Genomic DNA, 55037 nt, shown 5'->3' on the forward strand with positions numbered 1-55037 from the left:
TTGCTGGCCAGAATCATCTCGCAGGCGCGTACGAAATCTGCGTCGATATGCGCCAGCAAGCCTTCTACGGCTTCAAGCTCGAGGCGGATGGTGCGTTGTGCGGATTGAATAAGGTCGCTGGATTGGCTCATGTCTGAAATCGTATAGCCTGACGAAAAGTCGGCGATTATAGCGGTAATGATCAATTCCCTCACGCAAGTTCGTCAGGGTTTGTTCGCGGTGCGCTTGGGATTCCCTCCTTAGTAACATAGCTGGCAACGTTTTTTCCCTGTCCTGGATCTGAACAAGCACTGTTCCGGCCTTGGGCGCCCTGTACCAGCAGTGATATAGTTCGCCGCCAGTTCGGTCCGCTCTGCCCATGTGGCCATCGATTGCGCAACTATTGTGCGGCTGATGCAAACGTTTGTCGCAAGCGTGGTGTCTGAGTGAGAGGCTGCATCCCAAGGAGTTTAGATGAGTGCCGATAACGCCTACGCGGTCGAGCTGAAGGGACTGACCTTCAAGCGCGGGACGCGCAGCATCTTCAATAACGTCGATATCCGCATTCCGCGCGGCAAGGTCACGGGCATCATGGGGCCTTCCGGTAGTGGCAAGACCACCCTGTTGCGCCTGATGGGCATGCAATTGCGGCCCAGTGCCGGCGAAGTGTGGGTAAACGGCCAGAACCTGCCGACGCTGTCGCGCAGCGATCTGTTCGACGCGCGTAAGCACATGGGTGTGCTGTTCCAGAGCGGTGCGCTGTTTACCGACCTTGATGTGTTCGAGAACGTGGCGTTTCCGCTGCGTGTGCATACCCAACTGTCTGACGAAATGATTCGTGACATTGTGTTGCTGAAACTGCAGGCCGTAGGCCTGCGCGGTGCCATCGACCTGATGCCCGACGAACTGTCCGGCGGTATGAAGCGTCGCGTGGCCCTGGCCCGCGCCATTGCCCTCGACCCGCAGATCCTCATGTATGACGAGCCCTTCGTCGGTCAGGACCCGATCGCCATGGGCGTGTTGGTGCGCCTGATCCGCTTGCTCAACGATGCACTGGGCATCACCAGCATCGTGGTCTCCCATGATCTTGCAGAAACCGCGAGCATTGCCGATTACCTCTATGTCGTCGGCGATGGCCAGGTGCTGGGGCAGGGCACGCCCGAAGAACTGATGAACGCTGATAACCCGCGCATTCGCCAATTCATGACCGGCGATCCTGATGGCCCCGTGCCTTTTCACTTTCCGGCAGCGGATTACCGCTCAGATCTTCTGGGGAAGCGCTGATGCGCAAGACATCTCTTATCGAAAAGGTTCGCCTTTTCGGTCGCTCGGGCATCGACATCGTCGAAGTGCTGGGCCGTTCGACGATTTTCCTGTTTCACGCCTTGCTCGGCCGCGGCGGCATAGGTGGCGGCTTCGGCCTACTGGTCAAGCAGTTGCATGCTGTGGGTGTGATGTCCCTGGTGATCATCGTGGTCTCCGGGGTGTTCATCGGCATGGTGCTGGCGCTGCAGGGCTTCAATATTCTGTCCAGCTATGGTTCGGAGCAGGCGGTGGGGCAGATGGTCGCCCTGACGTTGTTGCGAGAGCTGGGGCCGGTGGTGACCGCTTTGCTGTTCGCCGGGCGTGCGGGTTCTGCGCTGACCGCCGAAATCGGCAACATGAAGTCCACCGAGCAGCTGTCCAGCCTGGAAATGATCGGCGTGGACCCGCTCAAGTACATTGTTGCCCCGCGTCTGTGGGCCGGCTTCATTTCCCTGCCACTGCTGACGATCATCTTCAGCGTGGTGGGTATCTGGGGTGGTTCGTGGGTGGCGGTGGACTGGCTGGGCGTCTACGACGGCTCTTACTGGGCCAACATGCAAAACAGCGTGACGTTCACGGGCGACGTGCTCAACGGCATCATAAAGAGCATCGTCTTCGCCTTTGTAGTGACCTGGATCGCCGTATTCCAAGGCTACGACTGTGAGCCCACTTCAGAAGGGATCAGTCGTGCCACCACCAAGACCGTTGTGTACGCCTCGCTGGCGGTACTGGGCCTTGACTTCATTTTGACCGCCTTGATGTTTGGAGATTTCTGATGCAAAACCGCACTGTGGAAATCGGTGTCGGCCTTTTCTTGCTGGCTGGCATCCTGGCTTTACTGTTGTTGGCCCTGCGAGTCAGCGGTCTTTCGGCCAGCCCCACCGCCGATACTTATAAACTTTACGCGTACTTCGACAATATCGCCGGTTTGACTGTCAGAGCTAAAGTGACCATGGCCGGTGTGACGATCGGCAAGGTCACTGCAATCGATCTGGACCGCGACAGCTTCACCGGTCGAGTGACAATGCAGCTGGATAAGAAGGTTGATAATCTGCCGACCGACTCCACTGCATCTATCCTCACTGCGGGGCTGCTGGGCGAGAAGTACATCGGTGTCAGCGTGGGCGGGGAATCAGCCCTGCTCAAGGATGGCTCGACAATCCACGACACACAGTCGTCGCTGGTGCTTGAAGACCTGATCGGTAAATTCCTGCTTAATACGGTCAATAAAGACGCCAAATGAGGAATCTGTACATGATCTCTACCTTGCGACGTGGCCTTCTGGTACTGCTTGCAGCGCTGCCGTTGATGGCCAACGCAGCGGGTTCTGCCCACGATCTGGTGCAGGACACGACCAACAAGATGTTGGCTGACCTGTCGGCCAACAAAGAAAAGTACAAACAAGACCCGAGTCAGTTCTACAACGCGCTCAATACCATTGTGGGGCCGGTGGTGGATGCTGAAGGCATCTCCAAAAGCATTATGACGGTCAAGTATTCGCGCAAGGCTACGCCGGCGCAGATGCAGACCTTCCAGGAAAACTTCAAGAAAGGCCTGTTCCAGTTCTACGGCAACGCTCTTCTTGAATACAACAACCAGGGCATTACCGTCGCTCCTGCCGGGGATGAGTCGGGTGATCGCACCAGCGTCAACATGAGCGTCAAGGGCAACAATGGCGCGGTCTACCCGGTGCAGTACACGCTGGAGAAGGTCAACGGCGAGTGGAAGCTGCGTAACGTGATCATCAACGGCATCAACATTGGCAAGCTGTTCCGTGACCAGTTCGCGGATGCGATGCAGCGCAATGGCAACGACCTGGACAAAACCATCAATGGTTGGGCCGGTGAAGTCGCCAAGGCCAAGGAAGAGACCGATAAAGCTGCTGGGAAGCCCGCGCAATGATCGAGTCAGCTGTTCGTCTCGGCGACGCCGGCGAGCTGTTCATCAGTGGCGTGCTGGATTACCGCACCGGGCCTGACCTGCGCAAGCAGGGTCAGGCACTGATCAAGACCAGCACTGCGCCTGCGTTGGTGCTGGACTGTTCGGCCGTGACCAAGTCCAGCAGCGTCGGCTTATCGCTGTTGCTGTGCTTCATGCGCGATGCCGAAGCGGCCAAAAAAGCGGTCAGCGTTCGGGCGTTGCCCGAAGACATGCGCGAAATTGCCGAAGTTTCCGGTCTGACCGAGCTGCTGGCGCACCCCTAATACACATTATTAAAGAGGCCCCCCGTCAGAGTCCTGCTATGCGGGGTTCGCAGGCGCGGGGCTTTTTTGTATGATGTGCGACCCGCGCGCACTGGGCGCCGATAGAGGTTGAGCATGCAGGCCCTAGAAGTTAAGAGCTTTCTTGAAGGAAAGCTGCCGGAAACGACCGTAGAAGTTGAAGGCGAAGGCTGCAACTTCCAGCTGAACGTGATTAGCGATGAACTGGCGGCACTCAGCCCGGTCAAGCGTCAGCAGCAGATCTATGCCCATTTGAACCCGTGGATCACCGATGGCAGCATCCATGCGGTCACTATGAAATTTTTCAGCCGCGCGGCCTGGGCCGAGCGCACCTGAGCCCCCAAGGCGTCGAGATTCTTATGGATAAATTGATTATTACCGGCGGTGCCCGCCTTGATGGCGAGATTCGCATCTCCGGTGCAAAAAACTCTGCCTTGCCGATCCTGGCAGCGACCCTGCTGTGCGATGGCCCGGTCACCGTGGCCAACTTGCCGCACCTGCACGACATCACCACCATGATCGAGTTGTTCGGTCGCATGGGTATCGAGCCGGTTATCGACGAGAAATTGTCGGTTGAAATCGACCCGCGCACCATCAAGACCCTGATCGCTCCGTACGAACTGGTGAAAACCATGCGTGCGTCGATCTTGGTGCTGGGCCCGATGGTTGCCCGTTTCGGTGAAGCCGAAGTGGCCCTGCCTGGTGGTTGCGCCATCGGCTCGCGTCCGGTGGACCTGCACATCCGTGGCCTCGAAGCCATGGGCGCGACCATCGACGTCGAAGGCGGCTACATCAAGGCCAAGGCGCCGGAAGGCGGCCTGCGTGGCGCCAACTTCTTCTTTGATACCGTCAGCGTGACCGGTACCGAGAACATCATGATGGCCGCTGCCCTGGCCAACGGCCGCAGCGTCCTGCAAAACGCCGCGCGCGAGCCGGAAGTGGTCGACCTGGCCAACTTCCTGATCGCCATGGGGGCCAACATCACCGGCGCCGGCACCGACACTATCACCATCGACGGCGTAAAACGCCTGCACCCGGCCACCTACAAGGTGATGCCGGACCGCATCGAGACCGGTACCTACCTGGTTGCCGCCGCCGTTACCGGTGGCCGCGTCAAGGTCAAGGACACCGATCCGACGATCCTGGAAGCGGTCCTGGAAAAGCTGCGCGAAGCGGGTGCCGAAATCACCACCGGCGAAGACTGGATCGAGCTGAACATGCACGGCAAGCGTCCTAAAGCCGTCAACGTGCGTACCGCTCCGTACCCGGCGTTCCCGACCGACATGCAAGCGCAGTTCATTTCCTTGAACGCCATTGCCGAAGGCACCGGTGCCGTGATCGAGACCATCTTCGAAAACCGTTTCATGCACGTGTACGAACTGCACCGCATGGGCGCGAAGATCCAGGTTGAAGGCAACACCGCCATCGTCACCGGCACCGAGAAGCTCAAGGGCGCGCCAGTCATGGCCACCGACCTGCGGGCTTCGGCCAGCCTGGTGATCTCTGCGCTGATCGCCGAAGGCGACACCCTGATCGACCGCATCTACCACATAGACCGTGGCTACGAGTGCATCGAAGAAAAACTGCAGATGCTCGGCGCGAAAATCCGCCGCGTACCGGGCTAGTCCCCGGCGCTGCAAACACCTTAAGCGTGGCGAGGGAGGTTGCTCCCGCTGGACTGCGCAGCAGTCCCGCTTTTGAGGGCCGCTTCGCGACTCAGCGAGAGCAAGCTCCCTCGCCACAGGAAGGTGTTTGTTGTTAAATGGTTTGTTTCAAATCGGGGCTGTAATGGCCTCGATCTGTGTCTGGCGCCGTTCGCGACCGGACAGCAATAGCCTGATGAAGGACTGACGTTTCCCATGTTGACCATCGCACTGTCCAAGGGCCGCATCCTTGACGACACGTTGCCGCTTCTGGCTGAAGCGGGCATCGTGCCGACCGAGAATCCGGACAAGAGCCGCAAGCTGATCATCCCCACGACCCAGGACGACGTTCGCCTGTTGATCGTGCGGGCTACCGACGTGCCGACCTACGTTGAACATGGCGCGGCCGACCTCGGTGTCGCGGGTAAAGACGTGCTGATGGAATACGGCGGCCAGGGCTTGTACGAGCCATTGGACCTGCGTATCGCCCTGTGCAAGCTGATGACCGCCGGCCGTGTCGGTGATGTCGAGCCCAAGGGCCGCCTGCGCGTGGCGACCAAGTTCGTCAACGTCGCCAAGCGCTACTACGCCGAGCAAGGTCGTCAGGTCGACATTATCAAGCTGTACGGCTCGATGGAGCTGGCGCCGCTGATCGGCCTGGCCGACAAGATCATCGACGTGGTCGACACCGGCAACACCCTGCGTGCCAACGGTTTGGAGCCGCAGGATTTCATTGCCGATATCAGCTCACGCCTGATCGTCAACAAAGCATCGATGAAGATGCAGCACGCCCGTATCCAGGCGTTGATCGACACCCTGCGCAAGGCAGTGGAGTCGCGACACCGCGGTTGACCTACCTGCGTAGCTGAAAAGCTACGCCCGTCTATCCGCCTCATAGCCAGAATTCTCAGGTGCCCAAGCGGAAACGACTGCTGGAAAGGTGCGCTGACGTTCAATAACGAAGCGCGCCTTACCCCAAAAGGCAACTTATGTTAGTAGAAGATTCTTTTTCAATAATTAGCGACGCGTAGCAGCCTGCCTTTTGAGGGGCCCTGCGGGTTGGCACTGTGGTCGCGCCATGCTGCGTTGCGGGACTTGGTAAGGAAACTACCCTTACCAGCCCCGCGCCTTGCCTGGCACAACCACAGTACCAACGCGCTTCGTTATTGAACGTCAGCGCACCTTCGGGCGCCTGAGTTTTTGCCAATTCTATTGAGGCCCTCGCTATGACCACGTCCACTGCAATTGCCCGACTCAACGCTGCCGACCCGGATTTCGCCCATCATCTGGATCATCTGCTGAGCTGGGAAAGCGTGTCCGACGACTCGGTCAACCAGCGGGTGCTCGACATCATCAAGGCCGTGCGCGAGCGCGGTGATGCGGCGCTGGTGGACTTCACCCGCCAGTTCGACGGCCTGGACGTCAAGTCCATGTCTGACCTGATCCTGCCACGCGAACGCCTTGAGCTGGCCCTGACACGCATCACCGCACCGCAGCGCGAGGCCCTGGAAGTGGCGGCGTCTCGCGTGCGCAGCTACCACGAAAAGCAGAAACAGGACTCCTGGAGCTACACCGAAGCTGACGGCACGGTGCTGGGCCAGAAGGTCACGCCGCTGGACCGTGCCGGTTTGTACGTGCCTGGCGGTAAAGCGTCGTATCCGTCATCGGTGTTGATGAACGCAATCCCGGCCAAAGTGGCGGGCGTGACCGAAGTGGTCATGGTGGTACCGACCCCGCGCGGTGAAATCAACGAGCTGGTGCTGGCTGCCGCTTGCATCGCCGGTGTCGACCGCGTGTTCACCATCGGTGGCGCCCAAGCCGTCGCCGCCCTGGCCTATGGCACCGAAAGCGTACCGAAAGTCGATAAAGTGGTCGGTCCCGGCAACATCTACGTCGCCACTGCCAAGCGCCACGTGTTTGGCCAGGTCGGTATCGACATGATCGCCGGCCCTTCGGAAATCCTCGTGGTATGCGACGGCCAGACCGATCCGGACTGGATCGCCATGGACCTGTTCTCCCAGGCCGAGCACGATGAAGACGCCCAGGCGATCCTGGTCAGCCCGGACGCCGAGTTCCTCGACCAAGTGGCGGCCAGCATCAATAAGCTGCTGCCGACCATGGAGCGCGCCGAGATCATCGAGAAGTCGATCAATGGCCGTGGCGCATTGATCCTGGTGCGCGACATGGACCAGGCCATCGAAGTGGCCAACCGCATCGCGCCGGAGCACTTGGAGTTGTCCGTAGCCGACCCACAAGCCTGGCTGCCGTCGATTCGCCACGCCGGTGCGATCTTCATGGGCCGCCACACCAGCGAAGCCCTGGGTGACTACTGTGCGGGCCCGAACCACGTGCTGCCGACCTCCGGCACCGCGCGTTTCTCGTCGCCGCTGGGCGTGTATGACTTCCAGAAGCGTTCGTCGATCATCTTCTGCTCGCCGCAAGGCGCCTCCGAGCTGGGCAAGACCGCTTCCGTGCTGGCCCGAGGTGAATCCCTGAGTGCCCACGCCCGCAGCGCCGAATACCGCATCCTTGAAGAGAAGGGGAACTGAAACATGAGTAAATTCTGGAGCCCTTTCGTCAAGGACTTGGTGCCTTACGTACCCGGCGAACAACCCAAGCTGACCAAGCTGGTCAAGCTCAACACCAACGAAAACCCCTACGGCCCATCGCCCAAGGCGTTGGCGGCGATGCAGGCCGAGTTGAACGACAACCTGCGCCTGTACCCGGACCCCAACAGTGACCTGCTCAAGCAGGCGGTGGCCAAGTATTACGGGATCGACGCCGGTAAAGTTTTCCTCGGCAACGGTTCCGATGAAGTCCTTGCACACATCTTCCACGGTCTGTTCCAGCACGATTTGCCGCTGCTGTTCCCGGACATCAGCTACAGCTTCTACCCGGTTTACTGCGGTCTTTATGGCATCAAGTCCGACCCGGTGCCGCTGGACGAGCAGTTCCAGATCCGCGTGGCGGACTACGCCAAGCCCAACGGTGGGATCATCTTCCCCAACCCGAACGCGCCCACTGGCTGTGTGCTGGCGCTGGACGCGGTGGAGCAGATCCTCAAGGGCAGTCCGGATTCGGTGGTGGTGGTCGATGAAGCCTATATCGACTTCGGCGGCGAAACCGCGATCAGCCTGGTAGACCGCTATCCGAACCTGCTGGTGACCCAGACCCTGTCCAAATCGCGCTCACTCGCCGGTCTGCGCGTGGGCCTGGCCGTGGGCCACCCGGACCTGATCGAAGCGCTGGAGCGGGTCAAGAACAGCTTCAACTCTTACCCACTGGATCGCCTGGCGATTGTCGGTGCAGCGGCGGCGTTCGAAGACCGTGAGTATTTTGAGAAGACGTGCCGGTTGGTCATCGATAGCCGTGACAAGCTGGTCGCTCAATTGGAGGAGAAGGGTTTTGAGGTGTTGCCATCAGCAGCCAACTTCATCTTTGCCCGCCACCCTGAGCACGACGCTGCCAGCCTGGCGGCCAAGTTGCGGGAGCAAGGGGTGATCGTACGGCACTTCAAGCAGGCGCGGATTGCCCAGTTCCTGCGGATCAGCATCGGCACGCCTGAGCAGAACCAGGCGCTGATCGATGGTCTCGGTGAGCTCTAAGCCACACTGAAGAGCAAAATGTGGGAGGGGGCAAGCCCCCTCCCACATTCAGTTTTGCAGTACTGGTTAGATCAGTGGCTCGTCAGGCTTTTTGTTCTTCCAGCCATCATTGCCTGGCAGCAGCAGGTTCAAACCAATCGCTACCACCGCGCACAGGGCGATGCCTTTGAGGCCAAAGTCATCCGGGCCGGTGCCGGTACCCACCAGCACACCGCCAATCCCGAACACCAACGTCACCGACACGATCACCAGGTTGCGTGCCTCGCCCAGGTCGATCTTGTGGCGGATCAGTGTGTTCATCCCCACCGCAGCAATCGAGCCGAACAGCAGGCACAGAATCCCGCCCATCACCGGCACCGGGATGCTCTGCAGCAGCGCGCCGAACTTACCGATAAACGCCAGGCTGATGGCAAACACCGCCGCCCAGGTCATGATCTTCGGGTTGTAGTTCTTGGTCAGCATCACCGCGCCGGTCACTTCGGCGTAGGTGGTGTTCGGCGGGCCGCCAAACAGGCCGGCGGCCGTGGTGGCAATGCCGTCACCCAGCAAGGTACGGTGCAGGCCGGGCTTCTTCAGGTAGTCGCGACCGGTCACGCTGCCCACTGCAATCACACCGCCGATATGTTCGATCGCCGGGGCCAGGGCCACCGGTACGATAAACAGGATCGCCTGCCAGTTGAATTCCGGCGCGGTGAAGTGGGGCAGGGCGAACCAGGGGGCGGCGGCGATCTTCGCGGTGTCGACCACGCCAAAGTAGAACGACATGGCAAAACCCACCAGCACGCCGGAGATGATCGGCACCAGGCGGAAAATACCCTTGCCGAACACCGCCACGATCAGGGTGGTCAGCAGCGCCGGCATCGAGATCAGCATCGCCGTCTGGTAGTGGATCAGCTCGGCACCGTCGCCGGATTTACCCATCGCCATGTTGGCGGCAATCGGCGCCATGGCCAGGCCGATCGAAATGATCACCGGGCCGATGACCACTGGCGGCAGCAACCGGTCGATAAACCCGGTGCCCTTGATCTTCACCGCCAGGCCCAGGAAGGTATAAACGAAACCGGCCGCCATCACCCCGCCCATCGTCGCCGCGAGGCCGAACTGGCCCTTGGCGAGAATGATCGGGGTGATGAAGGCAAAGCTCGACGCCAGGAAGACCGGCACCTGTCGCCCTGTCACCACCTGGAACAGCAAGGTGCCCAAGCCCGCGGTGAACAGTGCGACGTTTGGATCAAGGCCTGTGATCAGCGGCATCAACACCAGCGCGCCAAATGCTACGAAGAGCATCTGTGCGCCAGACAGGATCTGGCGCCAAAGCGGGTCGTTGAATTCATCCTGCATGCTCACGCGTCCTTCTGCTTGGTGCCGAAGATCTTGTCACCGGCATCGCCCAGGCCTGGAATGATGTAGCCGTGTTCGTTGAGGCGCTCATCGATGGACGCGGTGTAGATCTGCACGTCCGGGTGGGCCTTCTCGACGGCAGCGATGCCTTCGGGCGCGGCAACCAGCACCATGGCGCGTATGTCCTTGCAACCGGCTTTCTTCAGCAGGTCGATGGTGGCAACCATGGAACTGCCGGTGGCGAGCATCGGGTCGATGATCATCGCCAGGCGCTCGTTGATTTCCGGGACCAGTTTTTCCAGGTAGGTATGGGCCTGCAACGTTTCTTCATTGCGGGCCACGCCGACGGCGCTGACCTTGGCGCCCGGGATCAGGCTGAGTACGCCTTCGAGCATGCCGATACCGGCGCGCAGGATCGGCACCACGGTGATTTTCTTACCGGCGATTTTCTCGACTTGGACGGTACCGGCCCAGCCTTCGATATCGTAGGTTTCCAGGGGTAAATCTTTGGTGGCTTCGTAAGTGAGCAACGCTCCGACTTCCTGAGCAAGCTCACGGAAGTTCTTCGTGCTAATGTCGGCGCGGCGCATAAGGCCGAGCTTGTGTCGGATCAGCGGGTGGCGGATCTCGCGAGTGGGCATGGGAAAGGCTCCGGCGGCGGGCAAAAAAACCGGCCTAGATTAATCTATCCGAGGGTGTTGTCCTATAGACATCTAGTACGTTAGTCCATTAAGGCTTGCTCGGAGCGCATGAGAAGCGTACCTTCGCCCGCTTTTCTTGCCACAGCACCCCCTTGGAGAGCGCCATGTCCGCTGATCTCGAGCATATCCGTCAAATCATGCGCGAGGCTGACTGCCTGTACACCGAAGCGCAAGTCGAAGAGGCGATCGCCAAGGTTGGCGCGCACATCACCCGCGAGATGGCCGACACTAATCCGGTGGTCTTCTGCGTGATGAACGGTGGCCTGATCTTCGCCGGCAAATTGCTCACCCACCTGCAATTTCCGCTTGAAGCGTCCTACCTGCACGCCACCCGCTATCGCAACGAAACCAGCGGCGGCGACCTGTTCTGGAAAGCCAAGCCGGAAGTCTCCTTCATTGATCGCGACGTGCTGATCATCGATGACATTCTCGACGAGGGGCACACCCTGGGCGCGATCATCGACTTCTGCAAACACGCCGGCGCGCGCAAAGTGCACACCGCCGTGCTGATCGACAAAGACCACGACCGCAAGGCCCGCCCTGAGCTCAAAGCCGATTTCGTCGGCCTGCCGTGCATCGACCGTTACATCTTCGGCTATGGCATGGACTACAAGGGCTACTGGCGCAACGCCAATGGCATTTACGCCGTCAAAGGGATGTAAGCCATGACCCGTTTTCTTGATCAGACGCTGTTTGCCGAACTGGCCGAGAAAGCGGGCGCCAGCCCTCGTGGCCGGCACCACCACAACTTCCACCAGATGGAAGAACCCTGTCATCGCCTGGCCGTGGGCCTGCAACCTGACACCTATGTCCCGCCCCATCGGCACCTGAGCGCGGATAAGGCCGAAACCTTGTTGGTGCTGCAGGGCCGTTTGGGCTTGCTGGTTTTCAGCGACACCGGCGAAGTGCTCGCCAAGCGCGTCATGCAGGCGGGTGGTGAATGCTCGGGCGTTGATCTGCCGCCGGGTGTATTCCATGGCCTGGTGGTGCTGGCGCCCGACACGGTGATGTTCGAGTGCAAGGCCGGGCCTTATCGTCCGGTGGGCGAGGGTGAGCTGGCCGACTGGGCGCCCCGCGAAGGCGAGGCCGGCGTGGCCGAGTATCAACGCTGGATGCTTGCCCAGTTCAGTTGAGCTACAGTGCTGGGCTACCTCGCACGGAGCGGCCCATGAGCCTGTTGATTCGCACCTGCGCCGCCTTGGCGCTGACCCTCAGCTTACCCCTGGCAGCGGCGCCTGCGCCGATGCACAGCCAATTCCTGCCGGCGGACGACCTCACCCTGCGTGCCGAAATCCCTGACCTGCAGCAACTGCTGCAAGTCACTGAGTACGCAGTGGTGGTGGGCAACCAGCGCCAATCCAACCAGCAACCGATCCCGGTGACCTCGCCGCTGATGATCCGCCTCAAGGGCAAGTCCTTGAACAAAGGCGCGACAATCAGCCAAGTGGTGCTCAATTTTGATGCTGAAAGCAAAAGCCTGAAAAAACCGGTGTATGACGACTCCAGCAAAACCCTGACGCTGTCTTACCCCTTGGCCCAATACCGGGTGATTGTCGACCTGCTGCGCAATGACACGGTGTATGTGCAGTTCCTCAGTTATGCCAATGGGCATATCTGGGCGGATTTGCATACCGGTGCGGTGCGTACCCAATAGCAAAAACACTGAAAAGCTAATGTGGGAGGGGGCAAACCCCCGCCGACATTGAGTCTCCAGCGCTTTCGAAGCCTGCGTCGCACAGGTAGACTTCAAACCCCGTGTAAATGTCTGCAGGCTGGAGTCGGTAATGCGTAAAGATAAGAAACAGGTGATTGGTGACGAGATCGGTGACGATCAGATCAAGTTGTTCCTGGACTTCGAGCCGGTCGACGCGACTTCACCGTCCCTGCACAAACTGATCAAGGCCTACCGTGGCCTGCGTATCGACGACTTCGAACGGTTCCTGGGCTTCTTCAAGGAAGCTGGCCTGGACCTCGACGGCAAGGATGAGCATGGCCAGACCTTCGTCGATCTGATCAAGGATCAGCGTCACGCGGACGAGTACATCGAACTGATCGAAAACGCTCGCGGCTGATTATCCGAGACATAAAAAAACGCCCCGTTCTCATCACGAGAGCGGGGCGTTTTTTATGGCGTCACGGCCTCAAGCGTAGCTCTCGGTCTCGGCGGCAGGTGCAACCAGCTCCAGGCTGATGTTGTTCTGCATGTTGATCTTGCGATACAGCTCGGCGTCGGTCTCCAGGACTTTCTCCCGCGCCGGGAAGATTTCCTGCAACTTGGTCGCCCATTCCCCGGCGGTTTTTTCCGGGAAGCAGCGTTCGATCAGTTCCAGCATGATCGAAACCGTCACCGAAGCGCCTGGGGATGCGCCCAAGAGTGCTGCCAGCGAACCATCTTTGGCCGCGACCAGCTCGGTACCAAATTGCAGCACGCCGCCTTTCTTCGGGTCTTTCTTGATGATCTGCACCCGTTGGCCGGCCACTTCCAGGCGCCAGTCTTCGGCTTTCGCCTCCGGGTAGAAGCGGCGCAGGGATTCCAGGCGCTGCTCCATGGACTGCATCACTTCGCTGACCAAGTATTTGGTCAGGTCCATGTTGTCCCGGGCCACGGCCAGCATCGGGCCGATGTTGCCGGCGCGAACCGACAGAGGCAGGTCAAGGAATGAGCCGTGCTTGAGGAACTTGGTGGTGAACCCGGCGTATGGCCCGAACAGCAGGGACTTCTTGCCATCCACCACGCGGGTGTCCAAGTGCGGCACGGACATCGGTGGCGAACCCACCGCCGCCTGGCTGTAGACCTTGGCCTGGTGATGCTTGACCACTTCCGGGTTGTCGCAACGCAGCCATTGGCCGCTGACCGGGAAGCCGCCAAAGCCTTTGCTTTCTTCGATGCCCGAGGCTTGCAGCAGCGGCAGGGCCGCGCCACCGGCGCCGAGGAACACGAACTTGGCATCGACTTCACGGCTGTTGCCGCTGTTGACGTCCTTGATGCTCACGGTCCAGCCCGCGCCATTGCGCTTGAGGCCGGTGACACGCTTGCTGTACTTGACCTGGGCATCCGGCGAGCTGGAGAGGTGGCTGAGCAGCTGGTTGGTCAGCGCGCCGAAGTTGACGTCGGTACCGTTCATCACACGGGTGGCCGCGATTTTTTCGTCGAGCGGGCGCCCCGGCATCATCAGCGGCATCCACTCGGCCATCTCGTTGCGGTCTTCGGTGTAGTGCATGTCCGAAAACGCGTGATGCTGGCTGAGGGTTTCAAAGCGCTGCTTGAGGAAAGATACACCTTTTTCGCCCTGCACGAAGCTCAGGTGCGGCACCGGGCTGATAAAGGACTTGGACGAGCCAAAGGTGCCCTTTTGGGTCAGGTACGCCCAGAACTGCTTCGACACCTCGAACTGGGTGTTGATGTGCACGGCTTTCTTGATGTCGATGGAGCCATCCGCGGCCTGCGGCGTGTAGTTCAGCTCACACAGGCCGGCGTGGCCGGTACCGGCGTTGTTCCACGGGTTGGAACTTTCCGCGGCACCCGAATCCATCAGCTCAACGACTTCCAGCTTGAGGCCGGGGTCGAGCTCTTTGAGCAGTACGGCCAGGGTGGCACTCATGATGCCGGCCCCTACCAGTACTACGTCGACTGCTTCGTTATGCGCCATTTAACGCGTCTCCAAAATCTGCAGCACCAAATTGACGGCATGGCTGCCAGGAGTGACGGGGCGGTTCACGTGTTGCCCCAGGTTACCCATGGCCAGGATCGCCATGTCCGATTCGCAATTCTTTGCAACTTCAGCACACGCTTCCTGCCGGGCGAATCTGCCTATGAACGCATTCATGGGCGCCTGTGGCAATTCGACTTATGGTCAAAGCGTGTGATTCGTGCAATCAATCCGTAGCGGACAGGCTCAAGCTCCGGTTGTTAAGGAGTACTCGGTCCTGTGTGGTTGGGCTGTTCCAGACGCTGATGGTGCTTGTACAAACGCCAAACTATTCATTTGCTCGCCACACTCTTGTGAAGTTGTGAAAACCCGTTTTTTCACGCTCTTTTGAAGACGTGAACCTCAAAAAAGGGCTGCCCCAGCCTGGCACCTGGCCCGGATACCTTGCCGACACGCGGCAAAACGGGCAAACAACTCAAGTGGCCGAGCGCAATGGCAGCTCTGGCAGATTCGGTAAAGACGGGTGGTTTGCAAAGAAACAGCAAGCGCGCCAGCTTCACTCGATCTGTGTGGGCGGCTCTCTGTGGGCGATTCTTGGGGTTAATACCGAGGCATTAACGATGCTGCGAGGCCCGATCAGGAGACGTCCTTATAATCGGGGGGAGATTGTAGCGAAGAACGCTAAGGAAATGGGCGTGTTTTATGACTTTTATTAGGCGTTCGGTCAGGCGGCCAACGGCTGGTGTCGGGGTGACTGCGCTGCACGCGGGCTGACACGGGCGCGGGCCGGCAGCGGGTGGTGCATCCAGCTCAGGCGGATTTCGTCGATTTCCACCCAGCCGTCACCTACAGGAGGCTGGCTGCACTCCTTGAAGGCCTGGCAACGACCTTGCGCATCGAGCAGGGCATACTGGCGAAGGGCGGTCTTGCGCGTGAACAGTGACCAGATAAAATGCATGGCGATCAACCTCCTGAGATTGGGGCCAAGCTTGCCTGTCGGGCATGACGGGTCTGTGTATCGGTCATGACATATCAGTGACATCGAACCGCTACAGTCCGCAGGGGTCTCAGGATGTAACTGGCGCTAGTTCCCGGCACTGGCGCACCGCTATACTGCCCGCCTGTCGGTACTCGATTTCTGGAGAGAAGAGCATGTTGCAACGCCTGTTGTTCGGTTTGATCACTGTGACCAGTTTGACCTTGGTTGGCTGCGCCAACAGCCCGCAACAACTGACCCCGGAACCGAAGATCACCACGCAGTTGGCCCCAGTCGGCCACGGCCAGGCGGTATCGGTGCGTGTGGTGGATGGTCGTCCATCGCCGACACTCGGCTCGCGCGGTGGCCTGTACCCGGAAACGGCCCTGGTCTCGGTGAACGCTCAAGACGTACTGCCCAAGCTGCAAGCCCAGGCTGAAGCCGCCGTGCGCCTGCTGGGTTTCACCCCGAGCCCCAACGCGCCGGGTGCTCCGCAGTTGACCATCACCCTGGCCGAATTGAAATATCAGTCGCCTAAAGACGGCCTGTACGTGACCGAGGCGTCCATCGGCGCGACCTTCAAGTCCGACGTCAGCGCCGGTACCCGTCGCTACAGCGGTCGCTACGGTGCGTCCCTGAACCAGCGGTTCGGTATGTCGCCGAACCAGGAAACCAACACCAAGTTGGTCAGCGATGTCCTGAGTGACGCCTTGACTCGACTTTTCAAGGACCCAAGCATCGGTTCATTGCTCAGCTCGCAATGACCGCTTCCCAAAAAAAACCGGACGCTGCGAGGCGTCCGGTTTTTTTTCGCCTTCAGTTTCATGCGGCGGTGTCGATACAGAAGTCCAGCAGGCTCACCCCCGTCAACAGATCGGTCTCCGGCAAGTCCGCATGCTGGTGCCCGCCAAGCGCGCAATACACCAGCCAGTGGCGGTCCTGGACGTTGAAGGCCAGGCCGCCGATCAGCGCCTCTTGCTCTTCGCTTTGGGCGATCAGGTACAGCCGATCCTGGTTTTGCGCGTGCAACATGACAAGCTCCTAAAGCGTCGAAGGGCAACAGAGTGGCCTGTTAAGGTGACGTTCAGGTGACGACGTAAATTACTGGATACATTAGCCGTCAATGGGGGAGGGAGCATTTGCGGCGCTGGAGGCCACTATCGTTCAGGTTTGTATCTGAACTGATACCAAGACACTGTCTACTGAGGTTTGCGATGGCGCTGCCCGCACTATTGATCAATGTTGTGGCTTTACTGGTGGCCTGCCCGGGTGCCGCGCTGCTGTTCATCACCCGCCTGCACGAACAGCGCGCGATGGCCGAACTGACCGCACAACGCGAAGACCGCGCGATCGACCAGCCGATGTTGTTTCTGGATGTGCGCACCGAGCGGGCGCATCGCCTGGCTTACCGCGTCGGGTTCGCCTGCCTGGGGTTGGCGCTGGCCCTCTCCTGGCTCAGCACCCGTCTTTAAACACACCATAAAGCAAATGTGGGAGGGGGCTTGCCCCCGATAGCGGTATGCCAGTCAATCAGATGTCGACTGACACTCCGTGATCGGGGCAAGCCCCCTCCCACATTTGGATCGGTGTTTTACAGCGGAATGCCCGCTTTGACCCGATACTGATTACGCACCGGGGTTGCATATTGCACCACCAGGAACGGCCGGTGCTCGGCCGGGCATTCGTTCAGGCGGCGCTCCCATTCAGCCTTGGCCTTGGCCAGTTCGTCCGCCGGGAACACTTCGGCCGCCGTCGGCACCTGCAATTGCGGGTCGGCGTCGCTCCACTGCTGGTACGCCAGGTAGTGCACCGGGAACAGCCTGTAACCGCCCAAAATCTGCCGGTCCATTTCCACCGCCAGCAGCTTGGTGTCTTCGAAGCGTTCGGTAATCGGCGGTGCGAAGTTGATATGCACCCGGCCCTTGTAGCCCGTGATGCCAAGGGCGATGCTCACGTCATCCTCACCCGGTGCCTTGCAGTAGGTACCCGTCGTGGCGCGGATATACAGCTCGCGAGCCTTGGCGGTATCGCAAGGGTCGTACTCGTAGCTGATCGATACCGGCGTCAGGTTCAACGACTGGATCACCTCGGCAAACGGCTCGTCCTTGCGGCTGACGTGGAACATCTTGAGGATCGCCGACTCGGTGCGATCATCCCCATCCTTGGCGCGCCCTTCGGCCTGGGCGATCCAGATCGACTGGCAGTCGTTGCGGATCGAGTGGTTGATGTAGGCCGACAGTAGGTTGTAGGCCGCCATCTTCTCCTTTCGCCCGGTGATCGAGCGGTGCACGATAAAGCTCTTGTTCAGGCGCATCAGGTCGCTGACAAACGGCTTTTGCAGCAGGTTGTCGCCGATGGCGATGCGGGGCGTCGGCAGGCCGGCGTGGTATACGGCATAGTTGACGAAGGCCGGGTCCATTACGATATCGCGGTGGTTGGCCAGGAATACGTAGGCGGTGCCAGACTTGAGTTGCTCTACACCGGTATAAGTGACGCCGTCGGTCGCTCGATCAATGGTGTGATCGACGTAATACTCGACTTTGTCCTGCAGCGTGGCCACGGTGGTGACACCGGCGAATTCACGGCGCAGCTTGCGGGCGATCATTGGCTTGAGCAGCCAGCCCAGGGCGCCGGCAAAACGCGGGAAGCGAAAGTGGGTCAGGATGTCCAGAAAGGCCTTGTCACTGAACAGCCGGTCCAGTACTGCCGGGACTTCGCTGTCGTTGTAAGGTCGGATGGTATCGAATTGGCCCATCATGCTCTCTTGTTAGAAACGGCTAGGGTAAGTAAAGGAAATACCAGGGCGCGGCCTGAGTAATGGGCTCAGCCGAACGATAACCCTGTAAATAGACCGGCGATTATACGCACAAGTCACCTTGGAGGCTGCGATGCTGGAAAGCGCGACGTACGATTGTCCTTATTGTGGTGAAGTGGTCGAGACAACGGTGGATTTGTCGGGTGGTGACCAGACCTATATAGAAGACTGCCAGGTGTGTTGCCGACCGATTATTTTCGATCTGCAGGTCCATGGTGAAGAATGGATGCTTGAAACCCGCAGCGAGAACGAATAACGGGGACGCCCATGCAGCGAATCTACGAACCGGAAAACCTGATGGAAGGCGAGCTGCTGCAACAGATGCTCGCCAGCGAGGGCATCGAGGCGCACCTGGTGGGTCGCCATTTGCTGGGCGGCACTGGCGAATTGCCGATCTTCGGCCTATTGGGGCTGGAGGTGGACAACGACCGGGCCGTTGACGCCCGCGAGCTGATCACTGCCTACATTGGCGCGCAACCCTTGCCCGGCGACGAACCGGACAGCTTCCCCGACGTGCTGGTCTGTTAGGCTGTCGGTCGGTTTACCCAAGAGTCGTGTTGCCCCATGTGTGGACGTTATGCCCTGTTTCGCTGGAACCCTGCTTTTGCTGCCTTGCCGGGCTTCCCGGCCGACCAGCAGGCCCAGTGGAACATCTCCCCGAATGATTCGGTGCTGATCCAGCGCGCCACCGACGGCCAGCGCACCCTGGCGCGAGCCCGCTGGGGGCTTACACCGCCCTGGCTGACCGACCTGTCCCGCACGCCTGCGCATGCGCGAGCCGAAACCTTGGCCGAACAACCGATGTTCCGCGAAGCGTTCCGCCAGCGTCGCTGCCTGTTGCCCGCCAACGGTTTCTACGAATGGCGCGGCACCCAGCGCAAACGCCCGTACTGGTTGACGCCGGGGGAGGGCTCCACGCTGTTTTTCGCCGCGATCTGGGAAGCTTACCCCGTGCAGGAGCAGGTGTGGCTGAGCACGGCGGTGGTGACCCAGGCCGCACAGGCTCAGCGCCGGCCGTTAATCCTGGATGCAGCAGGGCAGGAAGCCTGGCTTGATCCCGAGACGCCGTTGCCTGTGTTGCAAGGCTTGTTGGCCAGTGAGCCGACCGCGTTGCGCGAGCGGGTTTTGGCCAACATGGTCAATGATCCGAAGCTCAATGGGCCGGAGTGCCTGACGCCGGCGTGAGTCTGGGTGTTATGGGGTGTCTTTGAGGGCCTCATCGCAGGCAAGCCAGCTCCCACCTTCGACTGTATTCACAGATCCAAGTGTGGGAGCTGGCTTGCCTGCGATAGGGCCCTTAGGAACGCTGAAATCTAAACTTTGAACTGATTGATCAGCCGCCGTTGCTGCTCCGCCAATTTGGTCAGGTCCGCACTGGCCGCGCTGGACTCATCCGCGCCGCCCGCCACTTCATTGGCCACCTGGCCAATATTGATCACGTTGCGGTTGATATCCTCGGCCACTGCGCTCTGCTCCTCGGCCGCGCTGGCGATCTGGGTGTTCATGTCGTTGATCACCGACACGGCCTGGCTGATGGTTTCCAGTGCTTCGGCCGCCTTGGCCGCGTGCTGCACGCTTTCATCGGTACGGCTCTGGCTGTCTTCCATCACCCGCACCACATCCCGCGTGCCTTGTTGCAACTGCTGGATCATGGCCTGGATTTCTTCGGTGGCCTTCTGGGTTTTCTGCGCCAGGTTGCGCACTTCGTCGGCGACCACGGCAAAGCCACGCCCTTGCTCGCCGGCACGCGCCGCCTCGATGGCTGCGTTGAGGGCCAACAGGTTGGTCTGCTCAGCGATCCCGCGAATGGCTGTGAGGATGGCGTTGATGTTCTCGCTGTCCTTGGCCAGGGTTTGCACCACGCCCACCGCCTTGCCGATTTCCTCGGCCAGTGCGCCGATGGACGTCGACGTGTCGCGCACAATGCGCATGCCCTGGCTCGCGGCCTGGTCGGCATGGCTGGCGGCTTGCGCGGCCTGGGTGGCGTTACGCGCAACGTCTTGCGCCGTGGCGGTCATCTCATGCACCGCAGTCGCGACCTGATCGATTTCCACCATCTGTTTATGCACGCCCTGATTGGTGCGGATCGCGATGTCGGCGGTGTGCTCCGACGAGTCGCTGACCTTCTGCACTGAGCTGACCACTTGGGTGATCATGCCCTGTAGTTTGATCAGGAAGGTGTTGAAGCCGTTGGCAATAGCACCCAGCTCATCGGCGCGATCACTGGTCAGGCGCCGCGTCAGGTCGCCTTCGCCCTGGGCGATGTCATTGAGCATGGCCACCATTTGCTTGAGTGGGCGGGCGATGCCGTGGCCGACCAGCCAGATCACCAACAGGCCGATGCCGGCAATCAACAGGCCTGCAATGGCCATACCGACGATGTCGGCCTTGCGTTGTGCGTCCAAGTCGCTTTGCAGTGTGTGCAAGTCTGCCATCACCGCGTTCAGCGGCAGTTGCATCATCAAGGTCCAGCGCGCATCGGTCTGGCCAATATTGAAGGGCAGGAACAGCTCGATATGCCCGTGTTCCCTGTCGATGTCGTAACGCACTTCGCCGGCTTTCAGTTGGGCGAGGTTGGCCAGTTCATTGGTGTCGAGCAGGTCGCTGGATTTTTCGCCAAGCTTGCTGGCGTCCTTGGTATAGGCCACCAGGCGGCCGTTGCTGGAGATCAGCGCCAATTCACCGGCCCCGTTGTAGAGGTTTTGATCGGCGCTGGTGAGCATGTCCTGGATGAAGTTCACCGAGAGGTCCGCCCCGACAATGCCCTGGAAGGTGCCATCGATCATGATCGGTTCGATAAACGAGGCCAGCATCACCATCGCGTTGCCGACCTTGTAAGGGGCAGGGTCGATGGCGCAGGCTTTTTTGCTTTCCTTGGAGCACAGGTAGTACTCGCTGGCGCGCACGCCGGTGGAGAGGATTTTCTGGTCGGCCACATCCGCGAGTTTATCCAGGCCCAGGCTGCCATCCGCGTTGCGGTACCACCACGGCAGGAAACGCCCGTCGGTGCCCATGCCCACTATCGGGCTGTCCACGTAGGCGGCGTCGTTGTGTTCGATCGCATTGGGTTCCCAGCCAATGTAGGCGCCGAGGATTTTCGGGTTGCGCACCACGGTTTCGTGCAGCAGGTTGATCAGTTGTTCGCGACCGATCTGCAGGGCCGGTTGGCCCTTGGCGTCTTTCATGCCGAGCAAGGCGTTGGTGGTGGCCAGGGCCTTGGCACTCACCAGCGGCGCTTCCAATTCGCGCTGGATCATGGTGGCCTGGGTTTGCGCCAGGGTCGTAAGGCGCTGCTCGATGATCTGCTCGAATTGAGCCTGGGTGCGCGCCTGCACCCTCTCCTGAGTCCGTGCGCCGGCAAACAAGGCATACAGCACCAGCACCGCGATCACACTGAGGACGATGGCGCCGGCCAGTGCCGCGACAGAAAATTGAATCGACTTGAATTTCATGAACGCTCCGGGCGCAAACGAAGAAGGCTGCCTTTTTGTATCGGCCACGGGCCCAATTGGCATGAGGGGGTGCCCCGTAAAATAGTGGGGTGTGTCGCAAATGGAATGGTCGCTGCCGCTGGCAAACTGTGCGATGTATCCGAAATTCAGCGGTTACACGTCTGGTGTATCTGGCGCCGATACACATGAGCGCCTACGATACGCGCCATGTTTTCAGGCGTCTTTTCAGGGAGAGTGTGTTGATGAAGAAATCAATGGCGATAAGTGGATTGGTTGCAGCGATGTTGCTGGCCGGTTGTCAGTCGGTCAACACCACCAGCGGCGGTGCCGTTGGGGTCGAGCGCAAGCAGTACATGTTCAGCATGCTGTCGAGCCAGGAAGTCGACCAGATGTATGCCCAGTCCTACCAGCAGACACTGGGCGAAGCCAGCAGCAAGGGCCAGTTGGACAAGACCAGCGCCAACGCCAAGCGCGTGCAGGCCATTGCCAAGCGGCTGATCGCCCAGGCGCCGACCTTCCGCCCGGATGCGGCGCAGTGGAAGTGGGAAGTGAACCTGATCAAGAGCGACGAGATGAACGCCAACTGCGGGCCTGGCGGCAAGATCTTCGTGTACAGCGCGTTGATCGATAACCTCAAGCTCACCGATGACGAACTGGCCGCGGTCATGGGCCATGAAATTGCGCATGCCTTGCGTGAGCATGGTCGTGAAGCCATGTCCAAGGCCTACGGGATCGAGATGGCCAAGCAGGGGGCCGGTGCACTCTTTGGCCTTGGCCAGGACAGCCTGGCATTGGCCGATACCGTGGCCAACTACGGCATGACCTTGCCCAACAGCCGCAGCAATGAAAACGAAGCAGACCTGATCGGCCTGGAACTGTCGGCTCGCGCGGGCTACAACCCGAATGCGGCGATCACGCTGTGGAATAAGATGGCCAAGGCTTCGGAAGGCTCGCCGCCTGAGTTCATGAGCACTCACCCGGCGTCCGACAGCCGAATTGCCTCGTTGCAGGCGGCGATTCCGAAAGTGATGCCGCTGTACCAGCAGGCCAAAAAATCCTGATCCACCGATAAGCACATGGCTGGATTTTTGTAGTGAGCGAGCTTGCCTCGCGCGGGGCAAGCCCGCTCACTACAGAACTGTGCTCATGAGCGCCCTAGATCCAGCCGCTGCTCTGCATGGCCTTGTACACCGCCACAATCGCCAGGACGAAAAACGCTGTCGCCGCCAGTCGACGAATCAAGGTCAATGGCAGTTTTTCCGCCGCAAAATTCCCCGCCAATACCACCGGCACGTTGGCAATCAGCATGCCCACGGTGGTGCCGATAATCACCAGCCACAGTTCCGGGTACTGCGCCGCCAGCATGACCGTGGCGATCTGCGTCTTGTCACCGATTTCCGCGAGGAAGAACGCAATCAGCGTGGTCAGGAATGGCCCGAATTTGCGGCTGGTACTGGCTTCGTCATCATCGAGTTTGTCCGGCACCAGGGTCCAGAGTGCCGTGGCGCAGAAGCTCGCCGCCAGGATCCAGTGCAGCACAGCATCCGAGAAGAAACTCCCGAACCAGGCCCCCACGGCACCGGCAGCCGCATGGTTGGCCAGGGTCGCGGCGACGATGCCGGCGATGATCGGCCAGGGCTTGCGGAAGCGAGCGGCAAGGATGAGTGCGAGCAGTTGCGTCTTGTCGCCGATTTCGGCCAAGGCAACGATTGCGGTAGGAACGAGTAATGAATCCAGCATCAGGTAGGTTTCCAGGGGCGGGTCGACACGGCTATGACACGTACAGCCTCCCCGCCCCGGGTAAGGTGTGCGTGTCATAGGTCTTGTCAAACCCCGGTCCGTCTGTGCGGACTCCTGGGTCGCATACGCCATGGTCTGCTGACCAAGTATGTTGACGTATGCCGGACGAGCGTGGCGCTCGTGGGAGACTACTCCCCTAGGACGGAGCGGATTCTGCCTAGGCAAAATCCATTCGGCAAGTGTTCTTTTTCAAACGCCCGTCAGCCGCGCTTGGCACGGTAGATGCGGAAACCGTTGCCTTCGGCCTTCACCGCACACACGCCCAGATGCTCTTCGATCAGCGGCTGGTACTTCAGGAAACTATTGGCGACCAAGCGCAGTTCGCCGCCTTTTGCCAGATGTTTAGCCGCTTTTCGCAGCAGGTTCTCGGTGGCGAAATAATCGGTATGCACCCCGACATGGAACGGTGGGTTGCTCAAAATTGCGTTCAACCCCATCGGCGCCGCGTCGATGCCATCACCGGTCAGCACCTCGGCTTCCAGGCCATTGGCGGTCAAGGTCAAGCGACTGCTGGCCGCAGCAAACGCATCCACGTCCAGCATCGTGACGGTGTTGTGCGGGTAGCGACGTTTTACCGCAGCCCCCAGTACGCCAGCACCGCAACCAAAGTCGAGCAGATGACCACTCGGCAGTTTGTCCAAATGCGCCAGCAACAGCTCGGTGCCGCGATCCAGGCGACCGTGGCTGAACACGCCCGGCAAGCTCACCACCTTCAGGGGGCCTTCGGCCAGCGGCACCTCGAAGACCTGCGCCAGGCTTTCCAGCTCGACCGCCTGCGGCGCGTTGGCCACGGTGACCTGCCACAGCTGGCAATGCCGCGCGTTGTCGAGCTTGCGCGGTTTGCCGAAGGGAATCATCTGCTTGGCGGCGCTTTCGATACCGGCCTTTTTCTCGCCGACCAGGAACAACTCGGCACCGGGCAAGCGTGCAGCCACGGCGTTGAGCAGGTAGTCGGTGAGGTCCTTGGATTTGGGCAGGAAGATCACCGCCGCGTCAAAGGCGCGCTCCGGCACGGTCACACCGAAGTGGCTACGCTCGGCGAAGCGTGCGTCGAGTGCCGCCTGGTCGCCGGCATGCCAGCTCCAACCGTGGGCGTTGGGCAGGCGACCCAGCAGGTCGTCGGCAGGCAAACCCACCAATAGCAGGTTGCCTTGAAAAAGTTCGGCCTGACGAAGCAGTACTTCACTGCGCGGATCCATGGTCTGCTCCTTGAAAAGGGGCGCAGTTTATCAACTGACGACGCGCAGCGGGGCGCCGCTGAAAAAGCTCCGGGCGTTTTCCGCCAGTTGGCCGACGATGCGCTGGCGCGCCTCGCGACTGCCCCAGGCGTTGTGCGGTGTCACGATCAGCCGAGGGATATCGCCGGCCAGCAGCGGGTTGCCGTTGATCGGCGGTTCCACGCTCAGCACATCGGTCGCCGCGCCACCCAGGTGGCCGTTGCGCAACGCATCAGCCAGGGCCTGTTCGTTGATCAAACCACCGCGTGCGGTATTGACCACAAACGCACCCGGCTTGAGCAGCGCCAGTTCGCGGGCGCCGATAAAGTCGCGGGTGTGTTCATTGAGCGGGCAGTGCAGGGTGAGGGCGTCGACCTGCGCGAGCAGTTCATCCAACGGCACGCGGTCGGCACGGGCAGGGCGTCCCGGAATCGCACCGAGCACCACGCGCATACCAAAGGCTTCCGCCAGGCGTGCTACGGCGCTGCCCAATTCACCGTGACCGAGCAGGCCGAGGGTTTTGCCTTCCAGCTCGACGATGGGGTGGTCCAGCAGGCAGAACTGCTTGGCTTGCTGCCACTTGCCGGCGCTTACATCCCGTTGGTAGTCCTTCAAGCGCGTCGCCAGGTTGAGCAGCAGCATGATCGTGTGCTGCGCCACCGACGGCGTGCCGTAGCCCTGGCAGTTGCTCACGGTGATGCCTTGGGCGCGGGCGGCTTCGAGGTCGACGTTATTGGTGCCGGTGGCCGACACCAGAATCAGCTTGAGTTCCGGGCAGGCCGCCAGGGTGTCGTGGTTGAGGGCGATTTTGTTGCTGATAGCTACCTGAACGCCTTGCAGGCGTTCAACCACATTCTGCGGCGTGGTACCTGTAAACAACTGCAACTCGCTGAAGCTGTTGCGCAGCTCGCTGAGGTCAAGGTCCCCCAGGTCCAGGGACGGATGATCAAGGAAGACGGCGCGGCGATTGTTCGTCATCAACTGTACCTTTTGCGACAGGGTTCGAAGGCGTAATCTGCCGAGCCTATCAGATGAAATAATCAGTTACTTAATGGGAGTGAGCATGTACGCCGCCGAGTTCTTGACCGTAGCCCTGATTCACTTATTGGCGGTGGCCAGCCCCGGCCCGGATTTCGCGGTGGTGGTGCGTGAAAGTGTGACCCACGGCCGCCGCGCCGGCACCTGGACCGCACTGGGCGTGGGCTCGGCGATATTCCTGCACGTGGGGTACTCACTGCTCGGTATCGGCCTGATCGTGTCCCAGTCCATCGTGCTGTTCAACGCGCTCAAGTGGGCGGCGGCGGCCTACCTGCTGTACATCGGCTTCAAGGCCCTGCGCGCGCAGCCGGCCAAGCCGGCCGCCGAGGGCGAGTTACACCGCGAGGCGGGCGAGCGCACCCCGCGTGGGGCGTTCACTGCCGGCTTCGTGACCAACGGCTTGAACCCCAAAGCCACGCTGTTCTTCCTGTCGTTGTTTACCGTGGTGATCAACCCGCACACACCGCTGGCGATCCAGGCCGGTTACGGCGTGTACCTGGCGGTAGCGACGGCGCTGTGGTTCTGCCTGGTGGCGATGCTGTTCAGCCAGCAGCGCGTACGCGCCGGGTTTGCGCGGATGGGGCATTGGTTTGATCGGACCATGGGCGCGGTGTTGATCGCCATCGGGGTAAAGCTGGCCTTCACCAGCATGAAATAGGCTAGATGCTGGCGCAAAGCTAGCATTCATTGGGGTCTGCAAATCATTCCTTTGGGTGATTTGGTTGAAACATAAGGTCTCTAAAGTGCAGGTCTTCAAGCCAAGACCGTGCAGTCATAAAAGGGATTCGTATGTTGCAGACCCGTGTTATCCCGCCCGCCGAAGGTGCGTACCAATACCCGCTGTTGATCAAACGCCTGTTGATGTCCGGCACCCGTTACGAGAAGACCCGGGAAATCGTCTACCGCGACAAGCTGCGCTACACCTACCCGACGTTGATCGAGCGGGTCGCGCGCCTGGCGAATGTGTTGACCGACGCCGGCGTCAAGGCCGGTGACACCGTGGCGGTGATGGATTGGGACAGCCATCGCTACCTGGAATGCATGTTCGCCATCCCGATGATCGGCGCGGTGATCCACACCATCAACGTGCGCCTGTCGCCGGAACAGATCCTGTACACCATGAACCACGCCGAGGACCGCTTCGTGCTGGTCAACAGCGAGTTCGTGGGCCTTTACCAGGCCATCGCCGGTCAGCTCACCACCGTCGACAAGACCCTGCTGCTCACCGACGGCGAGACCAAGACCGCCGAGTTGCCCAACTTGGTGGGCGAGTACGAAACCCTGCTGGCCGCCGCGAGCCCGACATACGACTTCCAGGACTTCGACGAGCATTCCGTCGCCACCACCTTCTACACCACCGGCACCACCGGTAACCCCAAGGGTGTGTATTTCACCCATCGCCAACTGGTACTGCACACCATCGGCGTGGCGACCATCATGGGCAGCGTCGACAGCGTGCGCCTGCTCGGCACCAACGACGTGTACATGCCCATTACACCGATGTTCCACGTGCACGCCTGGGGCCTGCCGTACGTGGCGACCATGCTTGGCCTGAAACAGGTCTATCCCGGCCGCTACGATCCGGAATATCTGGTGGAGCTGTGGCGCAAGGAGAAGGTCACCTTCTCCCATTGCGTGCCGACCATCCTGCAAATGGTGCTCAACGCCAAGGCCGCCCAGGGTGTGGATTTTGGCGGCTGGAAAATCGTCATCGGCGGCAGCGCGCTCAACCGTTCGCTGTATGAAGCGTCCAAGGCGCGTGGCATCCAATTGACCGCTGCGTACGGCATGTCCGAGACCGGGCCGCTGGTGTCCTGCGCCCACCTCAACGACGAGTTGATGGCCGGCAGCGAAGATGAACGCATTACCTACCGCATCAAGGCCGGCGTGCCGGGGCCGTTGGTGGAGGCGGCGATCATCGACGGCGATGGCAATTTCCTGCCTGCCGACGGTGAGTCCCAGGGTGAATTGGTGTTGCGTGCGCCGTGGCTCAGCGAAGGTTATTTCAACGAGCCGCAAAAGGGCGCCGAGCTGTGGGCCGGCGGCTGGATGCACACCGGCGATGTGGCCACGCTGGATGCCTTTGGCGTAATCGACATCCGCGACCGCATTAAAGACGTGATCAAGACTGGCGGCGAGTGGATCTCGTCCCTGGCCCTCGAAGACCTGGTCAGCCGCCACCCGGCGGTACGCGAAGTAGCGGTGGTGGGCATCGCCGACCCGCAGTGGGGCGAGCGCCCGTTTGCCCTGCTGGTAGTGCGTGATGGCCATGTGATAGGGGCCCGCGAGCTCAAGGAACACCTCAAGCCGTTCGTCGAACTGGGCCACTTGAGCAAGTGGGCAATTCCGAGCCAGATCGCCGTTGTTACGGAAATTCCCAAGACCAGCGTCGGCAAGCTCGACAAAAAACGTATCCGAGTTGACATCATTGAGTGGCAGGCCAACAACAGCACGTTCCTGTCGACGCTCTAATGCCCGCGCCGTGCCCATTCGGGCACGGCACTGCTCTATCTCGCGCCTTCACTTGTGATTTGCCAATTTTCAGCCATCCTTGCCGCGTCGGCCTTCGCCGACATGGCGAAAGGGTCGTGGCAGACGGGTTGGTGATGCAAATCACACTTTAGAGGGATCAAGCACTACCCCCTGCTGGCTATAGTCCCTTCCAGAGTTTTTCACGGATGTTCCGCTTCGGGCCATGGGGGCTCGGCTGCCGAGCGGCATTGGAATCGTTGTATTCCGGCCGTTACAAGCATCACAGAACGAACTCACTGCCATAACAATAATGCACATGGAGTAGCGTCGATGACCTCAGTAAACCAGTTCTGGCGCCGGGCAAAACTGCCCCTGGCCGTCAGTCTCGCCTCTACGCTCGCCGGGCCCGCATTCGGCGTCAGTTTCAATATCGGTGAAATCGAAGGGAGTTTTGACTCGTCTCTTTCCGTGGGGGCGAGCTGGTCGACGGCCAAAGCCAACCGCGACCTGATAGGCGTCAACAACGGGGGCAGGGGCTTGTCCCAGACCTCCGATGACGGCCATTTGAACTTCAAGCGGGGTGAGACCTTCTCGAAGATCTTCAAAGGCATTCATGACCTGGAGCTGAAGTACGGCGACACCGGCGTGTTTGTGCGTGGCAAGTACTGGTATGACTTTGAGTTGAAAGACGAAAGCCGTCTGTTCAAGGACATCAGCGACAACAACCGTAAAGAGGGGGCAAAGTCCTCGGGCGGGCAAATTCTCGATGCGTTCGTCTACCACAACTATGCGATCGCCGATCAGCCGGGTTCGGTGCGGTTGGGCAAGCAGGTTGTAAGTTGGGGGGAGAGTACTTTCATCGGCGGCGGCATCAACTCCATCAACCCGATCGATGTGTCCGCGTTCCGTCGTCCGGGGGCTGAGGTCAAGGAAGGCTTGATTCCGGTCAACATGTTCTATGTGTCGCAGACACTGACCGATAACCTGTCGGCGGAAGCGTTCTATCAGTTGGAATGGGACCAGACGGTTACGGACAACTGCGGGACATTCTTCTCTCAGCCGGACGTCATCTCTGATGGTTGCGACAACAACCTACGGGTCTTGAACAAGCGCTCTCGCATCTCGCCTCTTGCGTATCCCACGCTCAATGCTTTGGGTGTTGATGTGAACGAAGAGGGTGTGCTCGTGCGCCGTGGCCCCGACCGTGATGCCCGGGACAGCGGCCAGTTTGGCGTAGCCATGCACTACAACTTCGAGCCGTTGGACACCGAGTTCGGCGCTTACTTCATGAACTATCACAGCCGTGCGCCGATTTTCAGTGCCCAGGGTGCGCCAGCATCAGCTTACAACCGTCCACTGGGTGGGCTGGCGGCGTTACGCCCGGTGATTGTGGCGGGTAGCTCCAACTACTTCGTCGAATACCCGGAAGACATTCGTCTTTACGGCTTGAGCTTTTCCACCACGCTGCCTACCGGTACTGCATGGAGCGGGGAGTTGAGCTACCGGCCGAATGCACCGGTGCAACTGAGCACCACCGACATACTCTATGCGGGCGTCACGCCTATTATCGGCTTTGGCAACGCTTCGGTGCTCAAAGGCTCGCCTGGTCAAGACCTGCATGGTTACAACCGCAAGGAAATCACGCAGTTCCAGACCACATTCACGCACTTCTTTGATCAAGTGATGGGCGCCAGCCGCTTGACCACGGTGGGTGAGATTGGGGTGACTCATGTGGGCGGCCTGGAGAGCAAATCAGAGGCCCGTTATGGCCGCGACCCGGTATTTGGTCCAGGTACTTTGCCCGGTGGTTTCTGCAATACGCTTAATAATTCCACCGCCGTGGGTGCTGGCCTGGCTAATGCCAATGGGCTGAATACCAACTGCAATAACGATGGCTTTACTACGGCCACTTCTTGGGGCTACCGCGCTCGTGCGATATGGGAGTATCCGGACGTCTTCGCTGGCGTAAACCTTAAGCCAAACCTGGCGTGGTCCCATGACGTCAAGGGTTACTCCCCAGGTCCTGGCGCTAACTTCGAAGAAGGTCGCAAGGCGGTCAGCCTGGGCCTGGATGCCGAGTATCAGAACACCTATACCGCCAGCCTGGCCTACACCAACTTCTTTGGTGGCAAGTTCAGTACGGTGGATGACCGCGACTTCGTCGCTTTGAGCTTCGGCGCCAACTTCTAAGCACACTGCATTTCAGGAAGACCAGAACATGAAAATAACCAAAAGTCTGTTGCACGTGGGTGTGCTTGGGCTGTCGATCCTGGCGAGCAACGTCATGGCCGCAGTCTCGGCGGATGAAGCGGCCAAGTTGGGCACGAGCCTGACGCCGATGGGCGCCGAGATGGCCGGTAACGCTGCAGGCACCATTCCTAAATGGTCGCCGCTGCCTACCAACGCCGGCGCCGTCGACGCCCGTGGGTTCCTGGCCAACCCCTACGCCAGTGAGCAACCGCAATTCACCATCACTGCGGCGAACGTCGAGCAATACAAAGACAAGCTGGCACCGGGGCAGTACGCGATGTTCAAGCGTTACCCGGAAACCTTCAAGATGCCGGTCTACCCGACCCATCGCGGCGCCACCGTGCCGGCTGATGTGTTCGCCGCGATCAAGAAGAACGCCACCACCACCAACCTGGTGTCCGGCGGCAACGGCCTGGAAAACTTCGAAACCGCCGTGCCGTTTCCGATTCCCAAAAGCGGCGTTGAAGTCATCTGGAACCACATCACCCGTTATCGCGGCGGCAGCGTGACCCGTCTGGTAACCCAGGCTACGCCACAAACCAACGGTTCCTACAGCCTGGTGTACTTCCGCGACCAGTTTGTGTTCCGCGACAAGATGAAAGACTTCGACCCGAAAAACCCGGGTAACGTGCTGTTCTACTTCAAGCAGCAAGTGACCGCGCCGGCCCGTCTGGCCGGTGGTGTGCTGCTGGTGCACGAAACCCTGGACCAGGTGAAGGAGCCGCGTTCGGCCTGGGTCTACAACGCCGGCCAGCGCCGTGTTCGCCGGGCGCCGCAAGTGTCCTATGACGGCCCAGGTACCGCCGCCGATGGTCTGCGCACGTCCGACAACCTCGACATGTACAACGGTGCACCGGATCGCTACGACTGGAAGCTCGAAGGCAAGAAAGAAATCTACATCGCCTCCAACAGCTACAAGATCGATGATCCGAAGCTCAAGTACGCCGACATCATCAAGGCCGGCCACATCAACCAGGACCTGGCTCGCTACGAGCTGCGCCGCGTCTGGCACGTGGTCGCGACCTTGAAGGAAGGCCAGCGCCATATCTATGCCAAACGTGATTTCTTCATCGACGAAGACACCTGGCAAGCGGCGGTCATCGACCACTACGACGGCCGTGGCCAGCTGTGGCGCGTCGCCGAAGCCCACGCCGAGAACTACTACGACAAGCAAGTGCCGTGGTACGCCCTGGAAACCCTCTACGACCTGCAGTCCGGCCGCTACCTTGCACTGGGCATGAAGAACGAAGAGAAACAGGCGTATGACTTCGGCTTCACCGCCACCACCAGCGACTTCACGCCAGCGGCCTTGCGCCAGGATGGTGTTCGCTAAGCTGAGTTAACTCGCAAATGTGGGAGGGGGCTTGCCCCCGATAGCGGTGTGACAGTCAAAAAGTGCATTGACTGATCCGCCGCCATCGGGGGCTTGCCCCCTCCCACATTTTTTGTCGCAGTTCTTTTTCAGGCAAATGTTGCAAAGATCTACAAACCTGCCGCTTTTACCGCTAGTCTGCGGACATCTGCAATGCCGACAACAGCCTTCTACAAGAGCCCGGCGATGACTGATCTGTCCCGAATCCAAGGGCCTGCCAGCGCGGTAATCCCCACCCTGGAAGGTCGTTTCTACAGGCCACCCCTGCCTGACGGCTACGTGCTGCGACCGCGCCTGTGCGAGCGCCTGAGTGCCGGGCTGGAAGGGCGGCTGTTGCTGGTCAGCGCGCCGGCGGGGTTCGGCAAGAGTTCGTTGGCGGTGGAGTTCTGCCAGAGTCTGCCGCCCCATTGGCAGAGTTTGTGGCTGGGCCTGAGCCCGCGTGACAACGACCCCGGCCGTTTCCTCGAACGCCTGCTCGACGGTTTGCAGCAATTCTTCCCGCAACTCGGCGCCCAATCCCTGGGCCTGCTGAAAATGCGCCAGCGTCACCAACCCTTTGCTTTCGAAGAATGGCTGGATGGCCTGCTCGATGAGCTGACGGTGCACCTGTCTACCCGCGCGCCGCTGTTGCTGGTGCTGGATGACTATCACCTGGCCCAAGGGCCGGTGCTCGATCGCTGCCTGCAGTTTTTCCTCAACCATTTGCCCGATGGCCTGGTGGTGCTGGTCACCAGCCGGCAGCGCCCGGACTGGCATCTGGCGCGGCTGCGGTTGTCGCGCCACCTGCTCGAGCTGCACGAACAAGACCTGCGCCTGACGCACGGCGAATCCCTGGCCGTGCTGGATCGCCACAGTAGTTCCTTGCGCGGCGAAGCCCTCGACAACCTGATCCGCCGCAGTGAAGGCTGGGTCGCCGGTTTGCGCTTCTGGTTGCTGGCCGCCTCTGAAGCCGGCAGTGATGGTGCCCTGCCCCAGAGCCTGCACGGGGGGGAAGGGCTGATCCGCGATTACCTGCTGGAAGAAGTGATCGACTGCCTGCCGGCCGACGTGCAGGCGTTTTTGTACGACACTGCCCCTCAGGATCGTTTTTGCAGCGCGCTCTGCGACGCCGTGCGCGAAGCTCATGACAGCGCCGAAATCCTGCGTTACCTGCAAGCCCACCAAGTGTTCCTGGTACCGCTCGACGAGCAGGGCCATTGGTACCGTTACCACCATTTGTTTTCCGACCTGCTGCGCACCCGACGCGCCAGCAGCAACGTGCTGCCAGCGGCCAGCCTGCACCTGCGTGCGTGCCGATGGTTCAATGCCCAGGGCTTGATCGATGAAGCGGTGGAGCAGGCGTTGCGCGCCGGTCACCTGGATGTGGCCGCCAACCTGGTGCAGAACCTGTCCGAAGAGCAACTGTTGGCCGAGCAGAATGTGGGCATGCTGCTGCGCTGGAAAATGGACTTGCCCGACAGCTTGCTGATCAGCACGCCGCGCTTAATCGTGCTCTACAGCTGGGCTTTGGGCCTGGCCTGTCAGTTGGATGCGGCGGAGGAGCTGTCCAGCTACCTCAGCCGCTTCCTGCCGGCACCGTCGGCCACCGCGCAGAAATCGATGCTGGCTCAATGGCTGGCGCTGAGCGGGATCATCGCGCGGGGCCGGGGCGATCGCGAGCTGACCCAGCGCTATTGCAGCGAAGCGTTGGAAAGCCTGCCGCAACGGCGTTACGGCCAGCGGCTGATGTGCCTGTCGACCCTCTCCAACCTGGCCATTGTCGATGCCGACCTGTGGCGTGCCCGTGGCTTGAATCGCGAATCCCTGGAGCTGGCGCAGCGCGTCGGCAACCCGTTGTTCGAGGCCCTGGCCCATTACGACCGTGCGCGCGTGTTGCAGGCGCGCGGCGAAATCCTGCGCTCCCTGGATGAAGTGCGCCAGGGCCTGCAACGCCTGCAGGGCCTGGCGCCTCAACGGTTGTACGCGGTGCGCGCGCGTCTATCGCTCTATGAAGGTTTTTTGCTGCTGGTGCGGCTCCAGCCCGAAGTCGGGCTCGCCCGCTTGCGCGCCGGCCTCGCCGAAGCCCGCGCTTGTCGCGACATCAGCGTGTTGATCGGCCATTGTGTGATCGCCAGTTTCGAAGGCCGCCGTGGCGACTTCGCCCGTGCCTTTGCCGAGCTCGCCGAGGCGGAGCGGCTGATGCATATCTGGGACGTGCCACCGATCTACTACCTGGCGATGATCACCCTGATCAAATGCGAGCTGTGGCTGGCCCAGGGCCGCACCGACCTGGCCGACGCCTGGCTGACCCGCCTGGCGCAAACCTACAACGGTGAGCAGGCTGCCGCCGCGCCAGAGTTTCATCCACACCTGCCGCAACATATCGGGTTGCAGCAGGCGGCCCTGGATGCCATTCGCCATCAACCCGTGGCGGCGCTGCTCCGGCTTGAAGAGTTGGCACAACAGGCCCACAACAGCGGGCGCCAGATGATCGCCCTGATGGCGCTGACGCAGCAGGCCCAGTTGCTCTTGGAAAGTGGCCAGGAAGCCAAGGCGCGCTCGGTTCTGGTCCAGGCCCTTGAGGCCGGCGCCGGGGGCGCGCTGCAACCTTTCCAGCGCTTGTTGGAAGGGCACCCTTGCTGGATGCGCGAGCAATTGGGCAAGGATGCGCAGGGTCTGCTGAACCAGAGTTTGCTGGTGCTTCTGCCGACGGTGGTGACACCCGAGGTAGCGCCGGCTCACGAAACCTTGAGCGCGCGTGAGTTGGCAGTGCTGAAACTGATTGCCCAAGGCTGCTCGAACCAGGAAATCAGTAACCAGCTGTTCATCTCACTGCACACCGTGAAGACCCACGCCAGCCACATCAACAGCAAGTTGGGGGTGGAGCGGCGGACCCAGGCGGTGGCCCGTGCCAAGGCAATGGGCCTGCTGGCGTAGACCCTCCGAAGTCTATGGCGCGCTTGGGCACTGGTTGGACGACCTGTCGACTGCCTGGCGAATCTGCGCCGCGAAGCGTTTGAGATTGTTCTGGTGGGCGAGCACCAAGTCGTCAATGCTCGCGCCGGCCGGCGACTGCAAGGTGGTGCGGCAGGTCAGCGGCGCGCGATCACTGCCGCTGGCCGGCCGCAGACGCCATTTGACGTCGAGCAGTGCGTACTGGCCGGGCACGGAGTCAAAGCGCTGCACCTCAAGGCGTAGCAACATCGATTGCCGAGGATTGCTGTTGGCCAATTGATCCACCAGCGCGCTCCTCAACTCATCCACCAGGCTGGCAGCCCACCACTGTGTATCCAGGATCGCGACGCCGCTGTTGCCTTGGCGAACCACAATCTGGGGGCGGTCGACTTGTGGCGGCACACTGATACTTTCGATTTTTATCCCACCCGCGTCGGTCCCGGTGCTGTTGCTCCACTGCGCCGGGGTCAGGGTATGAAAAGTAATCGGTGTACTGCTGCATGCCCCCAGCGCGAGCAATGCGCTGAGCAGGGTGACTTTCAACGTTAACGTCATGGCGCTTGCTCCACGGTTCATTTGCGCGGCGGTCCTTGCAGGTCCAACGGGGCGGCGTTATCGGGGCGGCCGCGAATCAGTGATTCCGGGTGTCGGCCCAGGTAGTCCGACAGCTCGCGCAAGGAACGCGACATGCGACCCAGCTCATCCAGGGTCTGGGTCAGTTGCTCGCGTTGCGGTGAGTCTTCGGCCAGGGTCGAGCTGGCCGATTGCAACGTCTTGCTCACGTCAGCCAGGGTGTTCTGGACGCTTGGCAAGGTCTTGGCGTTGAACTGGGTCAGTCCTTTGCGCAGTTCCACGAGGTTGCTGTCGAGGTTGCCGGCGATACGTTCGATCGGCAGCTGGTTGATCTTGTTGACGATGTTTTCGAGTTTTTCCTGCAACTGTTCCAGGTTGCCAGGAATCGTGGGAATGCTGACCGGACGCGCCTTGGGATCAAACGCCACCTTCTCGGCTTTCGGGTAGAAGTCCAGAGCGATGTACAACTGGCCGGTCAGCAAATTGCCGCTGCGCGCCTGGGCCCTCAGGCCGTTTTCGATAAACGAGCCGATCAGGCGTACACCGGCGGCTTCATCATTGGGGTCATGGTTCATCGTCTTGAGCAACTTGGTATGGGCCTGACCGAGCAATTGCGGGTAGATCACGATGCCGACGTTGAGCGGAAAGCTGCGCTTCTTCGCGTCGAAATCCAGGTTGATTGACACCACCTTGCCAAACTCGACGCCGAGGAATTCCACTGGTGCGCCGACCTTGAGCCCGCGCAGCGCCTGGTCGAAGCGCAGGCTCATGTATTGCCCCTGGCCATTGGGCGGGGCGAGGGCGGAGAGCTGATCGTCGAACAGTTCAAACGTGCGCTCTTCACTGGCCGGCTTGTCGTTGGGGCTGTAAGGCGGTGCCAGGAAAGCGATACCGCCGACCAGCATGGACGACAGCGATTCGGTTTTCAGCGCGAAGCCATTGGCGCCCACACTCAGGTCGATGCCGCTGGCGTTCCAGAACCGCGTGTTTTCGGTGACGTAGACATCGTTGGGCGCGTGCACGAATACCTCGATATCGACGCCCTTGCCTTCGGCATCCAGCTTGTACGCCACGACCTGGCCGACCTCGATTTTGCGGTAATACACCGGCGAGCCGATATCCAGCGAACCCAGGTTCTGCGTGTGCAGGGTGAAGCGCTTGCCCGGTTCGCCGTAAGTGATGGGCGGCGGGTTTTCCAGGCCGGTAAACTGTTTGGCGCGGGTCTCGGACTGGCCAATGTCGGCGCCGATATAGTCGCCAGAGAGCAGGGTGTCGATGCCGGACACGCCGCCGGCGCCGATGCGCGGGCGTACCACCCAGAACTGCGAGTCGGCGCGGGTAAAGCTGTCGGCCTGCTTGGCCAGCTTCACGGTGGCGTTGACGCTTTTCTGGTCGTCACTCAAGGCCACTTCGGTCACTTGGCCGATCACCACGTTGCGGTATTTGACTTCGGTTTTATTCGCGGTCAGGCCACTGCCGGTCTTGAAGTTAAGGATGATGGTCGGGCCTTGCTGGAGCACGCTGTGAACCACCAGCGAAATCCCCACCAACACCGCAACGATCGGTACGATCCAAACCAGCGAAACGCTGAAACGCCGAGTCTTGACGGCCGGCGAGCCTGGGGATTGCGGGGTGTCAGGGGTGGGTGACGTCATCCGAGGTATCCTTGGTGTGTGGGGTTTCCCAGATCAGCCTCGGGTCGAAGCTCATGGCGGCCAGCATGGTAAACACCACCACCAGGCCGAAAAACAGAATGCCCAGGCGTGGCTCGATAGTGCCCAGGGCCTGGAACTTGACCAACGCGGCCACCAGCGCAACCACGATCACGTCGAGCATGGACCAGTAGCCGATCAGTTCGACAAACCGAAACAGCTTCGAGCGCTCTTTGCGCGCCCAGCGGCTGTTGCGCTGCACGGTGACCAGCAGCAGCGTCAACGACACAAACTTGATGCCCGGCACCGCGATGCTGGCGATGAAAATAATCAGCGCAATGTCCCACGCACCATGCTGCCAGAACTCCAGCACGCCGCTCATGATGGTGCTATCTGCGCCTGAACCGAGCATGGTGGTGTTCATCACCGGCAGCATGTTGGCCGGCACATAAAACGCCAGCGCCGTCAGCATATAGGCCCAGGTACGGGTCAGCGAGTTGACTTTGCGCCGGTGCAGGGGGGCGTCACAGCGCTGGCATTCCGGCGCGCCGGTGCTGATGTCGGCAGACAGGCCACAACTGTGGCACAGGCACAGGTTAAGCTCGCTGGCAGTCGGTGGCGGGTTCATACGGCGTCCCACAGGTCGCGCACGTCACGACCGGCAATACGGATCAGCAACAGGCTGAGCGCCGCCAGGGCAAATAGCCCGGTGCCGGGGATCACATCCAGCATACCGGCCAGCTTGAACACGGCCACCATCGCACCGAGCAGGCACACTTCCAGCATGCTCCAAGGTCTGAGCGCTTCCAGCCAGCGCATGCATAGCTTGAAGGCGGGCGAACGTCTGCCCGAGAGCGCAAAACTCAGCACCCAGGTCAGCAGCAATAGCTGAAACACCGGTGCGATGATGATGGAAATAGCGGCCACCAAGGCGATAAAGGTAATCGGCCCCAGACTCAGCGCAACCACTGAATCCCATAGGGTGGCGCTGTTTTTCAGGCCTTGCAGGCTGATGCTCATCACCGGATAGAAATTGGCGAAAGTCCATAACACGGCGGCGGTCAGGGTCAGGGCGAGACGCTGCTGTACTGACAGGCCGTTGTAACGCTGGAGTACGCCCGCGCAGCGCACGCAATGGGCTTTTTGATGTTTGGCGAGCGTGACTTTTTCGTACACACAGTCGCAGTGCTCGCAGATGATCAGCTGATTCGCCATGGGGCTCGCTCCAGCGCGGCGCGGTTGCGGTCTTGGATTGTTCTTCAATGGCGCTTGGAAAGCTTAGCCTTTGGTACTCGGGACGCCATGCTCCCTTTCGGGGCAGGGGTATCGTCAACCATACTCTGTGCCGAATATGCCATAGAGCCTGCTGGAGCACCGATGAATATTGAACACGCCGCACTCATCCGCGAGACCTTTCCCGTCGGCCCGCTGCAGTGCAACTGCACCATCATCGGCGACCCGATCAGCAAAAAAGCCATCGTGGTCGACCCGGGTGGCAACCATGAGCTGATCCTGGCGCGCCTTGATGCATTGGGCCTCAGGGTCGTGAGCATTATCCACACCCATGCCCATCTCGATCACTTCCTGGCGTCCGGGCAGTTGAAAGAGAAGACCGGCGCCACATTGCACTTGCACAAGGAAGATCAATTCCTCTGGGACAATCTGGAAATGCAATGCCAGATGTTTCGCGTTCCCTACACCCCGGTGCCTTCGCCTGATCGCTGGCTGGAAGATGATGAGGAATTGGCCTGCGGCTGCGGTGTGGCGTTGCACACACCGGGGCATACGCCGGGGTCGATGAGTTTCTGGTTTGCCGATGCCAAGCTGCTGATTGCGGGTGACACGCTGTTTCGGCGCGGTATCGGGCGTACAGATTTGTGGGGCGGGGACCAGGCGACCATTGTGCGTTCGATCAAACAACGGTTGTACACGCTGGATGAAGGCGCGACGGTGGTGACCGGCCATGGGCCGGATACCCGCTTGGGTGATGAAATGCGTGAGAACCCTTTTGTGCGGGCGTGAAGGAATAATTGCGGGGGCGGCGCTGTTCTCTGGCCAGGATTGGCAAGCGTTGTAGCAAAAACTCAGGTCGTGTTCAGCGTGGGTCTGCTACGGTTTCTGTAGGCACGGAATTTTTACCGTTTGTCGCGTTCAAAACTCGGCACAGGTCCATTGCCAATGTCCTCTGCACCTCAGAATGCAAAAGTAGGAGCTCCCTTCATGTTCACTTCGCGTCGTCTGCTTGTTGTTGCTACGGTCGTAGCCCTGTTGTCTGGCTGCGCATCACCTAACCCTTATGACGGCAGCAGCCAGGGACAGGCGAGTAATGAATCCGGCGGTATGAGCAAGACTGCCAAGTACGGTGGCCTGGGTGCCCTGGCCGGTGCATTGGCCGGTGCCGCCATCGACCATAACAACCGTGGCAAAGGCGCGCTGATCGGCGCGGTCGTTGCAGGTGCCGGTGCCGCAGGCTATGGCTACTATGCCGACCAGCAAGAAAAGAAACTGCGTGAAAGCATGGCCAACACCGGTGTTGAAGTTCAGCGCCAGGGCGACCAAATCAAGCTGATCATGCCCGGCAACATCACCTTCGCCACCAACTCCGACGCGATCTCCAGCAGCTTCTACCAGCCGCTGAATAACCTGGCCAACTCCCTCAAGCAGTTCAACCAGAACACCATCCAGATCGTGGGCTACACCGACAGCACCGGTAGCCGCCAACTGAACATGGACCTGTCCCAGCGCCGTGCGCAGAGCGTGGCCAACTACCTGACCTCCCAAGGCGTCAACGGTGCGAACTTGAGCGCTCGCGGTGCCGGCCCGGATAACCCGATTGCCAGCAATGCTGATGTCAACGGCCGTGCCCAGAACCGTCGCGTGGAAGTGAACCTCGGCCCGATCCCAGGCCAGCAGTACGGCCAGCCAGGTGCCCAGCAACAGGCGCCACAGCAGAACAACCAGTTCCAGGGCAACCCGTACTCGCAGTACCAGTAAACATTCGTTAATAAAAAAGGGCGCCTGTGTAAGGCGCCCTTTTTTGTGGCTGTCGGTTACATCAATCGATGTACTCGAAGACCTTGACGATTTTCTGTACGCCCGACACGCCCTGCACCAGGTTGGCGGCGCGAGTGGCTTCAGCCTGGGTCAGCAGGCCCATCAGGTAAACGATACCGTTGTCGGTCACGACTTTGATGCGCGAACCGGGAATCGCGTTATCGGTGAGCATCTGCGCCTTGATCTTGGTGGTCAGCAGGGCATCGTTGCTGATGGCCAGCAGGGTGATCGGGTCCATCACCTGCAGTTCGTTATGAACCTTCTTGACCCGCTGCACGGCCGCGGCGGCTTGTTCGGCCTGGGACTTGAGGTCGGCGCGCGGTGTCTGGCCGGCCAGCAGTACCACGCCGTTGAAGCTGGTGACGACGATGCGTGAAGCACCGTTGCCCAGATCTGGAGCGGCTTTGGCGACGTTGACTTCGACCTTGGTTTCGATCAGCGAGTCATCGATCTTGCTGCCGAAGGTACGGGTGCCCTTGTCATCCTGAATAGGGGTGTCACGTGTTGCAGTGATGGCCGTGCTGCAGCCGCTGATAGCGAGGCACAGGGTGATGGCCAAAAGGCTGAGGCGGTTAACGGTCATTCTTCACTCCCAAACAGTTGGCTGTCGATCAGATCGCACAGGCAATGGATCGCCAGCAGGTGGACTTCCTGGATACGTGCGGTGACATTGGCCGGAACGCGAATCTCCACGTCTTCGGGCAACAGCAGCGAGGCCATGCCTCCACCATCGCGTCCGGTCAATGCTACGACAATCATTTCGCGATCATGTGCGGCCTGGATCGCTTGAATAATATTCGCCGAGTTGCCGCTGGTGGAAATCGCCAGCAGCACGTCACCTGGTTGGCCCAGGGCGCGGATCTGCTTGGAGAAGATTTCGTTGTAGCTGTAATCGTTGGCGATCGAGGTGATCGTCGACGAGTCGGTGGTCAAGGCGATGGCCGGCAGGCTCGGACGCTCACGCTCGAAGCGGTTGAGCAGCTCGGACGAGAAATGCTGGGCATCGCCGGCCGAACCGCCGTTGCCGCACGAAAGCATTTTGCCCTCGTTGAGCAGCGCGTTGACCATGACCTGACTGGCTTGCTCGATGTGCGGTGCAAGTACGTCCATCGCCTGTTGCTTGGTGTCGATGCTGGCCTGGAAAAGCTGGCGAATTCGGGATTGCATGTCCATCTGTGTGACCTTAAGTAGCGCGGCTGTTTGGCACAGGAATGTGCAGCCCGCAAAGCAAAGAGCAAAAGTGTTGGGTGAAGATGTCCGGTGAATCAGCTGTCGAAGGCATCTTTGAGCCAGTTCAGATCAGCCTGACCAGACGGTGTGCTTTCTAGGGCAACCACATCGAAACGGCAGGGGGCGTCGGCCCAGCGATGCTCTTTTTGCAGGAAGAACTGCGCGGCGAGTATCAGCTTCTGACGCTTGCGCCCGTCAATACTGGCGAGCGCGCCACCCCATTGTGCGTGTTTTCTGTAGCGGACTTCGACGAATACTACTGTATCGCCGTCAAGCATGACCAGATCAAGCTCGCCACGTTTACATAACCAGTTCTGCGCCAGTAGGCGCAGACCCTGGTGTTGCAGGTATTTCAGCGCTTGAAGTTCGGCATCCTTGCCGCTTTGTGCGCTGGACCTCTCAGGCATCAGCGAGGGGTGTCCGGTAGGCGCTGGATCTCGCCGCCGACGAATTTCGCCCAAGGCATCTGGCGATCAACGCGTTGGTTGGCGCTGATGCCCAGGTTGCCCGACAGGCCGTCAACGCGGGTATCCGGCAACGCTTTGAGTTGCCCCAGGCGTGGCGCCAGGCGGTAGGCATCGACGCCCATCGCGTACAGACGGCCAAGGCTGCCGTTGGCCTGCGGCCATTGTGCGGCAACCTGGTTGCGCAGCGGGTCGGTGGTGTTGAGCAGCCAAGGGGTTTCGCAGAACATCACGTTGGTCATGTCCAGGTACTGGTTCTTGTCGCCGCTGGCACTGAATACGTGGGACGTGGCGTATACCGGCACATCGCCGGCGTATTGGAAGTTCAGGGTTGGCTTGATCTGCTGGGCCAATTGCGGGGTCACGGCCAGGAAGATGAACTCGATGTCCTGGCGACGCGACGGCTGCGCGGCTACGTCGGTGCCGACGGTGCTTTGCAGGCTCTTGGCACGGCCTTCGCTTTTGCGCAGTTGGAACAGGTCGGCGATCTGCTGGGCGAGGGCCACTGGCTGATCAACGTACTCAACCCCCATGACCGTGCCGCCGTTGGCTTCCCAATCCTGACGGAAGGCCTTGTAGACACGCTCACCCCATTCGCCACGCGGCACCATGGCCGCAGCACGATGCAGGCCGTCGGCCCGGGCACGGCGCGAGACTTCGCGGGCTTCGTCTTCCGCGGCCAGGCCGAACTGGAACAACTGTGCAGGGCTGCGATCCGTCTCGCTGTAGTTCAGCGCCAAGGTGGTGATTGGCAATTGCGGGCGCGCGCTGAGTTGTTTGACCAGCGGCTTCTCCAGCGGGCCGACCACCAACTGTACGCCGGCGGCCTGGGCCTTGGCGTAGAACTCATCGATGGAGGTCAGGCGTGAGCTGTCATAGAACTCGATCACCGGCGGCTTCTGCCCGGCCTGTTCGGCCTGGTAGTGCGCAGCCATGAAACCTTCACGCAGCGCCTTGCCGACGGAGGCCAGCGGGCCATCCTGCGGCAGCAGCAGGGCGATCTTGTTCAGGGGCTGGCTGGCCAGTTCCTTGAGCTTGGTGAGCGGCGTCGGCAGTTGCACGGCAGCCGGGTGGCCCGGGTTCTGCGCGCGCCAGGTGTCGATGGCGGCTTGTTGTTGCTCCAGCGTACCGGCGCCCTTGACCGCCTGGGCCAGGGTGATCCAGCCGTCCAGCACCGGGTTGCCGCTGGCTTGCAGCTGTTCGGCCGGCAGGGCGGCGATCAATGCCCAGATGGCTTCGTGGTTGCTGTTGGCGGCATCGCCTGTGAGCAGCGGGGCCATGGCAACGCGCTCGCGGGCGGCGGCCAGGGTCTGGCCATCGGCTTCATAAGCGCGGGCATGCACAGTACCGGTGCGGATCTGCTGTTCAGGCGGCAGGTCCTTCAGGTTTTGCAGGCTCGGGTGGTTCAAGGCGGTCAGCGCGGCCTTGGGCTGGTTGCGCGTCATGGCCAGTTCGGCGGCCAGGGTGCTGGCAAATACTTGCGCGGCTGGCTTGAGGACATCCAGGGGCACCTGCGCAAGTATCTGCGACGAACGGCCAGGATTGTTCTGTTTGTAGGCCAGGTCGGCTGCGCTCAGGCGCAGCATAGCCGCCTGTTCTGGCGTCTTGGCGGTAGTGGCCTGTTCGAGCAGTTGCTCGATACTGGCGTCCGGGGTCCGTGGAAGGTCGCCAAGGCTGGACGAGGGCGAGCTGGCACACGCGGCCAACAAGGCAGCGAGGCAGAGGGCGGAGAGCAGCCGCAGGCAAGCGATCATGTAAGTGTTCCTGATACCGATCAAATTAGCGTGGAATTGTACCCAAGCACTGGCCCAGGCGCGATGTTACTGGCGTGAAACCGTCGATTTAGGTCGTGCAAATGTTGATATTGGTTACGGAAGGCTGAAAAGGCATCGGCCGTGATGGCATATTTTCAAGGCGCCTACGCGCTACAATGTGGCTTTTGCCAACCATCGAGGTGTGCGTTTTGACTGCTCCAGGTCCTTTGAATTCCACTGCAGGCTCGCTTTTTGTCGTGGCGACGCCCATTGGCAACCTGGACGACATCAGTGCCCGGGCGCTTAAAGTGTTGCGCGAGGTTAAATTGATCGCGGCCGAAGACACACGGCACTCCCAGCGGTTGATGCAGCATTTTGGTATCAGCACGCCCTTGGCGGCCTGCCACGAACACAATGAGCGCGAAGAAGGCAGCCGTTTTATCGTGCGCCTGCTGGCGGGCGACGACGTGGCGCTGATCTCCGACGCGGGTACCCCGCTGATCTCCGACCCTGGCTACCATCTGGTGCGCCAAGCGCGGGCCGCTGGTATCAATGTAGTGCCTGTTCCGGGAGCCTGCGCGCTGATCGCTGCATTGTCGGCGGCCGGCCTGCCTTCCGACCGCTTTATCTTCGAAGGTTTCTTGCCGGCCAAGGCGGTAGGGCGGCGTGCGCGTCTTCAAGCGTTAAAGGAAGAGCCGCGCACCTTAATTTTCTACGAAGCGCCTCATCGCATCCTTGAATGCCTGCAGGACATGGAGCTGGTCTTTGGCGGCGAGCGCCTGGCGCTGCTGGCCCGTGAGCTGACCAAAACGTTCGAAACCCTCAAGGGGTTGCCCTTGGAGGCGCTGCGCGGGTTTGTCGAAGGCGACAGCAATCAGCAGCGCGGCGAGTGTGTGGTGCTGGTGGCGGGCTGGACGGCACCGGAAAGCGAGGACGCCGTCAGTAGCGAGGCGATGCGTGTGCTGGACTTGCTGCTGAAGGAAATGCCCCTCAAGCGTGCTGCGGCGTTGGCCGCTGAAATTACCGGTGCACGCAAGAATGTGCTGTATCAAGTTGCGCTGGATAAACAGAAAGCCGAATAGTTCCGGGGTTAAACCGGTATTTCGTCCGAAGGTGATGGCATTGCTGTACTTTTAATACTTGTCCTAACTCCGCCGTGCCGTTAACCTGCGCGGCGGAGAGTCGATTGGACAGTCGCTGCCTTCTATGAAAATTAGGGGGGGGAGGAAAGTCCGGGCTCCATAGGGCGAAGTGCCAGGTAATGCCTGGGAGGCGTGAGCCTACGGAAAGTGCCACAGAAAATAACCGCCTAAGCACTTCGGTGCCGGTAAGGGTGAAAAGGTGCGGTAAGAGCGCACCGCGCGACTGGCAACAGTTCGTGGCTAGGTAAACCCCACTTGGAGCAAGACCAAATAGGGTCCCAAGGCGTGGCCCGCGCTGGGACCGGGTAGGTTGCTAAAGATGTCCAGTGATGGCCATCGTAGACGAATGACTGTTCAAGACAGAACCCGGCTTATAGATCGACTCTCCACCTTTTTCCTTCTGTCCGAATCTCGGGCAGAAACCCGGTAGTAACGCAAGAATCCCTCCCTGCCAAATCATTGGCAGATGCATCTTCGTAATACCAAAAAAATCTTACTCTTAATAAATTACTTTAACTTTAGCCTATAGCGCTTTGAGCTATCTGCGCTTGTTGGGCCAAAAATACCGTCGAACTCTGGTTTCTCCTCCGTTTGCGCTCCTAAATCTCCGTTCTGTAAGGCTTTTCCTTGAATCCGCGCCTTGACGGTGTGGTGGGCGCATTCCTATAGTGTGCGCAAGTGGCGGAAAGTGGCACAAAGTGGGTTTTTTGAACGTAAAACGCTAAAATTTGGAGAAGCGCATCTGTGTTTCGCGGAGCTAACGCTATCAGTCTCGATGCAAAAGGCCGTCTCGCCATGCCGAGCCGGTATCGTGACGAGCTCATTTCGCGAAGTTCCGGACAGTTGATCATCACCATTGATGCCGTTGACCCTTGTTTATGTGTTTACCCGCTCGATGAGTGGGAGTTGATTGAAACCAAGTTGCGCGCCCTGCCTTCATTGCGTGAAGAAAACCGCCGCCTGCAGCGTTTGCTGATCGGTAATGCCGTCGACCTCGAGCTCGATGGCAGCGGTCGTTTCCTGGTGCCCCCGCGTTTGCGCGAGTACGCCAAGCTCGACAAGCGCGCAATGCTGGTCGGCCAACTGAACAAGTTCCAATTGTGGGACGAAGATGCCTGGGATGCTGTTTCTGCAGCTGACCTGGCTGCTATTCAACAACCGGGCGCCATGCCTGATGAACTGCGTGATTTGATCCTGTGACTATTGATAGCGGCTTTGACCACATCACCGTACTGCTTGACGAAGCCGTTGAGGCTCTCGCCGTACGCGCGGATGGCTGCTATTTGGATGGCACGTTCGGCAGGGGCGGGCATAGCCGGTTGATACTCAGCCAGCTCGGGTCCGACGGTAAGCTCCTCGGGTTCGACAAAGACCCCCAAGCGATTGCCACCGGGCAAGCGCTAGCGGCCGAAGACGGCCGCTTTGTCGTTGTGCAGCGCAGCTTTGCCGAGCTGGGTGCCGAAGTCGCCGAGCGCGGCATGGCAGGCAAGGTGGCCGGGGTTTTGCTCGATCTGGGCGTGTCTTCGCCACAGCTCGATGACCCTGAGCGCGGCTTCAGTTTCATGAACGATGGTCCGCTCGACATGCGCATGGACCCGACCCGTGGCGTGAGTGCTGCGCAGTTCATCGCCACCGCGCCAGTGGAAGAAATCGCCCGTGTGTTCAAGGAATACGGTGAAGAGCGCTTCGCCGGTCGCATGGCTCGCGCCGTGGTCGAGCGTCGCGAAATCCAGCCGTTTGAACGCACCGCTGACCTGGCCGAAGTGCTGAAGGTCGCCAACCCAGCGTGGGAAAAGGGCAAGAACCCGGCCACCCGTGCGTTCCAGGGCCTGCGCATTCACGTCAACAACGAATTGGGCGACCTGGAGGCCGGCCTCGAGGCTGCCCTCGAGGCCCTGGAAGTGGGGGGGCGCCTGGTGGTGATCAGCTTCCACTCCCTGGAAGACCGTATCGTCAAATTGTTCATGCGCCGCCTGGTCAAGGGCGAGTCCGACAACCTGCCGCGCAACCTGCCGGTGCGTTTCGAAGCTTTTGTGCCGAAAATCAAAATCCATGGCAAAGCGCAGTTCGCTTCCGAAGCCGAACTCAAGGCCAACCCACGTTCCCGTAGCGCTGTCATGCGTGTTGCGGAGAAGTTGCGGTGAGCAAGCTTTTCGCCAAGCCCCTCCCGGGCGGCAGCTTCTTTATGTTGCTGTTGTTTGTCGGCGTGCTGGTTTCCGCGATTGCGGTGTCCTACAGCGCCCACTACAACCGTCAACTGCTCAACACCCTGTACGGGGAATTGAGCGTGCGTGACAAGGCGCAAGCGGAATGGGGTCGGTTGATCCTGGAGCAAAGTACCTGGACGGCCCATAGCCGCATCGAAGTGCTGGCCACCGAACAGCTGAAAATGCACATTCCGGGCGCGGCTGACGTTCGCATGGTGGCGCCATGATGAAACTCGAGGGCGCACTCTACCCATGGCGTTTCCGCCTGATGCTCGGCTTGCTGGCATTGATGGTGGGTGCGATCGCCTGGCGGATCATCGACCTGCAAGTGGTCGACCGCGACTTCCTGATCGGCCAGGGCGACGCCCGCAGCCTGCGGCATATTCCGATTCCTGCGCACCGCGGCCTGATCACCGACCGTAATGGCGAGCCCCTGGCCGTCAGTACACCGGTGACTACCCTGTGGGCCAACGCCAAAGAATTGCAGGTCGCCAAAGACCGCTGGCCGCAACTCGCTGCCGCCCTGGGCCAGGACCCGAAAGCCTTGGCTGAACGCCTTGAGGCCCAGGCCAACAAAGAATTCATCTACCTGGTGCGCGGCTTGACCCCCGAGCAAGGCCAGCAAGTGCTCGACCTTAAAGTCCCTGGTGTCTACGGCATCGAGGAATTCCGTCGTTTCTACCCAGCCGGTGAAACCACCGCGCATATGGTTGGCTTTACCGACATCGATGACCACGGCCGCGAAGGTGTGGAACTGGCCTACGATGAATGGCTGGCCGGGGTTCCCGGCAAACGACAAGTCATCAAGGATCGGCGCGGTAGGCTGATCAAGGATGTCCAAGTCACCAAAAACGCCAAGGCCGGTAAGCCCTTGGCGTTGTCGATTGACCTGCGCCTGCAATACCTGGCCAACCGCGAGCTGCGTAACGCGATCATCGAGAACGGCGCGAAGGCCGGCAGCCTGGTGATCATGGACGTCAAGACCGGCGAGATCCTCGCCATGGTCAACCAGCCGACCTACAACCCGAATAACCGTCGCAACCTGCAACCGGCGATGATGCGCAACCGCGCCATGATCGACGTGTTCGAGCCGGGTTCGACCATGAAAGCCATCTCCATGAGTGCCGCCCTCGAAACCGGGCGCTGGAAACCCAGTGACAAGGTCGAGGTGTATCCGGGCACGTTGCAGTTAGGCAAATACACCATTCGTGACGTATCGCGCACCGAAGGTCCGGTGCTGGATTTGACAGGTATCCTGATCAACTCCAGTAACGTGGGCATGAGTAAGGTCGCCTTCGATATTGGCGGCGAAACCATCTACCACCTCGCACAGAAGATCGGTTTGGGCCAACCCACCGGCCTGGATTTCCCCGGCGAGCGCGTGGGTAACCTGCCGAACTACCGCGACTGGAAAAAGGCCGAGACCGCCACGCTTTCCTATGGTTACGGCCTGTCGGTGACGGCGATCCAATTGGCTCATGCTTTCTCTGTATTGGCGAATAATGGCCGCATGGTTCCACTGAGCCTGATCCACGTCGACGAGGCACCGAAAGCCACCCAGGTGATCCCTGAAAACGTCGCCAAGACCATGCAAGGCATGCTGCAACAAGTGATCGAAGCCCCTCGTGGCGTGTTCCGTGCCCAGGTGCCGGCGTACCACGTGGCCGGCAAGTCGGGTACGGCGCGTAAGACATCGGTTGGCACCAAGGGCTACGCCGAAAACTCCTACCGCTCGCTGTTCGCCGGTTTCGGCCCGATGAGCGACCCACGCTACGCCATCGTCGTGGTGATCGATGAACCGAGCAAAGCCGGTTACTTCGGTGGCCTGGTCTCGGCGCCGGTGTTCAGCAAAGTGATGTCCGGCACCCTGCGCCTGATGAACATCACGCCGGACAACCTGCCGCCGACCCAACAAGCGAACGCCGGACCACCGGCCGCTGCTGTAAAAGCCAATGGAGGGCGCGGCTGATGTCTCTTAGCCTGAACAAGATTTTTGCCCACGCCGGTCGTGATCTGTTGATTCGCGAGTTGACGCTGGACAGCCGTAACGTACGCGCCGGTGACCTGTTCCTGGCGGTGCCGGGCGGTAAGTACGATGGCCGTGCGCATATCGCCGATGCGTTGCAGCGCGGTGCTGCGGCAGTGGCTTATGAAGTGGAAGGCGCCACCGTGCTGCCGATCACCGATGTGCCGTTGATTCCGGTTAAAGGGTTGGCAAAACAGTTGTCGGATATTGCCGGTCGCTTCTATGGCGACCCGAGCCGTCACCTCAACCTGGTGGGCGTCACCGGTACCAACGGCAAGACCAGCGTGACCCAGCTGGTCGCGCAAGCGCTTGACCTGTTGGGGCAGCACTGCGGCATCGTCGGCACCTTGGGCACCGGCTTTTATGGCGCGCTGCAAAGCGGCCTGCACACCACGCCGAACCCGATCGCCGTGCAAGCGACCCTGGCCGACCTGAAAAAGGCCGGAGCCAAGGCGGTCGCCATGGAAGTTTCGTCCCACGGCCTGGATCAGGGCCGCGTTACCGCCCTGGCTTTTGACGTGGCGGTGATGACCAACTTGTCCCGCGATCACCTGGACTACCACGGCACCATGGAGGCTTACGCCGCCGCCAAGGCCAAGCTGTTTGCCTGGAATGACCTGAAGTGCCGGGTGGTCAACCTGGATGACGCATTCGGCCGCCAACTGGCCGCCGAAGACAGCGAAGCGCGCCTGATCAGCTACAGCCTGGAAGATTCCAGCGCGTACCTGTTCTGCCGCGAAGCCCAATTTAATGACGAAGGCGTGCGCGCCACGTTGGTCACGCCTCAGGGCGAACACCATTTGCGCAGCACGTTGCTCGGGCGCTTCAACCTGAGCAACGTCCTCGCCGCCATCGGTGCGCTGCTCGGCCTGGATTACGCCCTGGATGAAATCCTGCGCGTGCTGCCCAAGCTTGAGGGCCCGGCCGGTCGCATGCAGCGCCTTGGTGGCGGTAAGCAGCCGCTGGTGGTGGTCGATTACGCCCACACCCCCGACGCCCTGGAAAAAGTCCTGGAAGCCCTGCGCCCACACGCCAAGGGCAAATTGCTGTGCCTGTTCGGCTGTGGCGGTGATCGCGATCGCGGCAAGCGTCCGTTGATGGCCGAGATCGTCGAGCGCTTGGCCGATGGCGTGCTCGTCACCGACGACAACCCGCGTAGCGAAGACCCGAGCCAGATTTTCGACGACATCCGCGCGGGCTTCAACGACGTGTCCAAGGCCGCTTTCGTCGCCGGTCGCGGTGCGGCCATCGCCCAATTGATCGCCAGCGCCAGCGCTGACGACGTGGTGGTACTGGCCGGTAAAGGTCACGAGGACTATCAGGAAATCAACGGCGAACGCCATGCCTTCTCCGATCTGGTCGAGGCCGATCACGCCTTGACGGCCTGGGAGGTCGCCCATGCTTAAAGCGATGACATTCAACGAGCTGGCACATGCCTTGTCGGCCCGAGTGCTTTCGAGCGATTGCAGCTTCGACGGCGTCAGTATCGACAGTCGCAACATCAAGCCGGGGCAACTGTTTGTCGCGCTCGCCGGCCCGCGCTTCGATGGTCACGACTACCTGAATGACGTCGCCGCCAAAGGGGCTGTAGGTGCCTTGGTGCAGCGTGAAGTGGCGGACGCTGCATTGCCGCAACTGCTGGTCGCCGACACGCGCCTGGCCCTCGGCCAGCTGGGGGCGTTGAACCGTGTCGCATTCACTAATCCCGTTGCGGCCATCACCGGCTCCAGCGGCAAGACCACGGTCAAGGAACTGCTCGCTGGTGTGCTGCGCACGCGCGGCCCGGTGCTCGCTACCCGTGGCAACCTCAACAATGATTTCGGCGCACCCCTGACCCTGCTCGAACTGGCCCCGGAACACACGGCGGCGGTGATCGAACTGGGGGCTTCGCGCATCGGCGAAATCGCCTACACCGTGGCGCTGACCAAGCCCCACGTCGCGATTATCAACAACGCCGGTACCGCCCATGTCGGTGAGTTCGGTGGCCCGGAAAAAATCGTCGAAGCCAAGGGTGAAATCCTCGAAGGCCTCGACGCTTCGGGCACAGCGGTATTGAATCTGGACGATAAGGCCTTCGAAACCTGGCGTGTACGCGCCGCCGGTCGCAAGGTCCTGACGTTTGCCGTGCTCAACGCTGCGGCCGATTTCCATGCCTCGAACATCACTGTCGATGCCCGTGGTTGCCCGTCCTTTACCTTGCACTCCCCGCAAGGCAGCGAACATGTGCAGTTGAACCTGCTGGGTAACCATAACGTCGCCAATGCCTTGGCCGCTGCCGCTGCGGCCTATGCCTTGGGCGTGTCGTTGTTTGGTATCGCCACTGGCCTGGGCGCAGTGCAGCCGGTCAAGGGCCGCACCGTCGCGCAACTGGCAACTAACGGCATGCGCGTGATCGACGACACCTACAACGCGAACCAGTCCTCGGTCTGCGCCGCTATCGACCTGCTCAAAGGCTTCGACACTCGCAAGGTGCTGGTACTGGGCGATATCGCCGAACTGGGCGACTGGGCCGAGCAGTCCCACCGCGAAGTCGGCGCTTACGCCAGCGGCAAAGTCGATGCGCTCTACGCCGTCGGCCCGAACATGGCGCATGCCGTCAACGCGTTCGGGCCCGGTGCGCGGCATTTCGCGACCCAGGCCGAGCTGATCCAGGCGCTGACGGCGGCTGAACACGACACGCACACAACCATTTTGATCAAGGGATCGCGCAGCGCGGTGATGGAAAACGTCGTCGCGGCCTTGTGTGGCTCAAGTACGGAGAAACATTAATGCTGCTGCTGCTGGCTGAGTATCTGCAACAGTTCCACAAAGGCTTCGCGGTCTTTCAGTACCTGACCCTGCGCGGGATTCTGGGTGTGCTGACTGCGCTGTGTTTGTCGCTGTTCCTGGGGCCGTGGATGATCCGCACCCTGCAGAACCTGCAAATTGGTCAATCGGTCCGTAATGACGGCCCGCAGTCGCACCTGTCCAAATCCGGCACCCCGACCATGGGCGGCGCGCTGATCCTGTCGTCCATCGGCATCAGCACCCTGCTGTGGGCCGACCTGCACAACCGCTACGTATGGGTGGTGCTGTTGGTGACCTTGCTGTTCGGTGCCATCGGTTGGGTGGATGACTACCGCAAAGTGATCGAGAAAAACTCCAAGGGGCTGCCTAGCCGCTGGAAGTATTTCTGGCAGTCGGTGTTTGGCCTCGGCGCCGCGATTTTCCTCTACACGACAGCGCCAAGCGCGGTCGAAACCACCTTGATCATCCCGATGCTCAAGGACGCCAGCATTCCACTGGGCATCGGCTTCGTGGTGCTGACCTACTTCGTGATCGTCGGCTCCAGCAACGCGGTCAACCTGACCGACGGCCTCGACGGCCTGGCGATCATGCCGACGGTGATGGTGGGCGGCGCGCTCGGCATCTTCTGCTACCTGTCGGGTAACGTGAAATTCGCTGAATACCTGCTGATCCCTTATGTACCGGGCGCAGGTGAATTGATCGTGTTCTGCGGCGCGCTGATCGGTGCCGGCCTGGGGTTCCTGTGGTTCAACACCTACCCCGCACAAGTCTTCATGGGCGACGTCGGCGCACTGGCGCTGGGCGCAGCCCTCGGCACCATTGCAGTGATCGTGCGCCAGGAAATCGTGCTGTTCATCATGGGCGGTGTGTTCGTGATGGAAACCCTGTCGGTGGTCATCCAGGTGGCGTCCTTCAAGTTGACCGGGCGCCGCGTGTTCCGCATGGCGCCGATTCACCACCACTTTGAACTCAAGGGCTGGCCTGAGCCACGCGTGATTGTCCGTTTCTGGATCATCACCGTGATTCTGGTACTGGTCGGCCTTGCCACCCTGAAACTGAGGTAGAAACGAGTGTCCCTGATCGCTTCAGACCACTTCCGCATCGTTGTCGGCCTCGGCAAGAGCGGCATGTCCCTGGTTCGCTTCCTGGCGAACCGGGGCAAGCCGTTTGCTGTGGCCGATACGCGGGAAAATCCACCGGAGTTGGTCACGCTGCGCCGTGACTACCCGCACGTGGAAGTGCGTTGTGGCGAGCTGGATGTCGAGTTTCTGTGCCGCGCCGATGAGCTCTACGTGAGCCCCGGCCTGGCGTTGGCGACACCGGCCCTGCAAGCCGCAGCGGCGCGTGGCGTGAAACTGTCCGGCGATATCGACCTGTTCGCGCGTCACGCGAAGGCGCCGATCGTGGCGATCAGCGGTTCCAACGCAAAAAGCACCGTCACCACCCTGGTTGGCGAGATGGCTGTGGCGGCCGGTAAGCGTGTCGCCGTGGGCGGCAACCTCGGTACGCCGGCGCTGGACCTGCTCAGCGACGACATCGAGTTGTACGTGATGGAGCTGTCGAGCTTCCAGCTGGAAACGACTCACGACCTTGGTGCCGAAGTTGCCACCGTCTTGAACGTCAGCGAAGATCACATGGACCGCTACAGCGGCCTGCCGGCCTATCACCTGGCCAAGCACCGAATCTTCCGCGGCGCCAAGCAAGTGGTGGTCAACCGCCAGGATGCGCTGAGCCGTCCGCTGATGGGCGAGGGCCTGCCGTGCTGGACCTTCGGCCTGAGCAAACCCGATTTCAAAGCCTTCGGCATCCGCGAAGAGCACGGCGAGAAGTACCTGGCCTTCGAATTCCAGAACCTGATGCCGGTGCGCGAGCTGAAAATTCGTGGCGCGCATAACCAGTCCAACGCCCTTGCGGCCTTGGCGCTCGGGCATGCCGTGGGCTTGCCCTTCGACGCCATGCTCTCGAGCCTGCGCACCTTCGGCGGCCTCGAGCATCGCTGCCAGTGGGTGCGTGACCTCCACGGCGTCAGCTATTACAACGATTCCAAGGCCACCAACGTCGGTGCGGCCCTGGCTGCCATCGAAGGCCTTGGCGCCGATATTGAAGGCAAGCTGGTGCTGATCGCCGGTGGCGACGGCAAGGGCGCCGACTTCAAGGACCTTAAAGGCCCGGTGGCCACGCATTGCCGTGCCGTGGTGCTGATCGGGCGCGATTCTGACTTGATCGCCGCCGCCCTGGGCGATGCCGTGCCGCAAGTCCGCGCCACGTCGCTGGACGACGCCATCGCCCACTGCAAAGCCCTGGCCCAGCCGGGCGATGCGGTGTTGCTGTCACCGGCGTGCGCCAGCTTCGACATGTTCAAGAACTACGAAGAGCGCGGCCAGCTGTTCGCCCGCGCCGTGGAGGCCTTGGCATGAGTATCGACTTCAGAAACATCATCAAGCCGTACCCGTCGCCGATCATTACCGGGCGCGGTATCGACCTGGATTTCCCGATGCTCGCCGGTTGCCTGGCGTTGCTGGGCCTGGGGTTGGTGATGATCACTTCGGCGTCCTCTGAAGTGGCTGCCGTACAGTCGGGCAACACGCTCTACATGATGATCCGGCACTTGGTTTACCTGGTGATCGGCCTCGGTGCCTGCATCGTTACCATGATGATTCCCATCGCTACCTGGCAACGCCTGGGCTGGCTGATGCTGATCGGGGCGTTCGGCTTGCTGATCATGGTGATCCTGCCCGGCATCGGCCGGGAGGTGAACGGTTCGATGCGTTGGATCGGCTTCGGCGCGTTCAACGTGCAGCCGTCGGAAATCGCCAAGGTGTTCGTGGTGATTTACCTCGCCGGTTACCTGGTACGTCGCCAGAAAGAAGTGCGCGAAAGCTGGATGGGCTTTTTCAAACCGTTCATCGTGCTGTTGCCCATGGCTGGCCTGCTGCTGATGGAGCCCGACTTCGGGGCCACCGTCGTGATGATGGGGGCGGCGGCGGCGATGTTGTTCCTCGGCGGCGTGGGCCTGTTCCGCTTCACCTTGATGGTGGTGCTGGCGGTGGCGGCGGTGACGGTGCTCGTGCAAGCGCAACCCTACCGGATGGCGCGTCTGATCACGTTTACCGACCCCTGGTCCGATCAGTTCGGCTCCGGTTACCAATTGACCCAGGCGTTGATCGCCTTTGGTCGTGGCGAGTGGCTGGGCGTCGGCCTGGGCAACAGCGTGCAAAAACAGTTCTACCTGCCGGAAGCGCACACCGACTTCGTGTTCTCGGTGTTGGCCGAAGAATTGGGCGTGGTGGGTTCGCTGTGCACCGTCGCGTTGTTCGTGTTCGTGTGTGTGCGCGGCATGTACATCGGCATGTGGGCCGAGAAGGCCAAACAGTAT

General features: G+C 60.7%; 56 protein-coding genes, 1 other RNA gene, 1 pseudogene and 1 riboswitch (2 of these 59 cut by a window edge). Of the genes and pseudogenes, 38 read left to right on the forward strand and 20 right to left on the reverse strand.

The window, feature by feature from the left end; all coding sequences use genetic code 11:
• Positions 1-131 carry the 5' portion of a KpsF/GutQ family sugar-phosphate isomerase gene (locus QCBJ_RS21785; RefSeq protein WP_012722243.1) on the reverse strand. The gene continues 844 nt to the left of window position 1, outside the view, so the window shows 131 of its 975 coding nt (coding positions 1-131); the start codon lies at positions 129-131; its stop codon lies beyond the left edge, outside the window.
• A gap of 322 nt (positions 132-453) precedes the next feature.
• Here QCBJ_RS21785 and QCBJ_RS21790 point away from each other — a divergent pair, with 322 nt between their 5' ends.
• The 10 genes from QCBJ_RS21790 to hisC all read left to right on the forward strand — a co-directional run bounded on the left by QCBJ_RS21790 (position 454) and on the right by hisC (position 8754).
• Positions 454-1263 carry an ATP-binding cassette domain-containing protein gene (locus QCBJ_RS21790; RefSeq protein WP_012722244.1) on the forward strand — a complete coding sequence of 270 codons (810 nt, stop codon included), beginning with the start codon at positions 454-456 and terminating at the stop codon, positions 1261-1263.
• Positions 1263-2060, forward strand: coding sequence for a lipid asymmetry maintenance ABC transporter permease subunit MlaE (gene mlaE, locus QCBJ_RS21795; RefSeq protein WP_012722245.1), 798 nt, complete (start codon positions 1263-1265; stop codon positions 2058-2060). Before QCBJ_RS21790 ends, mlaE begins: the two co-directional genes overlap by 1 nt.
• Positions 2060-2527: an outer membrane lipid asymmetry maintenance protein MlaD gene (gene mlaD, locus QCBJ_RS21800; RefSeq protein ID WP_012722246.1), complete on the forward strand. Its 468-nt coding sequence runs from the start codon at positions 2060-2062 to the stop codon at positions 2525-2527. Before mlaE ends, mlaD begins: the two co-directional genes overlap by 1 nt.
• An 11-nt stretch (positions 2528-2538) precedes the next feature.
• Positions 2539-3186 (forward strand): phospholipid-binding protein MlaC, encoded by a 648-nt coding sequence (locus QCBJ_RS21805; RefSeq protein WP_012722247.1) that lies wholly within the window; start codon positions 2539-2541, stop codon positions 3184-3186.
• Complete coding sequence (locus QCBJ_RS21810) at positions 3183-3488, forward strand: lipid asymmetry maintenance protein MlaB (protein WP_012722248.1); 306 nt, start codon at positions 3183-3185, stop codon at positions 3486-3488. The genes QCBJ_RS21805 and QCBJ_RS21810 overlap by 4 nt, the downstream gene beginning before the upstream one ends.
• A gap of 114 nt (positions 3489-3602) precedes the next feature.
• On the forward strand, positions 3603-3842 hold the full coding sequence (locus tag QCBJ_RS21815; RefSeq protein WP_003188597.1) for a BolA family protein: 240 nt from the start codon (positions 3603-3605) through the stop codon (positions 3840-3842).
• A 23-nt stretch (positions 3843-3865) separates the two neighbouring features.
• Positions 3866-5131: a UDP-N-acetylglucosamine 1-carboxyvinyltransferase gene (gene murA / locus QCBJ_RS21820; RefSeq protein ID WP_024073479.1), complete on the forward strand. Its 1266-nt coding sequence runs from the start codon at positions 3866-3868 to the stop codon at positions 5129-5131.
• A 234-nt stretch (positions 5132-5365) separates the two neighbouring features.
• A complete protein-coding gene (gene hisG, locus QCBJ_RS21825; protein WP_003188599.1) occupies positions 5366-6001 on the forward strand; it encodes an ATP phosphoribosyltransferase in 636 nt (211 codons plus the stop codon).
• 374 nt (positions 6002-6375) lie between these two features.
• Positions 6376-7698, forward strand: coding sequence for a histidinol dehydrogenase (hisD, locus tag QCBJ_RS21830; protein ID WP_012722250.1), 1323 nt, complete (start codon positions 6376-6378; stop codon positions 7696-7698).
• A gap of 3 nt (positions 7699-7701) precedes the next feature.
• On the forward strand, positions 7702-8754 hold the full coding sequence (gene hisC, locus QCBJ_RS21835; RefSeq protein ID WP_012722251.1) for a histidinol-phosphate transaminase: 1053 nt from the start codon (positions 7702-7704) through the stop codon (positions 8752-8754).
• Between the two features lie 66 nt (positions 8755-8820).
• Here hisC and QCBJ_RS21840 read toward each other — a convergent pair whose 3' ends face one another.
• Together QCBJ_RS21840 and upp are read right to left on the reverse strand one after the other, a co-directional pair.
• Complete coding sequence (locus QCBJ_RS21840) at positions 8821-10095, reverse strand: uracil-xanthine permease family protein (RefSeq protein ID WP_012722252.1); 1275 nt, start codon at positions 10093-10095, stop codon at positions 8821-8823.
• A gap of 2 nt (positions 10096-10097) precedes the next feature.
• Positions 10098-10736 (reverse strand): uracil phosphoribosyltransferase, encoded by a 639-nt coding sequence (upp, locus tag QCBJ_RS21845; RefSeq protein WP_012722253.1) that lies wholly within the window; start codon positions 10734-10736, stop codon positions 10098-10100.
• A 164-nt stretch (positions 10737-10900) separates the two neighbouring features.
• Here upp and QCBJ_RS21850 point away from each other — a divergent pair, with 164 nt between their 5' ends.
• The 4 genes from QCBJ_RS21850 to QCBJ_RS21865 all read left to right on the forward strand — a co-directional run bounded on the left by QCBJ_RS21850 (position 10901) and on the right by QCBJ_RS21865 (position 12868).
• Positions 10901-11458: a hypoxanthine-guanine phosphoribosyltransferase gene (locus QCBJ_RS21850; protein ID WP_012722254.1), complete on the forward strand. Its 558-nt coding sequence runs from the start codon at positions 10901-10903 to the stop codon at positions 11456-11458.
• Between the two features lie 3 nt (positions 11459-11461).
• Complete coding sequence (locus QCBJ_RS21855; RefSeq protein WP_093542176.1) at positions 11462-11929, forward strand: WbuC family cupin fold metalloprotein; 468 nt, start codon at positions 11462-11464, stop codon at positions 11927-11929.
• A 35-nt stretch (positions 11930-11964) separates the two neighbouring features.
• The gene (locus tag QCBJ_RS21860; RefSeq protein WP_102061587.1) at positions 11965-12450 is read left to right on the forward strand and encodes a hypothetical protein; all 486 of its coding nucleotides are present in this window, start codon (positions 11965-11967) and stop codon (positions 12448-12450) included.
• A gap of 130 nt (positions 12451-12580) precedes the next feature.
• Positions 12581-12868, forward strand: a complete 288-nt coding sequence (locus QCBJ_RS21865; RefSeq protein ID WP_012722257.1) for a PA4642 family protein — start codon at positions 12581-12583, stop codon at positions 12866-12868.
• Positions 12869-12937: 69 nt separating this feature from the next.
• Here QCBJ_RS21865 and mqo read toward each other — a convergent pair whose 3' ends face one another.
• The gene (gene mqo / locus QCBJ_RS21870) at positions 12938-14446 is read right to left on the reverse strand and encodes a malate dehydrogenase (quinone) (RefSeq protein ID WP_012722258.1); all 1509 of its coding nucleotides are present in this window, start codon (positions 14444-14446) and stop codon (positions 12938-12940) included.
• Between the two features lie 724 nt (positions 14447-15170).
• Positions 15171-15404, reverse strand: a complete 234-nt coding sequence (locus QCBJ_RS21875; RefSeq protein WP_102061588.1) for a hypothetical protein — start codon at positions 15402-15404, stop codon at positions 15171-15173.
• Between the two features lie 194 nt (positions 15405-15598).
• On the opposite strand from QCBJ_RS21875, the gene QCBJ_RS21880 reads away from it, so the two are divergent.
• Positions 15599-16186, forward strand: a complete 588-nt coding sequence (locus QCBJ_RS21880; protein ID WP_012722262.1) for a YajG family lipoprotein — start codon at positions 15599-15601, stop codon at positions 16184-16186.
• 58 nt (positions 16187-16244) lie between these two features.
• On the opposite strand, the gene QCBJ_RS21885 is transcribed toward QCBJ_RS21880, so the two are convergent.
• Entirely contained in the window at positions 16245-16454 is a 210-nt protein-coding gene (locus QCBJ_RS21885) for a hypothetical protein (protein WP_012722263.1), read from the reverse strand.
• Between the two features lie 182 nt (positions 16455-16636).
• Here QCBJ_RS21885 and QCBJ_RS21890 point away from each other — a divergent pair, with 182 nt between their 5' ends.
• Complete coding sequence (locus tag QCBJ_RS21890; RefSeq protein WP_012722264.1) at positions 16637-16894, forward strand: hypothetical protein; 258 nt, start codon at positions 16637-16639, stop codon at positions 16892-16894.
• Between the two features lie 119 nt (positions 16895-17013).
• Here QCBJ_RS21890 and QCBJ_RS21895 read toward each other — a convergent pair whose 3' ends face one another.
• Positions 17014-18177 (reverse strand): 1-acyl-sn-glycerol-3-phosphate acyltransferase, encoded by a 1164-nt coding sequence (locus QCBJ_RS21895; RefSeq protein ID WP_173390377.1) that lies wholly within the window; start codon positions 18175-18177, stop codon positions 17014-17016.
• A gap of 133 nt (positions 18178-18310) precedes the next feature.
• On the opposite strand from QCBJ_RS21895, the gene QCBJ_RS21900 reads away from it, so the two are divergent.
• From QCBJ_RS21900 to QCBJ_RS21910, 3 genes are read left to right on the forward strand one after another with little or no spacing between them, the layout of a single operon-like run.
• On the forward strand, positions 18311-18493 hold the full coding sequence (locus tag QCBJ_RS21900; protein WP_012722266.1) for a CPXCG motif-containing cysteine-rich protein: 183 nt from the start codon (positions 18311-18313) through the stop codon (positions 18491-18493).
• Between the two features lie 11 nt (positions 18494-18504).
• Positions 18505-18765 carry a putative signal transducing protein gene (locus QCBJ_RS21905; RefSeq protein WP_003171843.1) on the forward strand — a complete coding sequence of 87 codons (261 nt, stop codon included), beginning with the start codon at positions 18505-18507 and terminating at the stop codon, positions 18763-18765.
• Positions 18766-18801: 36 nt separating this feature from the next.
• Positions 18802-19422, forward strand: coding sequence for an SOS response-associated peptidase (locus tag QCBJ_RS21910; protein WP_012722267.1), 621 nt, complete (start codon positions 18802-18804; stop codon positions 19420-19422).
• A 128-nt stretch (positions 19423-19550) separates the two neighbouring features.
• Here QCBJ_RS21910 and QCBJ_RS30835 read toward each other — a convergent pair whose 3' ends face one another.
• Entirely contained in the window at positions 19551-20393 is an 843-nt protein-coding gene (locus QCBJ_RS30835; protein WP_370636091.1) for a methyl-accepting chemotaxis protein, read from the reverse strand.
• Positions 20394-20408: 15 nt separating this feature from the next.
• Positions 20409-21752, reverse strand: a pseudogene (locus QCBJ_RS30840) (HAMP domain-containing protein); the annotation flags it as partial.
• Between the two features lie 179 nt (positions 21753-21931).
• On the opposite strand from QCBJ_RS30840, the gene QCBJ_RS21920 reads away from it, so the two are divergent.
• Positions 21932-22750: a M48 family metallopeptidase gene (locus QCBJ_RS21920; protein WP_043204803.1), complete on the forward strand. Its 819-nt coding sequence runs from the start codon at positions 21932-21934 to the stop codon at positions 22748-22750.
• Positions 22751-22844: 94 nt separating this feature from the next.
• On the opposite strand, the gene QCBJ_RS21925 is transcribed toward QCBJ_RS21920, so the two are convergent.
• The 3 genes from QCBJ_RS21925 to QCBJ_RS21935 form a co-directional block, all read right to left on the reverse strand.
• On the reverse strand, positions 22845-23429 hold the full coding sequence (locus QCBJ_RS21925) for a TMEM165/GDT1 family protein (protein ID WP_012722270.1): 585 nt from the start codon (positions 23427-23429) through the stop codon (positions 22845-22847).
• A gap of 89 nt (positions 23430-23518) precedes the next feature.
• A riboswitch (yybP-ykoY riboswitch) is annotated at positions 23519-23638 on the reverse strand.
• Positions 23639-23689: 51 nt separating this feature from the next.
• Positions 23690-24688 (reverse strand): class I SAM-dependent methyltransferase, encoded by a 999-nt coding sequence (locus tag QCBJ_RS21930; protein ID WP_102061590.1) that lies wholly within the window; start codon positions 24686-24688, stop codon positions 23690-23692.
• A 30-nt stretch (positions 24689-24718) separates the two neighbouring features.
• The gene (locus tag QCBJ_RS21935; RefSeq protein WP_012722272.1) at positions 24719-25684 is read right to left on the reverse strand and encodes a 2-hydroxyacid dehydrogenase; all 966 of its coding nucleotides are present in this window, start codon (positions 25682-25684) and stop codon (positions 24719-24721) included.
• 85 nt (positions 25685-25769) lie between these two features.
• On the opposite strand from QCBJ_RS21935, the gene QCBJ_RS21940 reads away from it, so the two are divergent.
• The 5 genes from QCBJ_RS21940 (at position 25770) to QCBJ_RS21960 (ending at position 34754) form a co-directional block, all read left to right on the forward strand.
• Entirely contained in the window at positions 25770-26402 is a 633-nt protein-coding gene (locus QCBJ_RS21940; RefSeq protein WP_010213066.1) for a LysE family translocator, read from the forward strand.
• 131 nt (positions 26403-26533) lie between these two features.
• The gene (locus QCBJ_RS21945) at positions 26534-28216 is read left to right on the forward strand and encodes a fatty acid--CoA ligase (RefSeq protein ID WP_012722274.1); all 1683 of its coding nucleotides are present in this window, start codon (positions 26534-26536) and stop codon (positions 28214-28216) included.
• A 330-nt stretch (positions 28217-28546) separates the two neighbouring features.
• Positions 28547-30406 (forward strand): DUF1302 domain-containing protein, encoded by a 1860-nt coding sequence (locus QCBJ_RS21950; protein WP_102061591.1) that lies wholly within the window; start codon positions 28547-28549, stop codon positions 30404-30406.
• 28 nt (positions 30407-30434) lie between these two features.
• Positions 30435-31799, forward strand: a complete 1365-nt coding sequence (locus QCBJ_RS21955; RefSeq protein WP_012722276.1) for a DUF1329 domain-containing protein — start codon at positions 30435-30437, stop codon at positions 31797-31799.
• A gap of 225 nt (positions 31800-32024) precedes the next feature.
• Entirely contained in the window at positions 32025-34754 is a 2730-nt protein-coding gene (locus tag QCBJ_RS21960; RefSeq protein ID WP_102061592.1) for a LuxR C-terminal-related transcriptional regulator, read from the forward strand.
• Positions 34755-34766: 12 nt separating this feature from the next.
• On the opposite strand, the gene QCBJ_RS21965 is transcribed toward QCBJ_RS21960, so the two are convergent.
• From QCBJ_RS21965 to QCBJ_RS21980, 4 genes are read right to left on the reverse strand one after another with little or no spacing between them, the layout of a single operon-like run.
• Positions 34767-35327, reverse strand: coding sequence for a membrane integrity-associated transporter subunit PqiC (locus tag QCBJ_RS21965; RefSeq protein ID WP_043204805.1), 561 nt, complete (start codon positions 35325-35327; stop codon positions 34767-34769).
• Between the two features lie 17 nt (positions 35328-35344).
• Positions 35345-37000 (reverse strand): intermembrane transport protein PqiB, encoded by a 1656-nt coding sequence (locus tag QCBJ_RS21970; protein WP_102061593.1) that lies wholly within the window; start codon positions 36998-37000, stop codon positions 35345-35347.
• Entirely contained in the window at positions 36981-37625 is a 645-nt protein-coding gene (locus tag QCBJ_RS21975; protein ID WP_102061594.1) for a paraquat-inducible protein A, read from the reverse strand. Before QCBJ_RS21975 ends, QCBJ_RS21970 begins: the two co-directional genes overlap by 20 nt.
• Positions 37622-38212 (reverse strand): paraquat-inducible protein A, encoded by a 591-nt coding sequence (locus QCBJ_RS21980; protein WP_012722281.1) that lies wholly within the window; start codon positions 38210-38212, stop codon positions 37622-37624. The genes QCBJ_RS21975 and QCBJ_RS21980 overlap by 4 nt, the downstream gene beginning before the upstream one ends.
• 162 nt (positions 38213-38374) lie before the next feature.
• On the opposite strand from QCBJ_RS21980, the gene QCBJ_RS21985 reads away from it, so the two are divergent.
• Both QCBJ_RS21985 and QCBJ_RS21990 read left to right on the forward strand, forming a co-directional pair.
• Positions 38375-39019, forward strand: coding sequence for an MBL fold metallo-hydrolase (locus QCBJ_RS21985; RefSeq protein ID WP_102061595.1), 645 nt, complete (start codon positions 38375-38377; stop codon positions 39017-39019).
• 198 nt (positions 39020-39217) lie between these two features.
• Positions 39218-39991, forward strand: a complete 774-nt coding sequence (locus tag QCBJ_RS21990) for an OmpA family lipoprotein (protein ID WP_012722283.1) — start codon at positions 39218-39220, stop codon at positions 39989-39991.
• A 61-nt stretch (positions 39992-40052) separates the two neighbouring features.
• Here QCBJ_RS21990 and QCBJ_RS21995 read toward each other — a convergent pair whose 3' ends face one another.
• From QCBJ_RS21995 to QCBJ_RS22010, 4 genes are all read right to left on the reverse strand, one after another.
• Positions 40053-40634 (reverse strand): BON domain-containing protein, encoded by a 582-nt coding sequence (locus QCBJ_RS21995; protein WP_102061596.1) that lies wholly within the window; start codon positions 40632-40634, stop codon positions 40053-40055.
• Entirely contained in the window at positions 40631-41224 is a 594-nt protein-coding gene (locus tag QCBJ_RS22000; protein WP_007904374.1) for a phosphoheptose isomerase, read from the reverse strand. The genes QCBJ_RS21995 and QCBJ_RS22000 overlap by 4 nt, the downstream gene beginning before the upstream one ends.
• A 92-nt stretch (positions 41225-41316) precedes the next feature.
• On the reverse strand, positions 41317-41688 hold the full coding sequence (locus QCBJ_RS22005) for a YraN family protein (RefSeq protein ID WP_043204808.1): 372 nt from the start codon (positions 41686-41688) through the stop codon (positions 41317-41319).
• Positions 41688-43499 (reverse strand): penicillin-binding protein activator, encoded by a 1812-nt coding sequence (locus tag QCBJ_RS22010; RefSeq protein WP_012722287.1) that lies wholly within the window; start codon positions 43497-43499, stop codon positions 41688-41690. The genes QCBJ_RS22005 and QCBJ_RS22010 overlap by 1 nt, the downstream gene beginning before the upstream one ends.
• 176 nt (positions 43500-43675) lie before the next feature.
• Between QCBJ_RS22010 and rsmI the strand changes: the two genes are divergently transcribed.
• The 11 genes from rsmI to ftsW all read left to right on the forward strand — a co-directional run.
• Entirely contained in the window at positions 43676-44581 is a 906-nt protein-coding gene (gene rsmI / locus QCBJ_RS22015) for a 16S rRNA (cytidine(1402)-2'-O)-methyltransferase (RefSeq protein ID WP_162471070.1), read from the forward strand.
• A 96-nt stretch (positions 44582-44677) separates the two neighbouring features.
• Positions 44678-45031: RNase P RNA component class A (gene rnpB / locus QCBJ_RS22020), an RNA gene on the forward strand.
• 354 nt (positions 45032-45385) lie between these two features.
• Complete coding sequence (gene mraZ, locus QCBJ_RS22025) at positions 45386-45841, forward strand: division/cell wall cluster transcriptional repressor MraZ (protein ID WP_003171868.1); 456 nt, start codon at positions 45386-45388, stop codon at positions 45839-45841.
• Positions 45838-46785: a 16S rRNA (cytosine(1402)-N(4))-methyltransferase RsmH gene (gene rsmH, locus QCBJ_RS22030; protein WP_371916682.1), complete on the forward strand. Its 948-nt coding sequence runs from the start codon at positions 45838-45840 to the stop codon at positions 46783-46785. The genes mraZ and rsmH overlap by 4 nt, the downstream gene beginning before the upstream one ends.
• Positions 46782-47075, forward strand: a complete 294-nt coding sequence (ftsL, locus tag QCBJ_RS22035; RefSeq protein WP_004371991.1) for a cell division protein FtsL — start codon at positions 46782-46784, stop codon at positions 47073-47075. Before rsmH ends, ftsL begins: the two co-directional genes overlap by 4 nt.
• Positions 47075-48817, forward strand: a complete 1743-nt coding sequence (locus tag QCBJ_RS22040) for a penicillin-binding protein 2 (RefSeq protein WP_163825657.1) — start codon at positions 47075-47077, stop codon at positions 48815-48817. Before ftsL ends, QCBJ_RS22040 begins: the two co-directional genes overlap by 1 nt.
• Positions 48817-50280: a UDP-N-acetylmuramoyl-L-alanyl-D-glutamate--2,6-diaminopimelate ligase gene (locus QCBJ_RS22045; protein ID WP_093542154.1), complete on the forward strand. Its 1464-nt coding sequence runs from the start codon at positions 48817-48819 to the stop codon at positions 50278-50280. Before QCBJ_RS22040 ends, QCBJ_RS22045 begins: the two co-directional genes overlap by 1 nt.
• Positions 50273-51643 carry a UDP-N-acetylmuramoyl-tripeptide--D-alanyl-D-alanine ligase gene (murF, locus tag QCBJ_RS22050; protein ID WP_102061597.1) on the forward strand — a complete coding sequence of 457 codons (1371 nt, stop codon included), beginning with the start codon at positions 50273-50275 and terminating at the stop codon, positions 51641-51643. The genes QCBJ_RS22045 and murF overlap by 8 nt, the downstream gene beginning before the upstream one ends.
• On the forward strand, positions 51643-52725 hold the full coding sequence (gene mraY, locus QCBJ_RS22055; RefSeq protein WP_064054787.1) for a phospho-N-acetylmuramoyl-pentapeptide-transferase: 1083 nt from the start codon (positions 51643-51645) through the stop codon (positions 52723-52725). The genes murF and mraY overlap by 1 nt, the downstream gene beginning before the upstream one ends.
• 6 nt (positions 52726-52731) lie before the next feature.
• Positions 52732-54078: a UDP-N-acetylmuramoyl-L-alanine--D-glutamate ligase gene (murD, locus tag QCBJ_RS22060; protein WP_102061598.1), complete on the forward strand. Its 1347-nt coding sequence runs from the start codon at positions 52732-52734 to the stop codon at positions 54076-54078.
• Positions 54075-55037: the 5' portion of a putative lipid II flippase FtsW gene (gene ftsW, locus QCBJ_RS22065; RefSeq protein ID WP_012722295.1), read on the forward strand. The gene runs 261 nt beyond the window's last position; 963 of the gene's 1224 nt are visible here — the first part of the coding sequence; the start codon lies at positions 54075-54077; its stop codon lies off the right edge, out of view. The genes murD and ftsW overlap by 4 nt, the downstream gene beginning before the upstream one ends.

Source organism: Pseudomonas sp. QC2, from assembly GCF_002859085.1.
Classification (GTDB): domain Bacteria; phylum Pseudomonadota; class Gammaproteobacteria; order Pseudomonadales; family Pseudomonadaceae; genus Aquipseudomonas; species Aquipseudomonas petroselini.

Excerpts from the sequence above, each read along its gene's own strand:
- hisG (WP_003188599.1), top strand. The coding sequence starts at position 5,366 with ATGTTGACCATCGCACTGTCCAAGGGCCGCATCCTTGACGACACGTTG.
- QCBJ_RS21995 (WP_102061596.1), bottom strand. The coding sequence starts at position 40,634 with ATGACCGTTAACCGCCTCAGCCTTTTGGCCATCACCCTGTGCCTCGCT.
- QCBJ_RS21885 (WP_012722263.1), bottom strand. The coding sequence starts at position 16,454 with ATGTTGCACGCGCAAAACCAGGATCGGCTGTACCTGATCGCCCAAAGC.
- QCBJ_RS21865 (WP_012722257.1), top strand. The coding sequence starts at position 12,581 with ATGCGTAAAGATAAGAAACAGGTGATTGGTGACGAGATCGGTGACGAT.
- QCBJ_RS22045 (WP_093542154.1), top strand. The coding sequence starts at position 48,817 with ATGTCTCTTAGCCTGAACAAGATTTTTGCCCACGCCGGTCGTGATCTG.
- QCBJ_RS22000 (WP_007904374.1), bottom strand. The coding sequence starts at position 41,224 with ATGGACATGCAATCCCGAATTCGCCAGCTTTTCCAGGCCAGCATCGAC.
- QCBJ_RS21850 (WP_012722254.1), top strand. The coding sequence starts at position 10,901 with ATGTCCGCTGATCTCGAGCATATCCGTCAAATCATGCGCGAGGCTGAC.
- QCBJ_RS21810 (WP_012722248.1), top strand. The coding sequence starts at position 3,183 with ATGATCGAGTCAGCTGTTCGTCTCGGCGACGCCGGCGAGCTGTTCATC.
- QCBJ_RS21910 (WP_012722267.1), top strand. The coding sequence starts at position 18,802 with ATGTGTGGACGTTATGCCCTGTTTCGCTGGAACCCTGCTTTTGCTGCC.
- murA (WP_024073479.1), top strand. The coding sequence starts at position 3,866 with ATGGATAAATTGATTATTACCGGCGGTGCCCGCCTTGATGGCGAGATT.
- QCBJ_RS21985 (WP_102061595.1), top strand. The coding sequence starts at position 38,375 with ATGAATATTGAACACGCCGCACTCATCCGCGAGACCTTTCCCGTCGGC.
- QCBJ_RS21960 (WP_102061592.1), top strand. The coding sequence starts at position 32,025 with ATGACTGATCTGTCCCGAATCCAAGGGCCTGCCAGCGCGGTAATCCCC.
- QCBJ_RS21920 (WP_043204803.1), top strand. The coding sequence starts at position 21,932 with ATGAAGAAATCAATGGCGATAAGTGGATTGGTTGCAGCGATGTTGCTG.
- QCBJ_RS21855 (WP_093542176.1), top strand. The coding sequence starts at position 11,462 with ATGACCCGTTTTCTTGATCAGACGCTGTTTGCCGAACTGGCCGAGAAA.
- QCBJ_RS21815 (WP_003188597.1), top strand. The coding sequence starts at position 3,603 with ATGCAGGCCCTAGAAGTTAAGAGCTTTCTTGAAGGAAAGCTGCCGGAA.
- mraY (WP_064054787.1), top strand. The coding sequence starts at position 51,643 with ATGCTGCTGCTGCTGGCTGAGTATCTGCAACAGTTCCACAAAGGCTTC.
- QCBJ_RS21970 (WP_102061593.1), bottom strand. The coding sequence starts at position 37,000 with ATGACGTCACCCACCCCTGACACCCCGCAATCCCCAGGCTCGCCGGCC.
- murF (WP_102061597.1), top strand. The coding sequence starts at position 50,273 with ATGCTTAAAGCGATGACATTCAACGAGCTGGCACATGCCTTGTCGGCC.
- QCBJ_RS21860 (WP_102061587.1), top strand. The coding sequence starts at position 11,965 with ATGAGCCTGTTGATTCGCACCTGCGCCGCCTTGGCGCTGACCCTCAGC.
- QCBJ_RS21930 (WP_102061590.1), bottom strand. The coding sequence starts at position 24,688 with ATGGATCCGCGCAGTGAAGTACTGCTTCGTCAGGCCGAACTTTTTCAA.
- QCBJ_RS21875 (WP_102061588.1), bottom strand. The coding sequence starts at position 15,404 with ATGCATTTTATCTGGTCACTGTTCACGCGCAAGACCGCCCTTCGCCAG.
- hisD (WP_012722250.1), top strand. The coding sequence starts at position 6,376 with ATGACCACGTCCACTGCAATTGCCCGACTCAACGCTGCCGACCCGGAT.
- QCBJ_RS21940 (WP_010213066.1), top strand. The coding sequence starts at position 25,770 with ATGTACGCCGCCGAGTTCTTGACCGTAGCCCTGATTCACTTATTGGCG.
- QCBJ_RS21935 (WP_012722272.1), bottom strand. The coding sequence starts at position 25,684 with ATGACGAACAATCGCCGCGCCGTCTTCCTTGATCATCCGTCCCTGGAC.
- rsmI (WP_162471070.1), top strand. The coding sequence starts at position 43,676 with ATGTGGCTTTTGCCAACCATCGAGGTGTGCGTTTTGACTGCTCCAGGT.
- QCBJ_RS21890 (WP_012722264.1), top strand. The coding sequence starts at position 16,637 with ATGGCGCTGCCCGCACTATTGATCAATGTTGTGGCTTTACTGGTGGCC.
- QCBJ_RS21990 (WP_012722283.1), top strand. The coding sequence starts at position 39,218 with ATGTTCACTTCGCGTCGTCTGCTTGTTGTTGCTACGGTCGTAGCCCTG.
- QCBJ_RS21790 (WP_012722244.1), top strand. The coding sequence starts at position 454 with ATGAGTGCCGATAACGCCTACGCGGTCGAGCTGAAGGGACTGACCTTC.
- QCBJ_RS30835 (WP_370636091.1), bottom strand. The coding sequence starts at position 20,393 with ATGATCACCCAAGTGGTCAGCTCAGTGCAGAAGGTCAGCGACTCGTCG.
- upp (WP_012722253.1), bottom strand. The coding sequence starts at position 10,736 with ATGCCCACTCGCGAGATCCGCCACCCGCTGATCCGACACAAGCTCGGC.
- QCBJ_RS21965 (WP_043204805.1), bottom strand. The coding sequence starts at position 35,327 with ATGACGTTAACGTTGAAAGTCACCCTGCTCAGCGCATTGCTCGCGCTG.
- QCBJ_RS21895 (WP_173390377.1), bottom strand. The coding sequence starts at position 18,177 with ATGGGCCAATTCGATACCATCCGACCTTACAACGACAGCGAAGTCCCG.
- QCBJ_RS21950 (WP_102061591.1), top strand. The coding sequence starts at position 28,547 with ATGACCTCAGTAAACCAGTTCTGGCGCCGGGCAAAACTGCCCCTGGCC.
- QCBJ_RS22040 (WP_163825657.1), top strand. The coding sequence starts at position 47,075 with ATGAAACTCGAGGGCGCACTCTACCCATGGCGTTTCCGCCTGATGCTC.
- QCBJ_RS21840 (WP_012722252.1), bottom strand. The coding sequence starts at position 10,095 with ATGCAGGATGAATTCAACGACCCGCTTTGGCGCCAGATCCTGTCTGGC.
- QCBJ_RS21880 (WP_012722262.1), top strand. The coding sequence starts at position 15,599 with ATGTTGCAACGCCTGTTGTTCGGTTTGATCACTGTGACCAGTTTGACC.
- mlaD (WP_012722246.1), top strand. The coding sequence starts at position 2,060 with ATGCAAAACCGCACTGTGGAAATCGGTGTCGGCCTTTTCTTGCTGGCT.
- QCBJ_RS21955 (WP_012722276.1), top strand. The coding sequence starts at position 30,435 with ATGAAAATAACCAAAAGTCTGTTGCACGTGGGTGTGCTTGGGCTGTCG.
- QCBJ_RS21945 (WP_012722274.1), top strand. The coding sequence starts at position 26,534 with ATGTTGCAGACCCGTGTTATCCCGCCCGCCGAAGGTGCGTACCAATAC.
- QCBJ_RS21980 (WP_012722281.1), bottom strand. The coding sequence starts at position 38,212 with ATGGCGAATCAGCTGATCATCTGCGAGCACTGCGACTGTGTGTACGAA.
- hisC (WP_012722251.1), top strand. The coding sequence starts at position 7,702 with ATGAGTAAATTCTGGAGCCCTTTCGTCAAGGACTTGGTGCCTTACGTA.
- QCBJ_RS21975 (WP_102061594.1), bottom strand. The coding sequence starts at position 37,625 with ATGAACCCGCCACCGACTGCCAGCGAGCTTAACCTGTGCCTGTGCCAC.
- mlaE (WP_012722245.1), top strand. The coding sequence starts at position 1,263 with ATGCGCAAGACATCTCTTATCGAAAAGGTTCGCCTTTTCGGTCGCTCG.
- QCBJ_RS21925 (WP_012722270.1), bottom strand. The coding sequence starts at position 23,429 with ATGCTGGATTCATTACTCGTTCCTACCGCAATCGTTGCCTTGGCCGAA.
- mqo (WP_012722258.1), bottom strand. The coding sequence starts at position 14,446 with ATGGCGCATAACGAAGCAGTCGACGTAGTACTGGTAGGGGCCGGCATC.
- QCBJ_RS21805 (WP_012722247.1), top strand. The coding sequence starts at position 2,539 with ATGATCTCTACCTTGCGACGTGGCCTTCTGGTACTGCTTGCAGCGCTG.
- QCBJ_RS21900 (WP_012722266.1), top strand. The coding sequence starts at position 18,311 with ATGCTGGAAAGCGCGACGTACGATTGTCCTTATTGTGGTGAAGTGGTC.
- QCBJ_RS22005 (WP_043204808.1), bottom strand. The coding sequence starts at position 41,688 with ATGCCTGAGAGGTCCAGCGCACAAAGCGGCAAGGATGCCGAACTTCAA.
- QCBJ_RS21905 (WP_003171843.1), top strand. The coding sequence starts at position 18,505 with ATGCAGCGAATCTACGAACCGGAAAACCTGATGGAAGGCGAGCTGCTG.
- QCBJ_RS22010 (WP_012722287.1), bottom strand. The coding sequence starts at position 43,499 with ATGATCGCTTGCCTGCGGCTGCTCTCCGCCCTCTGCCTCGCTGCCTTG.